Origin of the sequence: Bacillus sp. CR71, from assembly GCF_003429245.1 — a bacterium.
Classification (GTDB): Bacteria; Bacillota; Bacilli; order Bacillales; family Bacillaceae_G; genus Bacillus_A; species Bacillus_A thuringiensis_S.
Genome location: NZ_CP031748.1, coordinates 36,541 through 85,209, shown reverse-complemented (window position 1 = coordinate 85,209; position 48,669 = coordinate 36,541). Strand labels below are relative to the sequence as shown.

Sequence of the window (48,669 nt, the reverse complement as noted above, 5' to 3'; positions counted from 1 at the left end):
AGCCCCGGTTTCCCGGAGTTATCCCAGTCTTATGGGCAGGTTACCCACGTGTTACTCACCCGTCCGCCGCTAACTTCATAAGAGCAAGCTCTCAATCCATTCGCTCGACTTGCATGTATTAGGCACGCCGCCAGCGTTCATCCTGAGCCAGGATCAAACTCTCCAATAAAGTTAGTTTGTCTAGCATCTAAAAATAAAAATTGACGTTTCACGTTGTTTGTTTCGTTCAGTTTTCAAAGAACTACTTGGTCGCTCAGAAGCGACTTTATCAATATAACATTTCGTTACATTCTCGTCAACAACTTTTTTCAATAAGTTGTTTTTCGTTTGTTTTGCTTGTTACCTTTCGTGGCAACGAATATAAATATACCAGTTTGATTATTAAAATGCAATAGTTTTTCTAATAAAATTTTTAACTTAGTAAAAAAGTATAAAAACAGCACATTTCTTCTATATAAGTATAATTTCTCGCACCATCAAGATCTATTATACCCACGCAACTCATACTCAAATAAAAAAAGCTTTGGAGAAATCTCCAAAGCTTAGTCTTGTTTATGGCGCATAGCAGGGAATAATAATACATCACGAATAGATGGTGCATTTGTTAATAACATAACTAGACGATCAATACCAATTCCTAATCCACCCGTAGGAGGCATACCGTACTCAAGAGCTTCAATATAATCGTCATCCATCATATGTGCTTCGTCATTACCTTGTTCACGCTCTTTTAACTGCGCTTCAAAACGTTCTTTTTGATCGATCGGATCATTTAACTCAGTAAATGCATTTGCATGTTCACGTGCAACGATAAATAATTCGAAACGATCTGTGAATCGTGGATCTTCATCATTCTTTTTCGCAAGTGGCGAAATTTCTACCGGATGACCGTAAATAAATGTTGGTTGGATTAATTTATCTTCTACTTTTTGCTCGAAGAACTCATTAATAATATGACCAACTTCCATTGTATCCTTAATTTCTACATTATGTTCTTTCGCAAGCTCACGCGCTTCTTCTACACTCATCGGATTCCAGAAATCCGCTCCAGAGTGTTGCTTAATTGCATCTACCATATGAAGACGTGTCCATTCTGGTTCTAGATTAATTTCATAATCACCATATTGGATTGTTGTTGTACCCAATACTTTTTTCGCAATATGAGCAACCATATTTTCTGTTAGTTTCATAATATCATTATAATCAGCGTACGCTTCATATAATTCAATCATCGTAAACTCAGGGTTATGACGAGTTGATACACCCTCATTACGGAATACACGGCCAATCTCATAAACTTTTTCTAATCCGCCCACAATAAGACGTTTTAAATGAAGTTCAATTGCGATGCGCATATATAATTCCATATCTAACGCATTATGATGCGTAGTGAAAGGACGAGCAGATGCTCCACCTGCAATCGCGTGCATCATAGGCGTTTCTACTTCAAGATAACCGTTGTCATCTAAATATCTTCTCATTTCACGAATAATTTTACTGCGAGTAACAAATGTTTCACGACTTTCCATACTTGTAATTAAGTCTAAGTAACGTTGACGGTATCGTTGTTCAACATCTTTTAATCCATGATATTTATCCGGTAACGGACGGAGAGATTTCGTTAAAAGCGTAAATCCCGTTGCTTTTACTGAAAGTTCTCCAACGTTTGTTTTGAACACTTTACCTTCAATACCTACTAAGTCACCTAAATCTGCTGTCGTAAATAACTCGTACTCTTCATCTCCAACAGTATCTTTACGAACGTAAATTTGAACTTGTCCGTGTAAATCTTGAATGTGCGCGAATCCAGCTTTTCCTTTACCGCGTTTTGTCATAATACGACCAGCGATAGAAACAGTGATTTCTTTCTCTTCTAATTCTTCTTTAGAGAATTCTCCATATAAACTTACTAAGTCGGTCGTTGAATTTGTGCGTTCAAATCGTTTACCGAACGGATCGATTCCTTGCTCACGTAAATTATGTAGCTTTTCACGACGAACAAGCAATTGGTCGTTTAATTCTTCGTGGTTCATGTTATCCATGATATTGATATCACTCCAGCTCTATTAATTTTTACAATATATACAGTATAGCATTTTCTACTCAACTAGAAAAACTGCCAGCAACTAACTGGCAGTTCTTCTTTCTTTCACGTAATTATAGGAAGTGTATAGAAGAATGTCAATCTCCTATGTTCCTTATTAACCAACGTAAATTGTTTGTTGTTTCGCTTCTACTTCTTCTACAAATGCACCTAACACATTCGCAAGGTCTTCACGTGTGTTACAAGCATTAATACCATTACGTACACTCGCATTACCACGAACACCTTTTAAATACCAAGCTGCATGTTTTCTCATCTCTCTTACAGCGACACTTTCGTTCTTTAAGTCGATAAGACGATCTAGATGCAACATACATACATCAATTTTCTCGCGCACTGTTGGTTCCGGCATTAATTCACCTGTCTCTAAATACTTTACTGTACGATAAATCATCCATGGATCCCCAAGAGCCGCACGGCCAATCATAACACCATCTACACCAATCTCATCAAGCATTCGCTTCGCATCTTGCGGTGTTTCGACATCACCATTTCCGATAACCGGGATATTCACAGCTTGCTTTACTTGTTTAATGATATCCCAATCCGCTTTACCTTCATACATTTGCACTCGCGTACGTCCGTGAACCGCCACAGCTTGTCCACCAGCACGCTCAATAGCTCTAGCATTTTCTATTGCGAAAATATGTTCTTCATCCCAACCGATACGCATTTTAACTGTAACCGGCTTTTCAACAGCATCTACAACCGCTGCTACCATTTCATATATTTTATTGGGATCTAAAAGCCACCTTGCCCCCGCATCACATTTTACGATTTTCGGTACTGGGCAACCCATATTGATATCAATAATATCTGCTGTCGTATATTTATCTACGTATTTCGCAGCATCTACAAGAGTTTCTTTCTCTCCACCAAAAATTTGTAAACTTAATGGTTTTTCTCTCTCATCGATATATAACATATCTAATGTTCTTTTGTTATTCAGTAATATTGCCTTATCACTTACCATTTCAGCACAAACTAGACCTGCACCAAATTCTTTCACTGTTAAACGGAATGCAGAATTACACACTCCCGCCATCGGTGCTAATACAACCGGATTTTTCATCTCAATATTTGCAATCTTTAACAATCAACCTACTCCTTCCTGCACAGTCACTTTGGCATTAATTCATCTATCGAAACATTTAATGCCTTAGCAACTTCTACTACAAAATCTTGAGAAGGTGATCGATTCCCTCTCTCAACTTCACCTAAAACAGATACAGATACCCCTAATTCTTTAGCAAAACCTTCTTGCGTGTAGCCTTTTAGCTTTCGAAAAGCACGAATGCGTCTTCCCCATTTTTCTGCTTCCATACCGTTACTCCCTCTCGCCTTTTCATTTCTTCTACTTGTGAACGTGAAATGTTTTGTTTTATGTCTTGATTAATCTCTAACAACGGAACGATAACAAAAGCTCTTTCAAACATCCGCGGATGCGGAACAATAAGATTCTCTGCTTCAATATTCTCTTGATTATAAAGTAAAATGTCAAGGTCGATAGTCCTCGGCCCCCACCTAATTTCCCTTTTTCTTCCTAGGTCATTTTCTACTTTTTGTGTTACTTTCAATAATTCTTGTGGTGATAAATTGGTAGAAATTTTTATAACTAAATTTAAAAAGCAACTTTGGTCAGTATAGCCAACTGGCTCAGTTTCATATACAGATGAAATATCATCAACCTGAATATAAGGATTTTTATTTAAGAACTGAATCGCTTCGGTTAGATACGTATAACGCTCTCCAATATTTGACCCTAATGCAATGTATGCTATATTATTCATGGACGTTCTCTCGTAATTTCTACTGCTACAGCACGATAATGACCTGGTATCGGTGGATCCGGCTTAATTACCTTAATTGTACATCGTGAAATACTTTCATATTGTTTTAATATATCTGCAGCAATATTTTCAGCGATACTCTCCACAAGCTTATACTTTCTATCTTCAACAACTTTTCTACATAATTCGAAAAGCTCTCCATAATTGACCGAATGCTCTAATTCATCACTTTCCCCTGCACGCTTTAAATCCAACTCCACCGTTAAGTCAACTTTAAATCTCTGACCTAATTTATTTTCCTCCGGGAACACACCATGATAACCGTAAAACTCCATATCATGGATATAAATTTTATCCAATTACTTTACCCCCTTACCAATCATTGCATCCATCATTTTAGCCATACGCGCCATTTCTTGCACATCATGGACACGAACAAACTCACAACCCTTTTCAATACCAAGACAAACAGTAGCTCCCGTTCCCTCAAGGCGTTCCTCTACTGGCAAATCTAATACGTGCCCAATAAAGGACTTTCTCGATGTACCTAAGAGAACCGGATAACCTAGCACATTTAACTGTTCTAAATTACGCATCACCTCTAAGTTTTGCTTAGGTGTTTTAGCAAAACCGATACCTGGATCTAAAATAATATTCTCATCTCGCACACCAGCATTTTTAGCAATTTTGATACTATCATACAAATCAGCAATCATATCCGCCATTAAATTACGATAATTCATATTATCGCGGTTATGCATTAAAATGATAGGTACATCATAATGAGCTGCGACTTCAGCAATTATTGGCTCCGCCTTCGCTCCCCAAATATCATTAATAATATGAGCACCAGCCTCAATTGCTTGCTTTGCAACTTCAGCTTTATATGTATCGATAGATATAGGCAATTTCACTTCTTTTGAAACCGCTTGAATCATCGGGACAACTCGCTTTATTTCTTCTTCTACTGATACTTTAGCAAAACCCGGGCGAGTAGATTCGCCACCAATATCAATAATATGAGCACCTTCACCTTGCATTTCTTTTGCATGACGTACCGCAGCATCTACCTCGTTGTAACTCCCACCATCAGAAAACGAATCTGGTGTTACATTTAAAATCCCCATAATTAATGTCTTTTCATTTAAATTCAATGTATATTCGCCGCAGCGTAAATCATAATCCCACTTCAAACTACACATCTCCTCTTCGTAATTCATTTCTGCTCCATAATTTCTCTCTCTGCATTCCATAAAGGTACATTAAACTTTTTGTAACTACTCCTACTTTACCCGGGAAATCCTGCGCTTCTATACGATAAAGCGGAACAATTTCTTGAATTGAGTTTGTTACAAAGACTTCATCTGCTGAAAGTAATTCATCTTTTGTAAAGAAACCTTCCTTTACTTCTATATTCAATTCTTCAGCACTTTTTATAATAAACGCACGAGTGATACCATTTAAAATCCCTGTTTTTAACGAAGGTGTATATAAAACATCACCTTTCACAAAAAAGAGATTCGAAACAATCCCCTCTGCAACATAACCTGCTTCAGTAAGGAAAATACCTTCCTTGCTCACTACATTTCCAATTTCACGCTTCCCTAAAATATTATTTAGATAATGATGAGACTTCAGACGAAATGCTCCTTCTGGTGTATTTCGCACTTGTTTTAAAATAACCCCTTCTTTTTCTACTACATCTCCTGGAGCTGTTAAAGGTTTTATAAAAACAATAACCGAAGGGTCTTCATACATTTCCGTTTGTAATCCTATTTCATCTACACCTGCTGATACATTAAAACGTACATACGCATGTTCCAATTCATTCTTAGCGAGTAGATTTTTCAAAATAAGCATCACGTCATCTTTTGTCATTGTCCATTTAATTTGCAATGCATCTAGCGCACCTATTAAACGGTTATAATGATCATCTAACAAAAAAGGATGACCATTATAAATACGAAATGTCTCAAAAACTCCCAGCCCATATAAATAACCATGGTCATAAGGGGAGATTTTCGCTTCATTCGCTTCTACATACTCGCCATTTACGTAAATTAACATGATGTCACACTTGGACTATATTTACGAATGAAGTTCTGTAGTAACTCTTTCCCATGAGAAGTCATAATAGATTCTGGGTGGAATTGCACACCCTCTATCGGCAGTGTCTTATGACGAATCGCCATAATTTCCCCTTCCTCTGTCCAAGATGTTACCTCTAAACAATCTGGCAATGACTCTTTCTTAACAATCAGGGAATGATAACGCGTTGCAGTAAATGGATTAGGAATATCTAAGAAAATCGTTTTCCCATCATGATGCATAAGTGACGTTTTTCCATGCATTAATCGCTCTGCACGAACAACTTCTCCACCAAATACTTGTGCAATCGATTGATGCCCAAGACAAACTCCAAAAATCGGAATCTTCCCAGCAAAGTATTTAATAACTTCCATACTAATCCCCGCTTCATTAGGACTACATGGACCTGGCGAAATCATTAAGAAATCTGGTTTCATATTCTCAATATCTGCAATACTCACTTCATCATTACGCTTAACAACAAGCTCTTGTCCAAGTTCTCCAAGAAACTGTACTAAATTAAATGTAAAAGAATCATAATTATCAATCATTAATATCATTTCTCTCACCTAACCGTTTCTTCGCTACTTTCTTTTGCACGCCATAAAGCAATTGCCTTTTTTAACGACTCTTTATATTCATTTTTCGGATTTGAATCAATTACAATTCCCGCTCCAGCTTGCACATGTGCTTGCCCATCTTTCGCAAGAAGCGTTCTAATGACAATATTTAATTCCGTATCTCCAGAATAACCAATCCAACCAATTGAACCTGTATAAATCCCTCGACGAACAGGCTCTAATTCTTCTATAATCTCCATCGTACGTATTTTCGGTGCACCAGTAATTGTTCCACCAGGAAATACAGCTTTCACTAAATCGAAAGCATCCTTATCTTCTTCCACCTCACCACGCACATTGGAAACGATATGCATAACATGTGAGTACTTTTCAATTACCATAAATTCATCGACTTCTACAGTACCATATTTACAAACACGTCCTAAATCATTTCGCTCTAAATCTACAAGCATCACATGCTCTGCTCGTTCCTTTTCGTTCTCAATTAATTCCCTTGCTAAGTCTTGATCCTCTTGTTCATTTGCACCTCGGGATCTTGTACCTGCAATTGGTCGTGTACTTACTTCTTGCCCTTGTTTTTTAATCAGCAATTCAGGCGAAGCACTAACAATTTGAAAATCCCCAAGCTCTAAGTAACCCATATATGGAGATGGATTAATTTTACGAAGACTTGTATAAATTTCTAGTGGATGCGTTTGTAAAGTTCTTTCCTGTCTTGTCGACAAGTTTACTTGAAACACATCACCATTTCCAATATACTCTTGAATACATTCAACAGCCTTCATAAAGCCTGCTTCTGTAAAGGCAACCGCTTCATTTTTCTTTTTAGGACGTTCAAACGGCATAGTCACTTCAGGCACTTCTGCCGTCCAAAGATCCTTCCATTCATTTAAACGTTCTTCCGCTTCTGCATGCTTATCTACATAATGTGTAATAATCCACAATACCTTTTCTTTTTGATCATAGACAAACACATCATCAAATAATAAAAAGTATATATCGGGTATATTCAGATCATCCTCTGCAAGAGAAGGGAGTTTTTCAATATAACGGATACAATCATAACTAAAGTAGCCCATTGCACCACCTTGAAAAGGTGGGTACTCTGGATTGTAGTCTGTTTTCCATTTCTCCATATATTCTTGCATTAAATCTAATGGATTCCCTTTTTTTATTGTTTCCTTACCACTTTCACTTATATGTAACTTTACACCCTTTCCTTGGATTACCGCTACCGGGTTTAAACCCACTATGTTATAACGACCGCCACGTCCACTTTCCAGCAAAATATGTTGCGGCTTATCCTGAGAAAGAAATTTATATTGCTTAAAGAAATCTAACTGATATGGAATAGAAAGCGCTAAAGATTTTCTTCGTTGCATATCAACACCCCGTCTTCTTTTATCCCACCCTCTTAGATGAACCACCTCAAACTACATAAGTTATTTATATAGAGATTGATTATACTCGAAGGCTAGTGAAAATAATTTAATTATACTACCTCTTATTTTACATGAAGTTTTCTAGTCATTCACTCTTTTCCTATTTCCAATCCAAAAAGAAAAAGCATCCTTTTTCAAGGATGCTTTTTCAATCGCATTTAATTATGATTCAAATTGATAAAGTGGTGTACTTAAATAACGTTCACCGTTACTTGGAATAATAACGAGTACCTTTTTCCCTTTACCTAACTTTTTCGCAACTTCTGTTGCTGCATAAATAACTGCTCCTGAAGAGATACCAACTAAAATACCTTCTTCTTTAGCCACTCTTCTCGCATATTCAAATGCTTGCTCTGTTTTCACTTGAATAATTTCATCATATACTTCTACATCCAATGTCTCTGGGACAAATCCCGCCCCAATTCCTTGGATTTTATGTGGACCTGGTTTCCCACCAGATAACACTGGTGAATCCGCAGGTTCTACTGCATAAATTTTAATACCTTCATATGCTTCCTTCAGCACTTCACCAGCACCAGTAATTGTTCCACCTGTACCAATACCTGCAATAAACGCATCTAATTGATCACCCATTTGCTCAACAATTTCTGGACCTGTTGTTAAACGGTGAATTTGTGGATTCGATTGATTTTGGAACTGTTGCGGTATAAAGTAACCATGCTCTTTTGCTAATTCAGTTGCTTTACGAATTGCTCCACCCATCCCTTCAGGACCTGGAGTCAATACTAATTCAGCACCGTAAGCACGTAATAAATTACGACGCTCAATACTCATTGTTTCTGGCATTACTAAAATTGCATTATATCCTTTAGCAGCCGCTACCATCGCTAAACCAATACCTGTGTTACCACTTGTTGGTTCAATGATTGTATCGCCCTCTTTTAACAATCCCTTTTTTTCAGCATCTTCAATCATAGCTAGTGCAATACGATCTTTAACGCTACTCCCCGGATTCATAAATTCTAGTTTTAAGTATATATCTGCGCTGTCTGATTCTACGATGCGGTTCAACTTAACGATCGGCGTTTTCCCGATTAATTCTGAAACTGATTGTGCCACTCGCATTCCTGTCACTCCTAACACCGAGTATTTTTATTGGTTTTATCTATATTTAGATTTTGTCAGAAAATTCCCTGTTTGTCAATCTATTCGGAGGGTTAATCCCCTTATTACAAATTCTCAATTAAATTTGTAATATCTTCTTTAGAGAACTTGTAACGTTCATTACAGAAATGGCAATGAACTTCTGTCTCTTCTTCTTCTTCACGAATTTGCTCTAACTCTGTTTTACCTAAACTAATTAACACACTCTCAATACGCTCACGTGAACACGTACAATTAAATTGAACATCCATTGTTTCTAATACTTTTATTTTATCTTCTCCAAGGACTGCATATAGTAGCTCTTCTGGAGAAAGGCCTCGTTCAATCAATGTTGATACAGGCGGGATTTTTTGCAAACGATCTTCAATGAATGAAATTGTTTCTTCCTGTGCGCCCGGCATAATTTGAAGGATAAATCCACCCGCCGCTAATACGCTGTCATCTCCATTTACAAGGACACCGACACCAACAGAAGAAGGCGTCTGCTCAGAAACTGCGAAATAATACGTGAAATCTTCCCCTAGTTCTCCCGAAACGATTGGGGATTGACCGATAAACGGCTCACGCATACCAATATCTTTAATTACTGTTACAAAACCTTCTGTACCTACCGCTTGATATACACGTAATTTCCCTTGTTCCGTTCCTTCAAAATCAACATGTGGATTCGTTACGTAGCCACGTACATCTCCATTTGCATGAGCATCCACTAAGATAGGGCCAATCGGACCATTACCTTCTACCTTAATCGTTAACTTTTGATCACCTTTTAACATCGCACCCATCATTGTACCTGCAGTTAAAGAACGACCAAGTGCCGCCGAAGCTGTCCTCCATGTATCATGACGTCTTTGTGCCTCACTTACTGTATTTGTTGTACGTACACTATACGCACGTACTTCTCCATCAAACGCTAACGCTTTTACTAAATAATCTTTCATACTTATTTATTCACCTTTCTCCTGCTGTAAATTTGCATTACGCTCATATAACATATACAAGCCTTTTAACGTTAAAAATGGATCTACAATATCAATTACATTCGATTCCTCTGAAATTAATTTCGCCAATCCACCTGTTGCAATAACTTTCGGTTCTTGTTTAGCTTCCTCTTTCATACGCTTAACAATACCTTCCACTTGTCCTACATAACCATAAAGAATACCTGATTGCATCGCACTTACTGTATTCTTCCCAACAACACTGCTCGGTTTTGTAATTTCAATACGAGGAAGTTTTGCCGCCCTACTATATAAAGCCTCTGCTGAAATCATAATTCCTGGCGTAATAACTCCACCCATATAATGCTTTTCTTCATTAATATAACAATATGTAGTAGCCGTACCAAAATCAACAATAATAAGTGGACTTCCATACAATTGGATTCCTGCTACTGCATTTACAATTCGATCTGCGCCTACTTCACGTGGATTTTCATATTTAATATTTAGCCCCGTTTTTATTCCAGGTCCTACTACAAGCGGTTTAATTTTAAAATACTTTTCACACATACGTTCTAAAGCGAACATAATTGGTGGTACGACTGAAGACACAATAATACCTTTCACATCTTCAAACGAGAGACCCTCATGATCAAGTAACTGTTTTACAAGCATTCCATATTCATCTTCTGTCTTATGACGATCTGTTTCCATGCGCCAATGCTGACGAAGTTCCCCCTCTTCAAACACGCCTAGTACAGCATTTGTGTTCCCTACATCCAATACAAAAATCATATTCTCACCACTTATCTTATTTAATCTATATTTGTGTAGTATGTATAAAACTTATAAAAACATCATATCACACATACTTATATAATCAGCTTTCCTATCCTCATCATTTTACAAAAAGATTGCTCTCTATTTCAATTTTTAATACTAGTTTTACTTAAATTACTTTATCCACTAAGCCCTCAATAGTAATTAGCAAAAATCTTAACAAATAAAAAAGGAGTGACGATAGTCACTCCTTCATTTCTTACTTATCTTCTTTATCTTCATCGTCTTTCTTCATATTGATGTTTACTTTCACATCATCTGAAGATGTTGGACGCTCAGGTAATCTGCCATAATCATATAAATGATTAATTTGCTCTGCATCTAATGTTTCTACTTCAAGTAACGTTTTTGCGATAATATCAAGCTTATCTCGTTTTTCAGTAAGAATTTGTTTCGCACGAGCATAACAGTCTTTAATAATCGTTTGCATTTCCACATCAATTTCATGCGCAATTGCATCACTGTAGTTTTGTTCTGAATGGAAGTCTCTTCCTAAGAATACCTGACCACCTTGTGAGCTACCAAATTGCATCGGTCCAAGCTTATCACTCATACCGAATTCCGTAACCATACGTCTTGCAATACCAGTCGCACGTTGGAAGTCGTTGTGAGCACCTGTACTTGCTTCACCAAATACAATCTCCTCAGCTACTCGACCACCAAGTAAACCAGTGATTTTATCAAGTAACTCTGGCTTTGTCATGAAGTAACGATCTTCCTTCGGAAGCATTACCGCATATCCACCAGCTTGACCACGAGGGACAATTGTTACTTTATGAACGACATCAGCCTCATCAAGAACAACACCAATTACAGTGTGGCCTGCTTCATGGAAAGCAACGATATTACGTTCTTTTTCAGAGATAACACGACTTTTCTTAGCTGGACCTGCAATAACACGATCCGTTGCTTCATCGATATCACTCATATCAATTTTCTTCTTATCTCGACGTGCAGCTACTAAAGCAGCTTCGTTTAATAAGTTTTCAAGATCCGCACCAGAGAATCCTGGTGTACGAGTCGCAATTGCTCTTAAATTAATATGCTCATCAAGCGGTTTATTACGCGCATGTACTTTCAGTACAGCTTCACGGCCATTTACATCTGGACGATCTACTGTAATTTGACGGTCAAAACGACCTGGACGTAATAACGCTGGGTCAAGAATGTCTGGACGGTTTGTCGCAGCAATGATAATAATACCTTCGTTTGCACCGAATCCATCCATTTCAACAAGTAACTGATTCAATGTTTGCTCACGCTCATCATGACCACCACCAAGACCTGCGCCACGTTGACGACCTACTGCATCAATTTCATCAATGAAAATGATACAAGGAGCATTTTTCTTTGCATTTTCAAATAAATCACGTACACGTGATGCACCGACACCGACAAACATCTCTACAAAGTCAGAACCACTGATAGAGAAGAATGGAACGCCAGCCTCACCTGCAACAGCACGTGCTAATAAAGTTTTACCTGTACCTGGAGGTCCAACTAATAGGACACCCTTTGGAATACGGGCACCAACTTCAGAAAACTTACGAGGGTCTTTTAAGAATTCAACTACCTCAACAAGTTCTTGTTTCTCTTCATCCGCCCCAGCAACATCTCTGAAACGAACTTTTTTCTTTTCATCATTATATAACTTCGCCTTACTTTTCCCGAAGTTCATAACACGGCTACCGCCGCCTTGAGCTTGGTTTAATAAGAAGAAGAATAAAATGAAGATGATGACAAACGGAATGATTGAAGTAAAGAATGTTACCCAAGCACTTGTTTCTTCTGCTGGTTGATACTTAACTTCGGCACCTTTCGCTTTATCATTGATTTTCTTTTGTAATTCCTCAGTATTTGGTGCATAAGTAACAAATTGTTCTCCTTGGCTAGAGTTATTGAATTGTCCTTTTACCTCAAATACACCATTTTTCGGTTGAAGTTGCACATTACGCACTTCACCGCTTTCTAGTTTAGTAATGAATTTGTCGTAGCTAACTGATGTCGTTTTTTGTGTCGAACCATTAAAATAGCTCACGATTCCAATTACTACTAAGAATATCAGTAAATAAAAGATGGTATTACGGAAGATACGATTCATTCCTAACCTCCTCTCACGGCATAAACACTATAGTAAATCGTAACATAGAAAAACTTTCCTATACAATTGTAAAGCCTGTATTTAATTAATTTGAGTAAACGCTTGGTTTTAATACGCCTACATAAGGAAGATTACGGTACTGCTCTTTATAATCTAATCCATATCCTACTACAAATTCATGTGGAACAGTAAATCCAACATAATCCGCTTTCAGATCAACCTTACGGCCTGTTGGCTTATCTAATAATGTAACAATTTTTACAGACTTCGCTTTACGATATTTGAATAAGTCTACTAAGTAGCTTAGTGTAAGACCACTATCAATAATATCTTCGACGATTAAAATATCACGACCTTCTACAGAAGTATCAAGATCTTTTAAAATTTTCACTTCGCCTGTTGAAACTGTAGAGTGACCATAACTAGATACAGCCATAAAATCCATTTCAAGATATGTATCTGTTCTCTTTAATAAATCTGCCATAAATGGCATTGCGCCTTTTAATACACCAATTGCAAGGGGTACTGTGTTTTTATAATCCTCTGCAATAACTGCACCTAGTTCGCGCACCTTTTCTTGTATTTGTTCTTCAGAAATTAATACTTTTTCGATATCTTGATTCATCATTTCATTATCCTCCCGGAAGACTCCTTGCTTTTGTAGTGAATAATCATATATTTACCCTTCTTTGCCATCTCTTTCGAAATTGCAAATGCAGATCGCTTCAACAAGGGTACCCAAATAATGTTCCCACTTGCATCACAAACGACCGGCCATTCTTCCCTTTTTTCTTTTGGTACTTTCGCTTCGATAAAAATAGCTTTTATCTTTTTCGTGCCATCCATACCTTGTATTGACATGCGATCTCCATTTTCCCTAGAACGAATACGAAGTGGATATGATATATCATTATACTTAGCAACAAATACTGTTTCATTCATGTTACTTGGTATATCTTCGCTCACCTCTGTTACAAATTCATCCCCGTTCAATAGCGTAATGATCCCGGGTACTGATAAATCTTGCAAAAAAGGAGAGACAATTTCTTGTTTAAATCTAAAGCTACACTCCTCGTATGTACGAACAATTTTCAAATCACCTGGAAAATCAAGTGAACCTGAAGGTTGTGTCCGCTTAAAAAACTCAATCACCTTGTCAATATGTATAGAAGAAAGAGAAGATGGAATCTTATATTCATAAAGATAGTTTAATATTAGTTGAATCCCTCTTCTTTGTAAAGGCATAGACATGGATTCAAAGGCAGGAATTGATAAGCTAATTTGTTTATCACTTTTTTTTGTAATTACTTTATTCATTTTCTCAAAAGCTAATTCCTGCAAATAAGCCTCATCCTCTTGCATCTGCACGCTAAATTTTTGGAATTTCTCATGCATTTGTGGATTTTCTTCTTTTAAGTGAGGAAGGACATATTTACGTAATCGATTCCTTGTATATACTTCCTTTTTATTACTCGGATCTATACGTGGAATTAAATTTAGCTTATTACAGTAATCAACAATTTCTTCCTTCGTTACCCCAAGTAACGGCCTAATTAAATATCCATTATGAAAAGGACGCTTCACTGCAATTCCTGCATATCCTTTCGGAGTACTCCCTCTTACAAGACGCATTAAAATCGTCTCTACTTGATCATCTCCATGATGTCCAAGAGCAACATATCTTGCATCATATTTCTTCATTATTCTTTCCAAAAATGCATATCTGCATTCCCTAGCAGCAACCTGTGCATTCATCCCGTATTGCTGTTGATATTGTGATACATTAATTCTTATCGTTTCACAAATAATTCCCAGTTCTTCACAAAGGTCCTGCACAAACTGTAAATCCTCATGAGATTCATCACCTCTAAACATATGATCCACATGAGCTACTACAATTTCCAACTGTTTTTCCGCTCTTTTTTCTAATAAATAATATAAAAGGGCTAACGAGTCAGGACCACCAGAAACTCCCACAACAATTGTTGAATCATTCTTTAATACATCATGCTGCTTTACAAAGTCATCTACTTTTTCAACAAATGTATCTTTCAACTTCGCAATCACCTTTCATTAAACAAGAACAGCAACATTAGTCGCCTTGTCTATAATGGTACAACTTTTACAAACATTGTGCAAAAAAAAGATATACAAAAATTACATTTTTATCTTACATCCTCCGTCTGTATTCACAAAATCAATAGCATTACCTTTTCCCACAAAAAAACCTAGGTATTCGCCTAGGTTTTTAAAATCAAATTTTAGATAAACATTCCACTTACATTTTACTGCGCCTGCATGCCTACAATCGGAATCGTAGCCCACTTCGGCATATTTTTCTTCACTTTTGCCACTACAATAGTCATATCATCATTTATATAACCATCACAAGAGCGAATCACTTCTTCCATAATGATATCAGCAATTTCTTGCGGGTCTTCGGTTTGCAATTCTTTAATTTTTCGTTTCATCCACAATTCATGATTCTCTACATGCTGCGCTCCCTCAAAAATCCCATCGCTCATCATAATAAGGATATCGCCCGTTTTTAATTGTTCACCCACCACATCAACTTCAACATCTTCGATGATTCCCATCGGCAAATTACTTGCTTCAATTTTCAAAATATTATTCGCGCGTTTAACAAAACTCGGCGTTGATCCGATCTTTAAAAACCTTGCACTCGCATCTCGCAAATCTACCATAGCTAAGTCTAATGTCGTAAACATCTCTTCCGTCGTTCTCAAAGAAAGAATTGAATTAATAGACTTAATCGCTATTTCTTCGTCAATACCGGATTGGAGTATTTTTTGTAATAATTTCACCGTTTCCTTACTTTCCATATGAGCTCTTTGCCCATTCCCCATACCATCACTAATCGCAAGTGCATATTTGCCAACACTTAAATCCATCATCGCATAAGAGTCACCCGAAACAAATCCACCGCCCTTTGCGGCTGTGGCCAATCCCGTATCAAGAGAATACGTCTTCGCCGAACCGAATGATATTAAACTGTGGCCATTCGGATAAGAAGACTTTTCTTCATGTTTAACGACAATATTTTCTTTAAGGATATCCGAAAGCATCGGTGCAACTAACTTTTCACATTCACCATGTTCATTAGATGCAACGGGAATCAACATTTCAATATCAATACTTCCTCTATCTAAACAATAAATATCAACATGCTCTACTTCGACACCAAAATCACGGAACGCTTGCATAATCTGTTCTTCCTGCACCTGATGATTTTCACGCTCTCGTTGTATCTCCTTAGCAAAATCCTCCATAACCTTTGATACACCTAATAGTTGCTCCGCAACTATTCTACGATTTTCCTTCATTTGTTTTCGTAATTTTTGTCCCTCATAGAAATGATCTAATTCACCCGCTACTAAATCCGTCACTTTTTTCCCTCTCACACAATGCTTGTCCCACTCACGAACTAATTTACGATTATGTTGCAGGGTTCCTTCTTCCGTTTCACTCATTATTTGTTTCATATAATCGTACGTTTTATCGAAATTCACTACCCAGCATTGATCCTTTTTAAAGCATGTTTGACATGTTTTCGCAGTAATTGTACTCAAAAACAAATCTGCTTCTGTCTCTTTATCTTCTTCCTCTACATACCCATATACAGAAAAGCTATTAGATAAAGCAGCAAATACATTTGCAAATTGGTTGATTTTGTTCGCTGTAACATCGCGCATCCTTCTTAAATATTGTTGTTGATCTTGCGAATGCTCTTGTGTACCTGGCATAAATTTAGCAATACGATCTAAAACAAGCTTTGGCGTTAATAAGAAGATAGCAATCGCTACGCCTGACTCAATTAAAGTCGTTACAATATTTGTCTGTTTGTCTACATATAATGTAATTAAGCTTGTCCCAATTAATAAACCTAAACTAACACCTAAACGCTTCCCTTCTTTTAACAACCCACCAAGCAATCCAGAAAAAGCAAGAAGGCTAAGCTGGGACAAGCTAGATACATTTGCTAAACTTAATATCAAACCTGTTACGACCCCCACTGTAGATCCTGTAGCAGCACCCGCAATAAATGCAAATACTAGTACTAAATACCGTGTAAAAATATGTTGAATAGAAGCATCATATACAAACCAATCTGTTGTACCCGTTAAAACAGATGCTAGTAATATAATCAAACAAACAATTTCTTCCGTCTCTAACGCCTGTTGTTTTCCTTTCCTTTCTACTAAAAGCGGAACACTTTGTAAAAATATCATAGTTAATACAAAACTAAGCCCAGCCTCAATGGTACTAACGAGTAAATCGTACATGGTGACAGTTTGTTGTGCAAAATATACAACAACTAAGTGTGCGGTTAATGCGGAGATAAATACTTGAAATGGAACAAGTCCAACGGTTTTACGTGTGAATCTACTAAAGAAGATATTATAAATGAAGAAAGTAAAGATAGATGCAAAAGTAAAAAACAAATTATCTATCGAGACTGAAAGAGCTCCTCCCATTAGAGCTAAAAATGCTAGCGGCATCTTATCCCGCTTCATAACATAAACAGCAGCAAAAAATGGTAGTGCAAACGGTAAGATATTTGTTAATATATATGCTCTTCCCAAAAGAAAACCAATAACAACAATAATAAATCCCCATCTAAAGAAAACTTGTTCAAATTTCATTCGCAACTTACTCGTCCACTTTATTCCTCCAAGCTGACTCTCATTCATTGCCAATGCACTTGTATTCATAGTATTCCTTCCTGCTTTAGGCATACTTTTAACACCACCTGCATAGTTTAATTACTGTCATTATAAAAGATGATTGTTGGGATTTTTGTCAAAACAACAGTTTTCACTTTTATAATCGTTCGACTTTTTATTCGAAATAACTCTACAGATATACACGGTATGTAAGTTATTTCGGTTTTTTAATTAAATATTCAGAAAATATAGGGTGATTTTGTAGAAGTGTTGTATATCTTAATCCATTTAACAAAAAAAGATCATGCAAATTTGCATGATCTTTTTAGATGACCCGTACGGGATTCGAACCCGTGTTACCGCCGTGAAAGGGCGGTGTCTTAACCACTTGACCAACGGGCCGTTAAATTAAATATAGCGGCGGAGGGGATCGAACCCCCGACCTCACGGGTATGAACCGTACGCTCTAGCCAGCTGAGCTACACCGCCATGTCGTCGTATTTAACGGACAATTAGTATCTTACATCAGATATTATTTAAAGTCAACATATCTTGAAAACTTTTTTAAAATATATTTTCACATATAAAAAAGTACCCTGAGCCATCACTCTGGGTACCTCTCTATATGTTAAAAACTAAACGGTCTTATTATCCGCGACGTGCGCCACGGCCACCACGTTTAGACTCTGTGTTACGCTTTAAAGAAGTTAAACGATCTTCGCTATCCTTTAAGAAGCGTGCCATCTTTTGCTCAAATGTTTCTTTTGGAGCTCGGTCGTTACCGCCACCGCGATTATCTCTGTTGAAAGAGCGATTATTACGTTGTGGACGTCCAGAACGTTGTTGATCACCACCGCGTTGGTATTCACCGCGTGGACGATCTCCTTCTGTTTTTTCACGTTCTTTCGCTTTTTTGATAGATAAACCAATCTTTCCATCTTTTTCAACATTAATAACTTTTACTTCTACTTGGTCGCCCACTTTTAAGTGATCGTTAATATCTTTTACATAGTTATCAGCAACTTCACTAATATGAACAAGACCAGTTAAGCCTTCTGGCAGCTCCACAAAAGCCCCAAAATTTGTAATACCTGTTACTTTACCCTGTAACTTGCTGCCTACCTCGATTGACATAAAAAAAATGCTCCTCCTTAGTGGTTAAAAAGTCAAATTTTACTTTATTATATATAATCCTAAAATATAGTGTCAATAAGACATACTCTACTTCGAAACAGGAAAAATTATCTCCCCTTTACCAGAGAAGAAATAATCCCTTCTAGCAATCTTTAATACGTACTCTTCATCATTTAACTTTTGAACTTCGTCTTTTAGACTTTTTTCTTTATTCGTTAATGAATCCAGTTCTTTTTTCATGTCCTTAACTTTTGCTTCTTTTGCTTTAATGGAACTGTTTTGTTGATAAAACGTTACACTAATACTCGCAATAATTGTAAAAGTAAAGACAAGAAAAACCGCTAAACGGCGATAAAGTCGCTTCCTGTTCTCATCCGTTTGTATTATATGCTCTTTAACAGGATTTGGACTCTGTTTTTCGATTGTTCTTTGTCTCAGTTCCCTCATTTCCGAGGTCCCCCTAACTTCTTTTTTATACGCTCCCATATTTGGAAGATATGTCCCTTCAATTTTGCTATATATTGCAGGAACCCTATATGTTTCACTATAAAAAGTTTAACACGATTAGGGAGAAGTTTCCATATGAGCGAAGCAATAAATCGAACAGGCCAGAAAAAAACTTTCCATATGAAAAGTAATATCCAAATCACCATTTTCCATAACACATGTCCAATTGAAAGCAGTATACGAAATAAGAATAATATAAATGCAATAAATAGCTGCGCTATAATAATAACAGGTTTTATCATGAGTAGCTGTATAATTCGAACAAAAAAATATGTTGTTTGCATAAAAATATAGATGAGAAAATTTAACAGCTTCATGTATAGTGCTTTCAGTAAGCTTTGATATGCCGCAAAACCACATAATAATGCCAAAAACACATATATACGTAACTCAGCTTCATTTACGAGAAGCAATACATAAAAGACAAATAATGCTTGGACAATCCAAAATAGTATATCATGTATAAATACAAGCCAACGTTTACGTTCTTGACGCTTTAAAAAACGTTGATATGTATCTAAAGATGCTCCAATCCAAGCACCCATTCCAATCATTGAAAGCATTGTATACAACTGAATTGTTAAGCTCATTTAAACAACTTACTAAAGAAACCTTTAGTTTTTTCTCCTTGATTTTCATCAATATACAGCATCTCATGAACTTTCCCTTTAATCGACACAATACCTTTTTCTACATCTAAATTTTTCATTTGTAAATTTTGACCACGAATCGTTAAAAAACCCATTACGGTTTCGAGTAAAAACTCTTCGCTATCAAAACTCTCTACCTGCTTCACACCAGTAATATCAATTACACGCCTTCCACGCATAATAATATCATGCTCCACAGAAACATTTTGTTGATTAGAAGACGTAGGTGAGTAACCATTATTCACGTAAATCCCCCCATAGGTTTTTACTAGCTAATAGTAATGTATGAGGGGATAAATGATTTTAGAACAAGCCTTCTTCCGCTTTTACTTTTTCTTCGCGAACTAAGCTATACATATTTGCTGCATCTTCTTTTTTAGTTGTTTCTTTCAATTCATTTATTTTTACAGTCACTATTTTTTGACCAAAACGAATTGTTAATTCATCAGCTACTTTCACATCCGAACTTGCTTTTGCCACTTGACCATTAATAGATATTCTTCCTTGATCAGCTACTTCTTTCGCTAATGTTCTTCTTTTAATTAAACGTGACACTTTTAAAAACTTATCTAGACGCATCTCAAATCCCCCTATTAACGCTCTGTTTGTTTCGCTTCTTCCCATAAAACATCTAACTGTTCTAATGATAAATCTTCCATCTCTTTATTCATTTCAGCTACTTTTGCCTCCATGTATAAAAAACGACCAGTAAATTTCTCATTAGTTGAACGTAACGCCTCTTCTGGATCTATTTTATAATGACGAGCTATATTAACAAATGCAAATAGTAAATCACCAAACTCACCTAGCATCTTTTCCTCATCCATGTTTGTAACTTCTTGTTGGAACTCTTGCCATTCTTCCAAAGCTTTCTCTATCATAGGCTGCACATCAACCCAATCAAATCCAACCTTACCGGCTTTCTTCTGAATTTCATAGGCGCGTAGTAACTGCGGCAAACTTTTTGGAACGCCATTTAAAACAGATTCTTTCACGAATCCTTTTTCTTGTTTTTTAATTTCTTCCCAATTGGCAATCACTTCATCAGCATTGTTTACATCCGTATTTCCAAATACATGTGGATGGCGACGAACCATTTTCTCAGATAGAGTTCGAATGATTTCATCTATAGAAAACCAACCTTCATCTTCTCCAATTTGAGCATGAAGCATAACTTGTAATAATATATCACCTAATTCTTCTACTAAGTGATCATCATCCTCTTCATCAATTGCTTCCAATACTTCATAAGCTTCCTCAATTAAATATTTCTTTAATGATTGATGTGTTTGCTTTTTATCCCACGGACAACCATTTGGGCCTCGAAGTTCTGCAATAATTTCTCTAAGTACATCGAACTGTTGATACAAGGATGCACGCTCCTGAACTGGCGGCACATACACACTCGTTAAATTATTCAATTCCGTTTCATGATCTAACATATACAACGGTACCTTCTTTACTTGTTCAAATGAAGTTCCTGCAGCTGTTACGATATACACTTCATAATCATCCGGCAACATCTCCATTAATGTTAATTTCACATCAGATGCAACGAATGCATCATATACTTGGCAAAAGATTAGATGTTGACGTAATTCTAATTGTCCTCTTTTAAATGATGTAGCGTCAAGTAATTGAAATCCTTCAATTGGATCAATCTTTAGGCTTGCAAACATAGGATCAAGGAAACTTTGTCCACCCTCAATTCGCAATTCAACATTTGAATCTTCACCTTTTTCCAACAGTAGCTGAACTGTTCTTTCTGCTACAAGCGGATGCCCTGGAACAGCATAGATAATTTCTGTACCTTCAGCTTGTTCTAGCAATTTATTCGCAATTGTTTCATATACAATTTCAAACGTATCATGCGCTTCATATACATCATCAAAAGCCGTATATTGTACGCCTTCTTTCTCCAATTCTTCGATAACTGGATGTTCCTTCGTCCTAACAAACAGATGATCTGCTTCTTTTATCTTTCGATATACACCCATCGTTAGCTGATCTAATTCACCAGCACCTAAACCTAAAATAGTAATGATTCCACTCACAATCTGTCACCTCTATCCACTCTTCTTCAATGAACCTTCTTTTTTCTCTTGTTTCATAACGGTTCCTAATTCTTTTTTTGTAAATACACGTAATTTCAAAATTAAAAACATATATGTCAATCCGCCGACAACTACACCTAGCAACGCTTCAAGCGTCGCGATTCCTCTATGTTCCGTATCAATTACTAATCCAGACACCTGCAACACACGTGTGAACATCATTAATACAAATCCCATACAGATACCACTAATCACTACACCTAACATATTTCGCTTATTGATAAGCGATCCTGATACAGCTCTCATAAGCAACAAACTATTTAGCCCAGAAATTATAATTAACGCACACAAAGTCGCAAAGGCTGCCCCTTTCACACCAAAATAAGGCATAAATATATAATTTAACGCTAACTTTAAGCAACCTCCAAATACAACAAATAATGCTGGCTTAAATGTTTGTCCCAACCCTTGTAAAATAGAAGCCGTCGTAATTGACAACGAGCTAAATAAAATAGATAAAGATAAAATAGATAAAACATCTGATCCATCACTATTTTCAAACAACATAATATTCGTAGGTTGAATAATACAAGTTAGTCCAATAGCTGCTGCAAGTCCAATAACAAGTGTTATTTTCATTGCTAACTTTACCTTTTCTTGAATAAAGGAAAGATCTCCTCTTTCCTTCGCCGCTGTAATAATTGGAATAAGTGACAACGAGAAAGAAGTCGTCACAACAGTACCTAATTGCATTAGCGGAATACTTCTATCATAAACACCCTTTAATACCTTTGCACTTTCAACCTGTTCTCCCGCACCAATAAGTAAGGTGTACAAGGATATTGAATCTGCCATCTGTATAAAAATAAGCACTAAATTACTAACACAAATCGCTAACCCCTGCCAAAAAAGGATTTTAATTATCCTCCTTTTGCCCTTAATTCTCGCTACACTTTTGAAAAATATAGAACGAAAATCTCGACGCATATACAACATAAGTACAATAATCCCAATAAGTCCACCCGCAATTGAGCCTAACATAGCCCCTGCACCAACTGTATATAAATCAAATCCGTGAGCAATTAGGAATAGCGATAAAAATACAATAATAGAAACTCGAATTGTTTGTTCTATTACTTGCGAAACAGCTGTTGGCATCATATTATTGAAGCCTTGAAAATACCCTCTTGCTACAGACAAAAACGGCATCAATAAGAATGAAAATGAAATAACACGTAGTAACTTCTCTAAGTATATATCGCCCATAGCTATCGCAATTGTTTTGGCCCCAAAAAACAATGTAAAGAAGCCTATAAAACCAATTCCCAATAAAAACCAAAAAGATACACAAATAATTTCTTCTGCTTCTTTTTGTTTTCCCCGCTCTAGTCGTTCTGCAACCATTTTCGAAATGATAATAGGAAACCCATAAGTAGCTAAAATTAAACAAAATCCATAAAACGGGTAAATTTGTTGATAAATATAAAAACCAATATCACCCGCTATATTTTGATATGGAATACGGTAAAAAGCGCTTAATACTTTTGTAACAAAACTTGCAATCGTTAATATAATAGCCCCACGCCAAAAGGCTTGATACTTCTTCGCTTCCATACAAGAAAACTCCTTTTTCTATTCTCACCTCTCGTATTATATCATAAAGAAATGAACAAGCTGCCTTACCACCACGGGTAATAATAGGTTCCTGCACCGTTAAAAATACTCAACGAAAAAAGGTAGCAAAGCGCTACCTTCATTCAATATACATATATCTCCAAATAATTGATTTCTCAAAAAGAAAGATCATAATTAGGAAAAATTGCTACTTCTAAAATTATACACCCTTACTGTTCCATTTGTTTCGCTAAGAAACTGGCAGCAGTATTAACCGCTTTATGCTCGATTTCGCTTATAATAGCTTCTTTCGAAAAAATAATGACAGCTCCAATCGGGTCTCCGTTTGCAACAATCGGTCCAACTGTATAAGAATGAACCTTTTCTGTTACACCATCGATAATGGAAATATCACTTTCGTCCGTCATAATAACAGACTTTCGTTCTTCCATCGTTTTTTCGATTAAATCGCCAACACTTTTATTTAAGTATTCTTTTTTCGATACGCCTGATACTGCGATGATAGAATCTCGATCACAGACAAGCACATTATGTCCTAAGCTGTCATATAAAGCCTCAGCATATTCTTTTGCAAAATCACCTAGTTCACTAATTGGAGAATACTTCTTTAAAATTACCTCTCCATCGCGATCAACAAATATTTCTAGTGGGTCTCCTTCTCGAATACGTAAAGTTCTACGAATTTCCTTCGGGATTACTACCCTGCCTAAATCATCAATTCGACGTACGATTCCAGTTGCTTTCATTCTAATGCTGCCTCACTTTCTACTGATGATCAAAGTGGTGAATTTACCTGTTCATGTAAAAATCACCAACTGTTAGACATAGTATTTTACACATTAGTTCTTCTATGCACGTCGAATTGTATTTTTTTATCTTATTTTAGGCATTTATTACTTCTTTTTTTACATCTGGTAAGCCTTTTAATAAATTTTCAGCAATTGTTAACCACTTCGATGTCTCTAAACCATTTGTTTTCATAACAATTTTCAATTGTGATCCTTCCATTCCTAAACCGATCATACGTCCAAAACTATTTCCAAGCATGAATAATTTTCCACCATCAATATTTTGACTTGCTTGTTCAGAAAACAGGAATGTTACTTCAAATTTATTCTGTTTAATTAACTCAATTTGTTCTTTCATTGCCAACACTTTAATATTTGCAATTTGTAATAAATAACCGACTTCTTGTGGATAATCACCGAATCTATCGATCATTTCTTCCTGCAATTCTTCAATATCCTCAATTGCAGAAACACCTCTAAATTGTTTATACATCATAATTTTTTGCTTACTATCTGAAATATAAGCATCTGGTAAGTATGCATCTACCTCTAAGTCAATTTCAACATTAACTGTATTTTCAGCCCCATCTGTTCCTCTACGCTGTTCAATTGCATCTTTTAACATTTGAGAATATAGATCAAATCCGACAGAATCAATAAATCCATGCTGCTCTGCCCCTAACAAATTACCTGCTCCACGAATAGATAAATCTCTCATCGCAATTTTGAAACCAGATCCAAGTTCCGTGAACTCTTTAATTGCTTGCAGACGCTTCTCTGCAACCTCTGACAGCACTTTGTCACGTTTATAGGCAAAGTATGCATATGCAACACGATTAGAACGTCCAACACGCCCACGAAGCTGATACAACTGTGATAATCCCATACGATCTGCATCAAATACAATTAACGTATTTACATTCGGAATATCTACACCCGTCTCAATAATTGTTGTACTTACAAGAACATCATGCTGTCCTTCTAAAAATGATAGCATAACAGACTCTAATTCACTTTCGTTCATTTTCCCATGTGCGTATGTTACACGGGCATCTGGAACTAACATCGAAATTTCATCTGCTTTTCTTTCAATATCCTCTACACGGTTATATAGGAAGTAAATTTGACCGCCTCTTGCAAGCTCTCGCTCTATCGCCTCTCGCATTAATGCTGGATTATACTCTACTACATACGTTTGGACTGGGAAACGATTTTCTGGCGGTGTCTCAATAACAGATAAGTCGCGCACACCAAGCATAGACATATGAAGCGTCCGTGGAATCGGAGTTGCCGTTAATGTTAATACGTCAACATTCGCCTTCAATTGTTTAATTTTCTCTTTATGCGTCACACCAAATCTTTGTTCTTCATCAATAATAAGAAGCCCTAAATCTTTATAAGTAACATCTTTAGATAAAATACGATGTGTTCCGATTACAATATCTATTGTGCCATCCTTTAAACCCTTAATCGTTTCATTTTGTTGTTTTCTCGTACGGAATCTACTTAATAATCCTATATTGATTGGATAATCTTGAAAACGCTCTCGAATTGTTTCATAGTGTTGCTGCGCAAGAATCGTTGTCGGTACTAAAATTGCAACTTGTTTTTCATCCATAATTGCTTTAAATGCCGCACGAATAGCCACTTCAGTCTTTCCATACCCTACATCACCACAAAGGAGCCTATCCATCGGGCGTCCGCGTTCCATATCTTTTTTAATCTCGTCAATAGAACGTAACTGATCCTCTGTCTCTTGATATGGGAAAGATGATTCGAACTCTTGTTGTTCTGCTGTATCTGGCGTATATGCATAGCCTTTTGAAGCTTCGCGTTCAGCATATAGTTTAATTAGGTCATCCGCAATGTCTTGTACAGATTTTTCAACTTTCGTTTTAACCTTCTTCCAATCATTACCACCTAATTTGTAAACTTTTGGATCCTTACCTTCAGACCCTACATATTTTTGGACTTGATCAATTTGTTCAATTGGAACGTATAACTTATCATTACCTTGATATTTAATATTTAAATAATCTTTATGAACACCATTAATCTCTAATGTCTCAATACCTAAAAATTTACCTATACCATGATTTACATGAACTACATAATCTCCAACTTTTAATTCCGAATAACTTTTAATACGTTCAGCATTCGATAACTTTTGTTTACGTTGTGATTTTTTAACTTTCTTATGAAAAAGCTCCTTTTCAGTAATGACAACAAGCTTTTGCATCGGCATTTCAAATCCTGCATGTAAATCACCTACAGCAATTTGTAACCTTCCAGACAATAAGATATCTGTACCTTCCACAATATCTGCCTCAATATCATAATCACTTAAAATATGTTGTAATTTTTTCACACGTTCATCATCTGTTCCAAGTACAACAGTCGTAAAATGCCCTTCATTCCATCTATCAATTTCTGTTTTTAACAAATTCATCTGTCCATGGAAATCTTGCATTGTTTTACATGTTACATTCACAATATTTTGCGGATGTGTGTGTGCAATATGACGCAAGAATAACGTTAAATATACAAAATTTCTTTTTTTATGATGAAGAAATCCCTCGAATGCGTGAGAGAAAGATAAATCTTGAATAATTGTTCCTTCACCAAGAAGTGATATATACCATTCCGCCTCTTCTGTTTCCAGATGTGATGCTGTTTCTTGAATACGGGAAATCTCATCTAAAATTACAACACCGTCTTCTGGTAAATAATCTATCAGACTAGCAGGTTCTTTATAGAAAATAGATAAGTATTTAAACATCTGTTCTATACTTTGCCCGTTTTTCAACATCTCAATTTCATGACTTACCGTCTCAAGTACTGTAGTCTTTAGTTTATCATCAGAAAGTTTTTGCATCGTCTTAGTCAAACCTTCTTCAAGATGCTGAATTCCTGATTTTAATTCTTCCTGTGAAAATAAAAACTCTGTTGCCGGACCAAACTTAACGCTTTCTTTTTTTCCTTGAGAACGCTGTTCATCCACATCAAATAATCGAATAGAATCGACTTCTGTATCGAAGAATTCAATACGAAATGGTAGTTCTTCAGTTAAAGGATAAATATCTAATATTCCCCCGCGCAAACTGAACTCCCCTGGAGCTTCTACCATCGACTTACGTTCATAGCCAATATGATGTAAAGTATGCAAGAGCGCATCTAAATCAATCTCTTGCCCTAGATTGATTTCAACTTGCTTTTGCTTCCACAATTCTTTTATTGGTAAAAATCTACGCAATCCTGCCACTGGAGCTACAATGATTCCATTCTCTCCAGCAGCCAAGCGATTTAACACTTCTATACGTTGCGCCTTCAATTCTGGACTTGCAACCCCAATTTCCGATGCTATAAGTTCATTCACTGGATATAGCCACACATCTTTTTCACCAAGTAACGCCACTAAATCTTCATGTACTTTTTGCGCTTGGTATAAGTTATGTGTCACGATTAATTGTGATTTTTTTGTTTTTTTATATAAAGCCGCCATTAATAATGAACGAGAAGACGTTGCCATCCCTGATATAAGTTGTTCCTTTAACCCATCTTCTAATCCATTAATAACTGATTGTATCTCTTTATTTTTATAAAATTGCTCTAATAAACCTATCATTTTTAAAACTCCTCTCAACATAAAGAGCAAGCCATTCTATTTTATGCAAATATTTCGGAAAAGGAAAACAGAAAAATGCTTTGGACATGCCAAAGCGACAACATTTTATTGCAGAAATTTTTCATATTCATAATACTCAGGATAAGATGCGAGCGTTTCTTGACACGATTCACAAATCGTTTTTATATATATATTTCCATTCTCATGAAAATGAATCATCTCTACTACTTCTTGCTCTGTTAGTTGAAATAAAACGTCGCTATATACTTTTTCTGCGTTAATGGAGCCTACATTACCTCCGCAGTGTCTGCAATAATAATACCCTTCCATACTAGCCTCCTAAAAATTAAATTACTACTAGTATGGGTAAAACAAAAAAGAAATATTCCTAATCTCATTTTTAACTATTGAAAGTATTCATGATTTGGAGAAAAGGCTTATTTAGCCACTCTTCACATGCATCCGCTGCTTTTTCAATAGAATGGTTAACATCCGGAATCTCTTCAGATGTAAAGCGTCCTAATACATAATCGACTACCTTCATTCCATTTTTCGGGCGATCAATTCCCATACGGATACGTTGAAATTCTTGTGTTCCTAGGTGTGAAATCATTGACTTTACACCATTATGTCCACCAGCACTACCTTTCATGCGAAGACGCAATTTACCTACAGGAATGTCTAAATCGTCGTACATAACAACGAAGTCCTCAACATCAATTTTATAATAATCCATGAGTGGACGAATACTTTCTCCAGATAAATTCATATATGTTAGCGGCTTTAATAAGATTACCTTTTCTCCATTAACAAAACCTGCACCAAATACACCTTTAAATTTTTGTTCATTCAAAGAAATGTTCCAACGCTTCGCAAGTTCATCAATGGCCATAAATCCAATATTATGCCTTGTTAATTCATATTCTCTACCTGGGTTCCCAAGTCCTACTATCAATTTCATTCTTGTACCACTACTTTCTTTTTTCGATACGAAAAGACGTAACCAATTTTGGTTACGTCTCATTCTATCCAATTAATTGAATAATACACTCACAGATTCTTCTTCGTATACACGAATGATTGCTTCTCCGATTAATGGAGCAACTGAAAGTTCATGTACTTTGTCGATTTTCTTCTCTTCCGGTAATACGATAGAGTTCGTTACAACTAACTCTTTAATATTTGAATTTTGAATACGTTCAATTGCTGGACCAGATAATACTGGGTGTGTACAGCAAGCATATACTTCAGAAGCACCGTTCTCAACAAGAGCGTTTGCTGCTAATGTAATTGTACCAGCTGTATCAATGATGTCATCAATTAAAATCGCTGTTTTGCCTTCAATATTACCGATAATGTTCATTACCTCTGATACGTTCGGGCGAGGGCGACGCTTATCAATAATAGCGATTGGCGCTTTTAGACGATCTGCCATTTTTCTTGCACGAGTTACACCACCATGATCAGGAGACACGATTACGATATCTTTAAGACCTTTTGTTTCAAAGTAATCAGAAAGAATCGGTACACCCATTAAGTGGTCGATTGGGATATCAAAGAACCCTTGAATTTGTGGAGCATGTAAATCTAGAGTGATTACACGAGTTGCACCTGCTGTTTCAAGCAAGTTTGCTACAAGTTTCGATGTAATTGGTTCACGAGAACGCGCTTTACGGTCTTGACGCGCATAACCATAATAAGGAATAACAATATTAATTGTTTTCGCAGATGCACGTTTTAATGCATCGATCATAATAAGTAATTCCATGATATGTTCGTTTACTGGGAAGCTTGTAGATTGAATAATGAATACATCGCAACCACGGATACTTTCTTCAATGTTAATTTGAACTTCTCCATCACTAAAACGATCAACAGAACATTTTCCTAGTCCTACTCCAATATGCTTTGCAATCTGCTCAGCAAGTTCCTTATTAGAGTTTAAAGAGAATACTTTCAAATTAGAATTTAGATATTGAGTCGACATCTAGATTAACCCTCCACATTATGATTTTTTCTTATTCAGCAATTGATCAACATAGTCTTCTTTGTTAACTTGACGTGCACGTGCTACCGATAATGCTTTTGATGGAACATTCTCTGTAATTGTAGAGCCTGCTGCCACATAAGCACCATCTTCAACTGTTACTGGAGCAACAAGGTTTGAATTACATCCAATAAATACCCCATTACCAATCACAGTTTTGAATTTATTCTTACCGTCATAGTTCACCGTAATTGAACCACAACCAAGATTCACGTCTTCTCCAACTTGTGCATCCCCGATATAACTCAAGTGTGAAGCTTTACTTCTATTACCAAAGACAGTTTTTTTGATTTCCACGAAGTTTCCAACGCGTACTTCGTCTCCAATAACTGAATCTGGGCGAATATGTGCAAATGGACCAACCGATACTTCTGTACCAAGTTTACTATCATGTACAGTAGATTGACGAATTGTCGTACGATCTCCAATTTCACTATCACGAATTACTGTATGCGGTCCAATTTCACAATCAGAACCAATTACAGTGTTCCCCTCAATAATTGTTCCTGGATGAAGAACTGTATCACTACCGATAATTGCATCAGCAGAAATATAAGTGTTACTTGGATCAATAATTGTAACACCATTTACCATGTTCTTTCGGTTGATACGGTTTTTCATAATAATTTCCGCTTGCGATAGAGCGACTCTGTCGTTAACACCTAACGTTTCATCGAACTGCTCTGTTTGATAAGCTGATACGATATGACCTTCATTTTTTAAAATCTCAATAACATCTGGAAGGTAATATTCACCTTGTACGTTATCATTTGAAACTTTAGAAAGTGAAGCAAATAAAGCCTTATTATCAAAACAATACGTACCTGTATTGATTTCTTTAATAGCTAATTCTTTCTCATTTGCATCTTTATGCTCAACAATCTTTTCAACATGACCATTCTCATTACGAACAATACGGCCATATCCAGCAGGTTCTTCTATGTACGCTGTTAGCACCGTCGCCATTGCTCCTGCTTCTTTATGTTGCTGAAGTAATGCTTCCATCGTTTCAGCAGTTATTAGCGGCGTATCACCACAAATAACTAAAGTTGTTCCTTCTTCATTTGCAAGTACACTTGCAGCTTGATCTACAGCATGTGCTGTACCAAGTTGTTCTGCTTGTAATGCAAACTCACTTACGTTTCCTAGCTGTTCTTGTACCATTTCAGCACCATGTCCAACAACCGTTACAAGTTTCTGCAATCCTAATTGAGATACTTGATCGACTACGTGTTGTACCATGGGTTTTCCACATACAGGATGCAGCACTTTGTATAGCTTAGACTTCATACGTGTGCCTTTACCTGCAGCTAGAATCACTGCAAATCTGTTTGACATATAGACCCTCCATCGCAACCTATTTATCCATTAAAGATATTATCCTAAATCATCATATATTTCAAGAAACACATTTTAACTATTAAATTTTACCATAATTCTTATAAGATGTTTTACTCTTTAGTATCTTTTTTAAGAAATAAGCTATACTATTTAAAATGATTTTGAAAAAATTAGTAGTTTCTTCTTTTTATATTAATGAATTATGAAATTTACAAATATAAAGTAAAAAAAACAAACTCCTGTAAATGCTTACAGGAGTTTGCTACAAAATTATAAGGCTTTTCGTCAAAGCCCTTTTCATTCGAATTTTACGAAGCACCTGCTTCTTCAAACTCAACCTCTTCTAACTCGCCTAAACGATGATACTCTGTTAAAACCGCATCTTGAATTTTAGAGCGTGTACCAGAATTAATCGGATGTGCAATGTCACGGAACTCTCCATCTGGAGTACGTTTACTTGGCATTGCTACAAATAATCCATTATTACCATCAATTACACGAATATCATGAACAACAAATTCATGGTCCAAAGTAATAGAGGCAATTGCTCTCATGCGGCCTTCTGTGTTTACGCGGCGTAATCTTACGTCAGTCACTTCCATCTTGTGTTCACCACCCTTTTCTAAATAAGCGATATATTTGTATAAATTCCACAAATTTTCTATTTTCCCTTTAATTTTTTAAAAATTTTTAAGATAAAAATTTTTAATGTAGTTGAATATAGAGATTAGTGGAGGTTATCGCTTACAAAAGGTTACTTAACTAGGGCGATTACTTCAATTTCAACGGAAACATCTTTCGGTAATTTTGCTACTTGCACACAAGATCGAGCTGGTTTATGAGTAGAGAAATAAGAGCTATATACTTCATTCACTGCATTAAAATCATCCATGTCCTTTAAAAATACTGTTGTTTTTACGACTGTATCAAATGAAGCACCTGCTTCCTCTAATACCGCTTGTAAATTTTGAAATACTTGTTCTGTTTGTACTGTTACATCTCCTGTTACAAGCTCCCCATTTTCCGTTAATGGAATTTGTCCTGAGCTATAAAACATATTATTTACAATAATCCCTTGTGAGTAAGGTCCAATCGCTTGTGGTGCCTTGCTTGTTTGAACAACTTTCATACTTTTCACCCTTTTATTATTTATTTTACTCTTTAAAAATAGTGTACGAAAGGCAGTTTGTCCATCTATTTTATAATCTATAAATAAAATAAAAAAAGATAGAGCTATCTGCTCTACCTTTTATTCAGCCTCTACAAGCCCTTCATCAAATGGTGCAAGAGAATAATTCCCTTTTTCCACTTGAATCGTTTTTTCTTTCACATCAACTTCCGATAGACGAATTAATGATACAAAATTATTAATTAGTCGTTCTTCAATATCTGTGGATTCTACTAATACACCAATACCAACAACATTAGCCTTGAACTCTTCTAACATACTCATCATACCTTGAATCGTTCCACCAGCTTTCATGAAGTCATCAATAATTAAAACATTCGATCCTTCTGGAAGGCTGCGTTTTGCTAATGTCATTGTTTGAATTCGTTTAGAAGAACCCGACACATAGTTAATACTAACAGTCGGACCTTCTGTTACCTTATTATCTTTCCTTGCAATTACAACTGGTACATCTAAGTAATTTGCCACTGCATAAGCAAGTGGAATCCCTTTCGTTGCCACCGTCATAACCGCATCAATTGATTGCCTAGCAAAAACAGAAGCAAACAAACGACCTGCGCCATTAATATGGCGAGGATTACTCAATAAATCTGTCATGTATAAGTAACCGCCAGGCAAAATACGATCTGGATTTTCAAATAAGCCACAAAGCTCATCAATAATTAGATCTGCCTCTTCTTCACTTATATACGGTATATATTTCACTCCTCCTGCTGCTCCTGGTATCGTTTGCAATGTGCCGACCCCTTGTTGTTCAAACGTTTGCTTAATAATAACTAAATCTTCACTAATGGAAGACTTAGCCGATTGATACCTTTCAGCAAAAAAAGTGAGAGATACTAGCTGACGAGGGTTTTGTAGCAAGTAATAAGTCATATCGACTAATCTTGTACTTCTTCTAATTTTCATACTCTCACCTCAAATCACGAATATTCTAAACAAATCATAACGTATTATACGTCTTTATTCAAGCGTTTCTCGCTCTCCTAATAAACGTACCGCATAGACCTGTTCACAAAATCCTTTTAACCCGTTATAAATGCGATGCATTCGAGAATCATGGTGTACAAGTCCAAATACAGTTGGACCACTTCCACTCATCAATACAGCATCCGCTCCGAATCGCTTCATCTGTGATTTAATACGTGCAACTTCAGGATGCATTCCAAATGTTACATCTTCTAAAACGTTACCAACAGTATCACAAATCCCTTTATAATCTCCAGAATTTATGACATCAACCATTTTATCTACATTTGGATGTGTAACTCGATTTAACTTTAAATTTCCATACACATCAGCAGTAGATACACCTATATGTGGTTTCGCTAAAATAACCCAACAAGAAGGCGGAGTCTTTATATGCTCAATTTTCTCTCCTCTTCCAGTGGCAATTGCTGTGCCGCCGTATACACAGAACGATACATCTGATCCAATTTCTGCGCCAAGCTCTGCTAACTCATCAATTGTAAGCCCTAAATTCCATAATTTATTAAGACCACGTAATGTCGCTGCTGCATCACTACTTCCACCTGCTAATCCAGCTGCTACTGGAATCGTTTTTTCAATAGTAATAGATACACCTTTTTTTACATTAAACTTCTCTTTTAATAATTTCGCTGCCTGATAAGCTAAATTTCGTTGGTCGTCTGGGACATACCGATTATGGGATAAAATTTCAATACGGTCTTCTGCTAATTCCGTTAGTTCTAGACGATCTGCTAAATCAATGGTTGTCATAATCATTTTCACTTCATGATATCCGTCTTGTCTTTTTCCCAGTACATCTAACGACAGATTAATCTTTGCTGGTGCTTTCACTAGTAGCTTCAATCTATTCACCCACTCTATGTACTCAATCTTTTATCGTTTATTTTACCATAAATTTATAGTAAGACGATGACACTTCCCTAATTATAACGAAAAGCATTCAGAATGAAACTACTTATGTAAAATGATGGCACCTTTTAGAGTACAAAAAGCCGAGGAATGTCTCCTCGGCTACCGTAGCATAGAAAGTATCTTACAACTACTGGTTTCGTTTCATTAATTGCTGTTCTGCAATTTCTATAGCACGTTTCACCATGTTACCAGCATCTTTCGCACGAATTCCGCCCCATCCTTCTTTCTGAACAACATCATAAAAGCCAAGCTCTTTTGCTAGCTCTTCTTTAAATTGGTTTGACATGACACCTCTTCGTCTACTCAATGCAGAGTCCCTCCTTATTTTGCTACGGTATAGTTAGTATGCAAAATAATATAGCTTTTCATTTATGGGAATATATGTAATGATATATGGATTATAAAATGACCTCATTATGAGGGTCTCCATAAAATGTTAACTCTACTGTCTCTGTTAAAACATCTGCATAACTATAAGATACACGTTGCAACGCATCTTCTTGTTGATCCAATTGTACAACAAAAACAGAACGGTATGTTTCTGCTAGTACACCTGATTGCTCCACAGTTTTTCTTCTTCCACTATTTGCTTTTAACATAAGTCGCTGTCCAAGATGGTGATCTAATTCGCTTTTAATTTCATCTAAACGTTTTGACATATACTTCGCTACACCTCGCTGTAATTTAGATTGAACACTTAAAGCACTATATATCTATCCTAATTATTAACCGCGATTCACAGCTAATATCATCTTGCGTTTGAATAGATAGAAGAAATACTATATTGTAAAAGTATCATTACGTAGTCTGTACGTTCTTGCCTCTTTTTATCCAAATTCATTTAAATCCTTCCATACAAAAAAGCAAGATACATATGTACCCTGCTTACTCTTCGTAATGTTGAAAAGGTAATCCCGTTCGTAAAATCCCTCTCGTTTCAATTCCACCTAGTCCCTTTTCACCAGTAATTGTATTACGTACGACATCCCATACATTGACTCTCTCCATAAATGAAGTAAAACTAATTTTACCAACTACATATACGGGATCTAGTGCATGAATATTAATTCTAGATGGTGAACTAGCGAAATTGGCCCCTGCACGAATTAGTGCCTCAAAGTGCGATTGACATGCCCCAGCAAAAATAACAAGTTGATCCAATGATGGATATTTTTTTCGCACTTCTCGAACAGCCTGTACAAAATGCCTTGAATGCCTATATGCCGCTAAATCTCCCTTCACTCCTTTCGATTTTGTATATGCATCATGCCCCGTAATAACGAGAATGTCTGGGCGAAAGTGATCTATTAAGTCTACTACTTTTTCATGCATCTCCGTTTCTTTACAATGAATACCTTGTACAGGAACGCCAATTTTGTTATATAAGTCTAAGCACTTGCGCAAATATAAAGGGTCTCCATCTATATGCAATACACGTCCCGGCATTTGAAAATAATTCACCTCACTTGTGTATCCACCAGTTGAAGTATGTTCATGCCTTTGTTTCATTAACACATAATCTTGTTGAAACAAACGATACGTGCGCTCCATTGTTTCTTTCTCACGCTTCACCCTTTTTTTATGTTCTCGTTGATCTATACTAATTAAATCTTCAAGTGGCGCATCCGCCACCAGTCTAATTTCCTCTCCAAACAATATAGCTATCTCGCCTTTTATTTCTATAATACGAAAAAGAATATCCCTCTTATGAGAATATCGTTCCACTAATTCTCCAACATGTAAAGCCATTCTCCTACCTCCAAACTCATTAGGCCATCTTACCTGTTTTTAAAATATGAATTTAGAGGGAGAAAGGTGACAAAAGGGACAGTTCAAGTTGAACTGTCCCTTTCATATTCTTATGATAATTTATGAAGAACCAATGCATTACTTAATGTTGCAAACTCTTCAATAGATAGCGTTTCGCCTCTTCGCTTTGGATCAATTCCTACTTCTGTTAAAATTCGATCCAATAATTCCTTATCTTTCGGGAAACCATTTAAATTATTTGATAAATTATTCATTAAAGTTTTACGGCGCTGTGCGAAACTTGCTCGTACTACTTCAAAGAAGAATGTTTCATCTGTCACCTCTACAACCGGTTTCGGACGCTTTAGAAGGCGAATAATTGCAGAATCAACATTTGGCTGTGGTACAAACACTGTACGCGGTACAGTCATAACTGTTTCAACTTCTGTATAATACTGAATGGCAATCGATAAAGAACCATACTCTTTCGTTCCAGGTTTAGCAGCTAAACGATCTCCAACTTCTTTTTGCATCATAACAACAAATCCACGAACTGGTAACTTTTCTTCAAGCAATTTAAATAAAATTGGCGTTGTAATATAGTATGGCAAGTTAGCTACTACCATTACATCTTGCCCTTCTTCAAATTGCTCATTAAATACTTCATGTACATCCGCTTTTAGTACGTCTTTATTAATAACTGTAACGTTACCATATGGTGCTAACGTCTCATCTAAAATTGGTAATAGTCTTTGATCAATTTCAAAAGCCACTACTTTTTTAGCACGCTTCGCTAATTGCTCTGTTAATGCACCGATACCTGGTCCAATTTCAATTGCACCACTTTCTGAACCAATTTCAGCATGATCGACAATACGATTTAATACATTTGTATCAATTAAAAAGTTTTGTCCTAAACTTTTTTTGAATGAAAATCCATACTTTTCAACAATGTCTTTTGTACGATTTGGCGTTGCGATATCCTTCATTTTTTTTCCTCCTGTATTACTTGCTTATAAGCTTCTCCAAATGATTCCTTTGAAACTTGAAACATCTGTAATCGTTTATGTAACTGTTTTGCATTTGTATAACCAATCTTTAATAGCTTACCCATTCTTTCTCTGCGGCTCTTTGCCATTTCTCCGCCCACTAAGCCTGCATCGACTAAATCACTCCAACTAATTTCACTTGTATAAACTTCCATTTCTTCATGTATATTCTCTAGAGCACGGCGGATCGACTCATTAGAAGCATGTTCGATCCCAACTCCCTTTTTCCTTTTAGCAAGCGCTTCTTCCTTCGGTAAAAAGGCATGCTTACAGCCGGGAACCTTGTCAGAAATAATTTTTCGAATACGCTCTCCAGGATAATCCGGATCTGTGAAAATAATAACGCCCCTTTTTTGTTGCGCTAATTTAACTTGCTCAATAACATGATCACCGATTGCTGAACCGTTCGTTTCAATTGTATCCGCATCAACAGCACGCTTAATCGCAACTGTATCATCTTTACCTTCTACAACGATAATCTCTTTTATTTTCATGCTTGCCTCCACACTCGTTTCGTCTCTACTTAGTAAAACAAAAAAATGACGACTTTTCCATTATTATTTTCCCCATTCTTATATTTTAAAAAATAGAATAGAAAAATCTTTGTTCTCTGTCCTTATTGTAACACTTCATCATTCACATTTATTTTCTTCATCACTTCTACTAGTGTTTTTTCAAAATAAAAAAGAACAGGTTTCCCCATTCTTTTTTATTCAACACCAAATAAAAATTTTGCATTTTTGGTTGTCATTTCTGCTACTTCCTCATAAGAAATTCCTTTTAAATTCGCAATTTCTTCTGCTACGAGTTTTACATAACTCGGTTCATTTCGTTTCCCTCGAAATGGATGCGGCGTTAGATACGGACAATCCGTCTCTATTAACAATTTCTCTAATGGAATCTCCGTAGCAACCTCTTTCGGCTTCTTAGCATTTTTAAATGTAACTGGTCCGCCTAACGAAATTAAAAAGTTCATATCAACACATCGCTCTGCTACTTCTACGCTGCCGCTAAAGCAATGCATAATGCCTCCTACTTCAGCTGCATTCTCTTCTTCTAGAATATCAACAATATCTTGAGTTGCATCGCGGTTATGTATAATAATCGGCAATTTCACTTTTTTAGCTAATGTAATTTGTTTACGGAATACTTCTTTCTGTATTTCTTTTGGAGACTTATCCCAGTGATAATCTAAACCCATTTCTCCAAGTGCAACGACTTTAGGATGAGAAGCAAGTTCTTCTAACCAAGCTAAATGTTCTTCTGTCATGTCAATTGCATCAACTGGATGCCATCCAACCGCAGCGTAAATAAAATCATAGGCTTCAGCTAATTCCATCGCCTTTTTTATCGTTACTTCATCAAAACCAACAACAACTGTATAAGTAACTCCCGCTTCTTTCATTCGGGCAATAACTTCTTGCAAATCTTCTTCGAATTGCTCTGCATTCAAATGTGAATGTGTATCAAACAACATAATACATAACTCCTTTTATATTGAAATCAAGTTTATTCTACAAAAATAAGTTCTTTAATAACTTAACGATAACAATACTACAATCTTAATGCAAAAATAGAGAGTGTAAAAAGAAAAAAGACGCTTCACACATGTTACACGTGAAACATCTCTTTTCTTGTCTTAATTACTTGATTTTTGTACCATTTGGTAGATTTTGATCAATTGATGCTAATGACAATACGCCATTCTCTTCACCCGCTAAAATCATACCTTGCGATAATTCACCGCGTAATTTTACAGGTTTTAAGTTTGTTACACAAATAACCTTTTTACCTTTTAGGTCCTCTGGCGAATAGAATTTCGCAATTCCAGAAACAACTTGACGCTTTTCTGTGCCTAAGTCTAGTTGAATTTTTAACAACTTGTCTGCTTTTTTCACAGGTTCAGCAGATAGTACTTCAGCTACGCGTAATTCTACTTTCAAGAAATCATCAATTGTAATTTCTTCTGCCTTCGGTTCTTCTTCTTTTTTCTCTTCTACTTTAGGAGCAGAGCTTTTCATTTGTTCCTTAATGTACTCTACTTCCACTTCCATTTCTAAGCGAGGGAAAATTGGGTTTCCTTTTTCTACTTTTGTTCCAGCTGGAATACAGCCAATTGTAGATAGACTTTCCCAAGATTTATGAGCCTCATCAGTAAGGCCAAGCTGAGCGAACATCTTGCTTGGTGCTACTGTTAAGAATGGCATAAGCATAATACCTGTTTGACGAAGTACTTCTGCTAAATGAGCCATTACAGAAGCTAACTTTTCACGATCATTCTCATCTTTCGCTAATACCCATGGTTGTGTTTCATCAATATATTTGTTCGTACGACTAACCAATTGCCAAATAGATCCTAACGCTACAGAGAACTCCATATTCTCCATTGCCTCTTCTACTTTTTTCAATGTATCTTTTGCAAACGTTACTAACGTTTCATCAAATTCCGTTACATTCGCTTTAAATGCAGGGATTTCTCCGTTAAAGTACTTATCAATCATAGCTACTGTACGATTTAATAAGTTACCTAAGTCATTTGCTAGATCGAAATTAATACGCTCCACAAATCCTTCTGGTGTGAATACACCGTCAGATCCGAATGGAACTTCACGAAGTAAGTAATAACGTAATGCATCTAATCCGTAACGATCGATCAATGTAACTGGATCTACTACGTTTCCTTTTGACTTACTCATCTTTCCATCCTTCATTAAAATCCAGCCATGAGCAAAGACTTTTTTCGGAAGAGGTAAATCTAATGCCATTAAAATGATTGGCCAATAAATTGTATGGAAACGAACGATTTCTTTTCCAACTAAATGCACATCTGCCGGCCAGAATTTCTTATACATCTCTTCATTTTCTGTTCCATAACCTAATGCTGTAATGTAGTTAGATAATGCGTCAACCCATACGTAAATAACGTGTTTCGGATTACCTGGAACACGAACTCCCCAGTCAAATGAAGTACGAGAAACTGCTAAATCTTCTAAGCCTGGTTTAATGAAGTTATTAATCATTTCATTCTTACGAGACTCTGGCTGAATGAAATGTGGATTATCTTCATAGAATTTTAATAGTCTGTCGACATATTTACCCATTCTAAAGAAATATGATTCTTCACGAACAAGTTCTACATCATGACCACTATCTGGACTTTTTCCTCCAACTACTTTGTCACCTTCCATAATTGGATCTACTAATTGATGCTCCGTATAGAATGTCTCATCTTGTACAGAATACCAACCTTCATATTCATCAAGATAAATATCACCTTGATCTACTAGTTGCTTAAAGATTTTTTCAACAACATCTTTATGACGATCTTCAGTTGTACGAATAAAATCATCATAAGAGATATCCATCTTCTCCCAAAGTTCTTTAATTCCTGCAACAATATTATCCACATATGCTTGTGGTGTAATATTTAATTCTTCTGCTTTTTTTTGGATTTTCTGTCCATGCTCATCAGTTCCTGTTAAATAATGAACATTGTATCCTTGCATACGCTTATATCGTGCCATTGCATCTCCTGCTACTGTCGTATAAGCATGTCCAATGTGTAATTTTCCACTTGGATAATAAATTGGGGTAGTAATATAAAAGGACTTATTTTCCTCTGTCATTGTTTTGGACCTCCCGAATAACCTCATATGTATTTATAAACAGTATATCAAAAACTCATATATAAAGTGAAACTTTAATCAGCGGGGTTTTTGTTCATCCCCACTGATTATTAGCCCACATCAATCGGGCTTTTACGAGCAGCCCGAATCTCACTTATCTTCTTTACCCCAACCTAATTTTGAATTTGGGTTCTTAATGCTCGATATCTTTATCATCTATTGCTCATATTCCAAAAAAATATACAATCTCCACTTAAAATTTGTTAATTTTTCAGAAAACAATGTAAATAATTGTGGAATTTCCTCTCAATCTATTATATATAAGAAATAAGAAATCTATAAATCTTTTTAAAAAATATAGAATTTAAGAATTGACGGAAATGTAAATGATTGGTATCATATGTCCATAGGGTATTTTGTCGAAAAATGACGAATCTAAAAATAGACTCGAAACTTATAAACTATTTATTTAGGAGGAAAAAAATTATGAAATCTACTGGTATTGTTCGTAAAGTTGATGAATTAGGTCGTGTAGTAATTCCAATCGAATTACGCCGTACTTTAGGTATTGCAGAAAAGGATGCTCTTGAAATCTATGTTGATGACGAGAAAATCATCTTAAAAAAATATAAACCAAACATGACTTGCCAAGTAACTGGTGAAGTATCTGACGGTAACCTTTCTTTAGCTGAAGGTAAAATCATCTTAAGCAAAGAAGGCGCTGAGCAAATCTTAAACGAACTTCAAGATTATATCGAAACAGCAAAATAAGCTTCTCAATTATGAGAAGCTTATTTTTTATCGACATGATAGATTTGATATACATCTCTTTTCGACAAATCTCGATCTTTAGCGACTGTTTTAATCGCTTCTTTTGAATTCATACCTTTTTCATTTATATAGTGTTCAATATGATCATATACTGAAAGAGATTCCCACCATTGTTCTTCTGGAGCAGGTTCTTCTGTCGAACCAGCTACTAAAATACAAAACTCACCACGTACCTCATTTTGCTTCGTCCACTCAATTGCTTCTTCGACTGTTCCTCGAATAAATTCCTCAAATTTTTTCGTTAACTCCCGACATAATACAATCTCTCTATTTCCCAACACTTCCTGCATCGAAATTAAAGTATCATCTAAACGATGAGGCGCTTCATAAAACATCATTGTAGTTTGTACATAACGAAGCTTTTCTAACTCCATCTTTCGTTCCTTTTTATTTCTCTGCAAGAAACCATAGAAATAAAACTGCTTTGTTTCAAGACCAGATGCAATTAATGCTGTAAGGGCTGCATTTGCTCCAGGAAGCGGAATTACATGATATTGCTCAGCTAATGCCTCAACAACAATATCGTAACCTGGATCAGAAATACACGGCATACCAGCGTCACTAACAAGTGCTACATTCTTTCCATCCTCTAATTTCTCTAATATTTTCTTCCCACTTACTTCTTTATTGTGCTCATGATAACTCGTGACAGGTGTTTCAATTTCAAAATAATTACAAAGTTTTTTCGTTTGTCTCGTATCTTCAGCAGCAATTAAATCAACTTCTTTTAAAATTCGGATTGCACGAAATGTCATATCTTCTAAATTTCCAATAGGAGTTGGTACTAAATATAAAACTCCCTTTTCATTTTGTTGAAAGCTTTTTTGTTGCCACATAGCGTTCTCCTTTTTGCATATATGCCTCTTTTTGTTTTCTCGTTAATTGCTTAAAGTAATACTCCGCTTGCATAGCTGTACGTTTATCATCATGGGTCTCTACATATTTTAAAACGACAGGAAGCCTGACGCGTGTATACTTAGCTCCTTTGCCGCTATTATGAGTCTGAATTCGTTTTTCGATATGGTTTGTATATCCAGCATAATAACTTCCATCAGAGCACTCTACCACATAAAAAAAATGCTTATTCTTCTCCATATAAAATTGAACGTATCTCCTTTGTATATTCGTTATTGTTCTCATATACAACGAGAGGTGGTAAAATTTTTAAATCTGCATTTCCATCCTTAATTCCTTCAATTAACAATGTATTTGCTTCTTTTCCAACCTTAGGATAAACAAATCGCACACGCTTTGGTTCAATTCTATATTTACGCATTAATGTGACAATGTCGAGTAATCGCCCTGGACGATGTACAAACGCCACTTTCCCACCTTGTTTTACTAACTGACTACTTGCAGATACAACATCTTCTAATGTACACATAATTTCATGACGAGCTATCGCTAAATGTTCATTCATATTTTTCTCTGAAGTTTGAGGTGTTTGAAAATATGGTGGATTACATGTAACAACATCATATTGATGACGTCCGAGTTTCTCTGGCATATCTTTCAAATCTCCATGTATGAGGTGAATTCTTTCTTCCAGCCCATTATATTGAACACTTCTTACTCCCATATCATATAAGCGTTCTTGAATTTCCACACCAGTAATCTTTCCTTTTGTTCTTGTACTTAATAGAAGGGGGACAACTGCGTTACCTGTACACAAATCAAGTAAATTCCCCTTTTGAATTGGTACCCATGCAAAATCTGCCAGTAAAACAGCATCTAAAGAAAAATTAAATACTGATGGGCTTTGTATAATCTTCATGTCTTGCGCTAATAAGTAATCTAAACGTTCATCTTCATATAAATTCATATACTGCTCCTTTTCTTACCCTTAACCTACCCTATTTCATGTATAAAAAATTACCTTTCCAATTATAATTGGAAAGGTAATTTCACTTTTTATTTAAGAATGACAGACAGAACAAACAATCTCCCTCTTTACGTACACTTCCATAATGTAGATTGCAAATATGAAAACCTTCTTGATACAGTCTCGCTAAATTGTCATAGCCTTCACCAATATCTGTCTTCGGCTTCACTTCTTTACGCTTTTGAGTTTTTTGTTTTTCTTTATTCTGCACTTCTTCAAAACGGTGTCGCAAATTGTTATTTTCCATTTTTATATGCTGGTTTTCTTCCAACAACTCTGCAAGATGCTGTTTTAACTCTCCCAACTGTTTGTATAAATGTCCAATTTGCTCTTCCATACTAGAAACCGATTCAAAAATATCTTTTTTCTCCACAAGCACCCACCTCATTAATCTGTGGTTTGACTCGAAACGACCCCTTTATTCACTAACTCATCTAACGTATATTCTACTATCCGTTCCTTGTCTACTAGTTCCACTTGAATTAATCTTTCTAAAATATTTAATCCGATAACACGGCCAGTACCATGCGGGGTTTGTATACGTTGATCTAAATCAGGAAGTTGTTCCTTTGCTGCCTCATATTCATCATTCTCATATTTTAAGCAACACATTAAGCGACCACATAAACCAGAGATTTTTGCAGGATTTAATGATAAATTTTGATCCTTTGCCATTTTGATGGATACAGGTTCAAAATCTCCTAAAAAAGTAGAACAACAAAGCATACGACCACATGGACCAATACCACCTAGCATCTTCGCTTCATCACGAACACCAATTTGTCTTAGTTCAATTCTTGTTCTAAAAATTGCCGCTAAGTCCTTCACTAGTTCGCGGAAATCGATCCGACCATCCGCAGTAAAATAGAAAATAATCTTATTACGATCGAATGTATACTCTACATCTACAAGTTTCATATCAAGATTATGCTCTACTACCTTTTGTTGACAGACTTGATATGCTTCTTTTGCAGCATGTTTGTTCTCTTCAACAATGGTACGATCATTTTCATTTGCAATACGAATAACCTTTTTTAGCGGTAATACAACGTCGTTTTCATCAACTTGCTTTTTGGTAATAACTACTTTTCCGTATTCAATACCTCTTACCGTTTCTACAATGACAAACTCATTTTCAGAGATATCGAACTGATTTGGATCAAAGTAATATACCTTTCCGGCCTTCTTAAAGCGAACACCTACTACATCATACAAAACGGTCATCCCTCCTGCAACCGCAACACTAACTGTTCGAACACAAGCTGCGCATTTACATTAGCGTTGATTCTATTTTTTGCCTCTAATATATTAAAGAGAGCTGATACAATGCGCTTCTGAGCATAGGAAAACGATTCAAACATCTCTTTCTGCTCATGAAAAACAAGACGATCTTCTTCTCCAAGTTGAACATATAGTAAATCCTTATAAATAAGGAGTAACATATCTAAACCTTGTTGTAATTGTTCTTTCTCTCCAAAGTGTTTTCCCCATTTTTCTTGTACAAAAAAAATAGAGGTTTTATCTTTTTCGAGCGCTTCACATAATTTTATCACTAAAGCTCGTGCTTGTGCAAACCATTCATCACTACATAAAGCTAAAGCTTCATCAAAACTATTTGTGAGTTGAGCAGCAAGTGTCGATAAAGATGCTGTAATACCTTCTTCCTGTAATCTTCTAATTAAAGATTCCGTAGGTAACGGTCTAAACGTAACAACTTGGCAGCGAGATAAAATCGTATTTAAAATTTGATGACTTTGTTCAGTAAGTAAAATAGCGGTTGTATCACTACTTGGTTCTTCTAAAAATTTCAAAAGTGTATTTGCCGCATTTGCTGTCATACGATCTGCGTGCTCAATAATATATAATTTTTTATTTGCCTCTAATCCTGTTTTTGAAAACTCTTCTTGTAAATCATGAATTTGCTGCTTCTTAATAGATAATCCGTCTGGTTTTACAATATGTAAGTTAGGGTGGTTACCTGAATCAATTCGCTTACAATTTGTGCATACATGGCAGGGCTCTACTCCATTCCGCTGAGAACAGAGGAAACTCTTTGCCATTTGAATTGCTGTCGCAAACTTTCCCGTACCTTTCCCTCCCTCTAACAAGTAAGCGTGGGATATACGCTCTTTTGCAATGCTATTCATCAACATTTTTACACCGATGGGTTGTATAGCAGAAAGCTGCTCCCACGTCTTCATCATAATGCATACCTCACTTATTTCATTCTTTCCTTCTATTATAACAATTTATCTTCTATAATCTGAACAACTTCTTCTATAAGTTTTTCCATCGGCTGATCAGCATTTACCAATACAATACGATCCGAGAAACGTTCTACAACTTGTAAATACCCTTCGCGCACACGTTTATGGAAAGAGATATCTTCCATATCTAGTCGATTTACTTCACGTCCTGCATCTTTTTCAATTCGAGCCAAACCAACCTCAGGCTCAATGTCTAGATAAATTGTTAAACTAGGCATACAGTCCTCTGTTGCGAAACGATTTATTTCAAATACCTTATCCATACCCAACCCTCTTGCATAGCCTTGATATGCTAAAGAACTATCTATAAAACGATCACATAGCACGAGATAGTTCTCATTAAGTGCTGGCATAACTTTTTCTACTAAATGCTGTCTGCGCGCAGCAGCATAAAGAAGCGCTTCTGTACGTGCTTCCATCATCGTATATTCTTGTTTATGTAAAATCGTCCTAATGTCCTCAGAAATTGCAATACCACCTGGTTCCCTTGTCGCCATTACCTTTTGTGCTTTTTGTTCAAAATATGGTAATAAGCTTTTAATTAACGTTGTTTTACCTGAACCTTCTGGACCCTCAATTGTTACAAATAATCCCTTCATCCTAAAACCTACTTTCTATATCATACACTTTCATATATTTCGTATTACCTTGAAAACGAGCTCCTGCTCTCTCTAAATACATAATTTGCTCTTTATGCTCTGAAGTAATTCTCTCTCCATACATAACCAATGGAATTCCAGGTGGATACGGAATTACCATTTCCGCCGCTATCATTCCAACAGCCTCTTCTATAGATACTATCTTTGTTCCATATCCTTCTAGTTGTTTATACGTATACGGCAAAGGAGAGAATTCACCTTTATAAGTATAACGAATAGATTCCCTCTTGTCTTTCACGTCATAATGTTGCAATGCTACTCGGATCATCTCTATAACCTTCATATACTCCTCATTTACTTGCAGGGGTAAAATAAATAGGACATTGTACGGATCAGCCATCTCTGTATATATACCGACATTTTCAAATACGGACTGTAATTCGTACCCTGATAACTGACAACGAGTTTGTACGGTAACCTTTAGCTCGTCTTGCAACGGATATTCTAAAATGGCGATTTGTGGAATAGAACGTAACTGTTCCTTAAATCTCCGTAAAAACTCAACAATTTCACCATGTCCTTCTTCTTTTATACGCGCCATTGTAAAGCGTGCTATATCCAAGGAAGCCATAATTGGATACGATGGACTACTAGATTGTAGCATACTTAAATAAGTAGTAACCTTCTCTTCGTCTACTAAGTGACCATTTATATGTAAATAGGAACCCATTGTCATTGCGGGTAATGTTTTATGTGCAGAATGAACTACAATATCTGCACCATATGTTAACGCTGATTTTGGGAATGGTTCTCCCAAACAAAGATGTGCCCCATGTGCCTCATCTACCAAAACAGGGATTTTATGTGCATGTGCAAAAGCGATGCTTGCCTCTAAATCCATCCCCATACCATAATAATTAGGATGCGTTAAAATGAGTGCTTTCGCATTTGGATATTTTCCAATTGCTTTCTTAAGAATTTCATTACGAACCCCCACTGGTACGTTATAAGCTTCATCAATCCATGGATCTAAAAAAATGGGATTTGCTCCCGCTAGTTTTAAACCATTAATAATTGATTTATGACAATTTCTTTGTACAAGAACAATATCATGTTCCCTGCAACAAGACAAAATCATTGCTAAGTTCCCGACTGTTGAACCATTAATTAAAAAATAACTTCTCTTTGTATCATACACTTCAGTCAATAATTGTTGTGCCTCATCTATACATTCAAACGGACTATGCAAATCATCCAGTCCTGCTAACTCAGTTACATCAATAGATAGAATATCTTTAAACTCTCTTATTGCCTTCTGAGGGAAGTTTAAACCATTCTTATGACCTGGAACATGAAAAGATAACGCCCCTCTTTCTTTAAACTCTATTAACGCCTCATATAAAGGCATATGATTTTGATTCATCTACATCTCTTCCTTATAATTCATTCTCCATCTATTATACAGAACAAAAAAAATAATAGGCATATGCCTATTTAAAAATATGATACTTCTAATTTTCGAAGTTGCTTTAAATAATGTATATATTTTGGATCATCTGTCTCTGTGTTCACCATATCCTTTTCACATTCATAACATATTAAATTATTATAAACATATATACCTTCTTTTCTTTTTGTCTCACAAACAATACAAACTTCACTTTGTAATTTCATAACCTTCCCTCCCTATTTAAGTGAACCTATTTTATACTTCTAATCCTTAACAATTTCCAGAAAAATATACACCCATCTCTTATATAATATGATTAACTCTTGGGCAACGTGTTTGTATTACCATTACTTCTTTCCCATTCTTTTTAACAATACAAAAAAACACGAGTCAAATGACTCGTGTTTTAGTTGCTTGGCGACGTCCTACTCTCACAGGGACAAGGTCCCAACTACCATCGGCGCTAGAGAGCTTAACTTCCGTGTTCGGTATGGGAACGGGTGTGACCTCTCTGCCATCATCACCAAACTATTGAAGGCATATTCCTTCAAAACTAGATAACATTTGCTACATATTATATGGTTAAGTCCTCGATCTATTAGTATTCGTCAGCTCCACATGTCACCATGCTTCCACCTCGAACCTAT

Annotated in this window: 50 protein-coding genes, 2 tRNA genes, 1 rRNA gene and 1 other annotated feature (1 of these 54 only partly in view); of the genes, 1 reads left to right on the top strand and 52 read right to left on the bottom strand. The window is 36.1% G+C overall.

The genetic code is table 11. The features are described 5' to 3' along the window. Positions 1-542: 542 nt before the first annotated feature. The 42 genes from lysS to metG form a co-directional block, all read right to left on the bottom strand. On the bottom strand, positions 543-2,042 hold the full coding sequence (gene lysS / locus DOS87_RS00475; protein ID WP_000369685.1) for a lysine--tRNA ligase: 1,500 nt from the start codon (positions 2,040-2,042) through the stop codon (positions 543-545). Positions 2,043-2,201: 159 nt separating this feature from the next. Further along, positions 2,202-3,200, bottom strand: a complete 999-nt coding sequence (dusB, locus tag DOS87_RS00470; protein ID WP_000912244.1) for a tRNA dihydrouridine synthase DusB — start codon at positions 3,198-3,200, stop codon at positions 2,202-2,204. A gap of 23 nt (positions 3,201-3,223) precedes the next feature. Beyond that, entirely contained in the window at positions 3,224-3,427 is a 204-nt protein-coding gene (locus tag DOS87_RS00465) for a helix-turn-helix domain-containing protein (protein ID WP_000387030.1), read from the bottom strand. Then, entirely contained in the window at positions 3,379-3,894 is a 516-nt protein-coding gene (gene folK / locus DOS87_RS00460) for a 2-amino-4-hydroxy-6-hydroxymethyldihydropteridine diphosphokinase (RefSeq protein WP_001059450.1), read from the bottom strand. Before folK ends, DOS87_RS00465 begins: the two co-directional genes overlap by 49 nt. Next, entirely contained in the window at positions 3,891-4,253 is a 363-nt protein-coding gene (gene folB / locus DOS87_RS00455; protein ID WP_000358066.1) for a dihydroneopterin aldolase, read from the bottom strand. Before folB ends, folK begins: the two co-directional genes overlap by 4 nt. Beyond that, positions 4,254-5,114, bottom strand: a complete 861-nt coding sequence (gene folP / locus DOS87_RS00450; RefSeq protein WP_002162959.1) for a dihydropteroate synthase — start codon at positions 5,112-5,114, stop codon at positions 4,254-4,256. Next, the gene (gene pabC, locus DOS87_RS00445; RefSeq protein ID WP_000909860.1) at positions 5,089-5,961 is read right to left on the bottom strand and encodes an aminodeoxychorismate lyase; all 873 of its coding nucleotides are present in this window, start codon (positions 5,959-5,961) and stop codon (positions 5,089-5,091) included. Before pabC ends, folP begins: the two co-directional genes overlap by 26 nt. Further along, positions 5,955-6,542 carry an aminodeoxychorismate/anthranilate synthase component II gene (gene pabA / locus DOS87_RS00440; protein WP_000602284.1) on the bottom strand — a complete coding sequence of 196 codons (588 nt, stop codon included), beginning with the start codon at positions 6,540-6,542 and terminating at the stop codon, positions 5,955-5,957. Before pabA ends, pabC begins: the two co-directional genes overlap by 7 nt. A 5-nt stretch (positions 6,543-6,547) precedes the next feature. Then, a complete protein-coding gene (gene pabB, locus DOS87_RS00435) occupies positions 6,548-7,945 on the bottom strand; it encodes an aminodeoxychorismate synthase, component I (protein WP_001189711.1) in 1,398 nt (465 codons plus the stop codon). 222 nt (positions 7,946-8,167) lie between these two features. Then, complete coding sequence (cysK, locus tag DOS87_RS00430) at positions 8,168-9,091, bottom strand: cysteine synthase A (RefSeq protein ID WP_001261716.1); 924 nt, start codon at positions 9,089-9,091, stop codon at positions 8,168-8,170. Positions 9,092-9,195: 104 nt separating this feature from the next. Continuing rightward, positions 9,196-10,071, bottom strand: a complete 876-nt coding sequence (gene hslO, locus DOS87_RS00425) for an Hsp33 family molecular chaperone HslO (RefSeq protein ID WP_208730178.1) — start codon at positions 10,069-10,071, stop codon at positions 9,196-9,198. A 6-nt stretch (positions 10,072-10,077) separates the two neighbouring features. Then, on the bottom strand, positions 10,078-10,866 hold the full coding sequence (locus tag DOS87_RS00420; protein ID WP_000578366.1) for a type III pantothenate kinase: 789 nt from the start codon (positions 10,864-10,866) through the stop codon (positions 10,078-10,080). Between the two features lie 244 nt (positions 10,867-11,110). Beyond that, the gene (ftsH, locus tag DOS87_RS00415) at positions 11,111-13,012 is read right to left on the bottom strand and encodes an ATP-dependent zinc metalloprotease FtsH (protein ID WP_001079668.1); all 1,902 of its coding nucleotides are present in this window, start codon (positions 13,010-13,012) and stop codon (positions 11,111-11,113) included. Between the two features lie 85 nt (positions 13,013-13,097). Further along, the gene (gene hpt, locus DOS87_RS00410) at positions 13,098-13,640 is read right to left on the bottom strand and encodes a hypoxanthine phosphoribosyltransferase (protein ID WP_000981846.1); all 543 of its coding nucleotides are present in this window, start codon (positions 13,638-13,640) and stop codon (positions 13,098-13,100) included. Then, positions 13,637-15,067: a tRNA lysidine(34) synthetase TilS gene (tilS, locus tag DOS87_RS00405; RefSeq protein ID WP_000655456.1), complete on the bottom strand. Its 1,431-nt coding sequence runs from the start codon at positions 15,065-15,067 to the stop codon at positions 13,637-13,639. The genes hpt and tilS overlap by 4 nt, the downstream gene beginning before the upstream one ends. A gap of 230 nt (positions 15,068-15,297) precedes the next feature. Further along, the gene (gene spoIIE, locus DOS87_RS00400; protein WP_001123551.1) at positions 15,298-17,769 is read right to left on the bottom strand and encodes a stage II sporulation protein E; all 2,472 of its coding nucleotides are present in this window, start codon (positions 17,767-17,769) and stop codon (positions 15,298-15,300) included. Between the two features lie 258 nt (positions 17,770-18,027). Further along, positions 18,028-18,099, bottom strand: a tRNA-Glu gene (locus tag DOS87_RS00395). Positions 18,100-18,112: 13 nt separating this feature from the next. After that, positions 18,113-18,186, bottom strand: a tRNA-Met gene (locus tag DOS87_RS00390). Between the two features lie 159 nt (positions 18,187-18,345). Beyond that, entirely contained in the window at positions 18,346-18,831 is a 486-nt protein-coding gene (locus tag DOS87_RS00385) for a S1 domain-containing RNA-binding protein (protein ID WP_000021451.1), read from the bottom strand. A gap of 87 nt (positions 18,832-18,918) precedes the next feature. Next, positions 18,919-19,278, bottom strand: a complete 360-nt coding sequence (gene divIC / locus DOS87_RS00380) for a cell division protein DivIC (protein WP_001208739.1) — start codon at positions 19,276-19,278, stop codon at positions 18,919-18,921. Next, on the bottom strand, positions 19,275-19,928 hold the full coding sequence (gene yabQ, locus DOS87_RS00375; protein ID WP_000059770.1) for a spore cortex biosynthesis protein YabQ: 654 nt from the start codon (positions 19,926-19,928) through the stop codon (positions 19,275-19,277). Before yabQ ends, divIC begins: the two co-directional genes overlap by 4 nt. Next, positions 19,925-20,233 carry a sporulation protein YabP gene (gene yabP / locus DOS87_RS00370; RefSeq protein ID WP_001059105.1) on the bottom strand — a complete coding sequence of 103 codons (309 nt, stop codon included), beginning with the start codon at positions 20,231-20,233 and terminating at the stop codon, positions 19,925-19,927. Before yabP ends, yabQ begins: the two co-directional genes overlap by 4 nt. Before the next feature lie 58 nt (positions 20,234-20,291). Next, positions 20,292-20,567, bottom strand: coding sequence for an RNA-binding S4 domain-containing protein (locus tag DOS87_RS00365; RefSeq protein ID WP_001234876.1), 276 nt, complete (start codon positions 20,565-20,567; stop codon positions 20,292-20,294). Between the two features lie 14 nt (positions 20,568-20,581). Continuing rightward, positions 20,582-22,042 (bottom strand): bifunctional methyltransferase/pyrophosphohydrolase YabN, encoded by a 1,461-nt coding sequence (gene mazG / locus DOS87_RS00360; RefSeq protein WP_000014233.1) that lies wholly within the window; start codon positions 22,040-22,042, stop codon positions 20,582-20,584. 12 nt (positions 22,043-22,054) lie between these two features. Then, entirely contained in the window at positions 22,055-23,656 is a 1,602-nt protein-coding gene (locus DOS87_RS00355; protein ID WP_098577808.1) for a putative polysaccharide biosynthesis protein, read from the bottom strand. A gap of 230 nt (positions 23,657-23,886) precedes the next feature. After that, entirely contained in the window at positions 23,887-24,423 is a 537-nt protein-coding gene (gene spoVT / locus DOS87_RS00350) for a stage V sporulation protein T (RefSeq protein ID WP_000648306.1), read from the bottom strand. A 136-nt stretch (positions 24,424-24,559) separates the two neighbouring features. Further along, positions 24,560-28,090, bottom strand: coding sequence for a transcription-repair coupling factor (mfd, locus tag DOS87_RS00345; RefSeq protein WP_000579722.1), 3,531 nt, complete (start codon positions 28,088-28,090; stop codon positions 24,560-24,562). A 105-nt stretch (positions 28,091-28,195) separates the two neighbouring features. Further along, the gene (locus DOS87_RS00340; protein WP_000399438.1) at positions 28,196-28,420 is read right to left on the bottom strand and encodes an anti-sigma-F factor Fin family protein; all 225 of its coding nucleotides are present in this window, start codon (positions 28,418-28,420) and stop codon (positions 28,196-28,198) included. A 70-nt stretch (positions 28,421-28,490) separates the two neighbouring features. Then, on the bottom strand, positions 28,491-29,051 hold the full coding sequence (gene pth / locus DOS87_RS00335; RefSeq protein ID WP_014894852.1) for an aminoacyl-tRNA hydrolase: 561 nt from the start codon (positions 29,049-29,051) through the stop codon (positions 28,491-28,493). Positions 29,052-29,123: 72 nt separating this feature from the next. Beyond that, positions 29,124-30,077, bottom strand: a complete 954-nt coding sequence (locus DOS87_RS00330) for a ribose-phosphate diphosphokinase (protein ID WP_000107420.1) — start codon at positions 30,075-30,077, stop codon at positions 29,124-29,126. An 18-nt stretch (positions 30,078-30,095) separates the two neighbouring features. Continuing rightward, positions 30,096-31,475 carry a bifunctional UDP-N-acetylglucosamine diphosphorylase/glucosamine-1-phosphate N-acetyltransferase GlmU gene (gene glmU, locus DOS87_RS00325; protein ID WP_000071039.1) on the bottom strand — a complete coding sequence of 460 codons (1,380 nt, stop codon included), beginning with the start codon at positions 31,473-31,475 and terminating at the stop codon, positions 30,096-30,098. A gap of 311 nt (positions 31,476-31,786) precedes the next feature. Next, entirely contained in the window at positions 31,787-32,080 is a 294-nt protein-coding gene (gene spoVG, locus DOS87_RS00320) for a septation regulator SpoVG (RefSeq protein WP_000454041.1), read from the bottom strand. Between the two features lie 152 nt (positions 32,081-32,232). After that, positions 32,233-32,607 (bottom strand): RidA family protein, encoded by a 375-nt coding sequence (locus tag DOS87_RS00315; RefSeq protein ID WP_000869823.1) that lies wholly within the window; start codon positions 32,605-32,607, stop codon positions 32,233-32,235. A gap of 120 nt (positions 32,608-32,727) precedes the next feature. After that, positions 32,728-33,576: a pur operon repressor gene (purR, locus tag DOS87_RS00310; protein WP_000702467.1), complete on the bottom strand. Its 849-nt coding sequence runs from the start codon at positions 33,574-33,576 to the stop codon at positions 32,728-32,730. Between the two features lie 54 nt (positions 33,577-33,630). Continuing rightward, complete coding sequence (gene ispE, locus DOS87_RS00305; protein ID WP_000772104.1) at positions 33,631-34,500, bottom strand: 4-(cytidine 5'-diphospho)-2-C-methyl-D-erythritol kinase; 870 nt, start codon at positions 34,498-34,500, stop codon at positions 33,631-33,633. A 196-nt stretch (positions 34,501-34,696) separates the two neighbouring features. Then, complete coding sequence (gene sspF, locus DOS87_RS00300; protein ID WP_002094215.1) at positions 34,697-34,876, bottom strand: acid-soluble spore protein SspF; 180 nt, start codon at positions 34,874-34,876, stop codon at positions 34,697-34,699. 91 nt (positions 34,877-34,967) lie between these two features. Then, positions 34,968-35,228, bottom strand: a complete 261-nt coding sequence (gene veg, locus DOS87_RS00295) for a biofilm formation stimulator Veg (RefSeq protein ID WP_000044347.1) — start codon at positions 35,226-35,228, stop codon at positions 34,968-34,970. A 226-nt stretch (positions 35,229-35,454) separates the two neighbouring features. Continuing rightward, entirely contained in the window at positions 35,455-36,318 is an 864-nt protein-coding gene (yabG, locus tag DOS87_RS00290) for a sporulation peptidase YabG (RefSeq protein ID WP_001173734.1), read from the bottom strand. Between the two features lie 110 nt (positions 36,319-36,428). Beyond that, positions 36,429-37,307, bottom strand: a complete 879-nt coding sequence (rsmA, locus tag DOS87_RS00285; RefSeq protein WP_000651548.1) for a 16S rRNA (adenine(1518)-N(6)/adenine(1519)-N(6))-dimethyltransferase RsmA — start codon at positions 37,305-37,307, stop codon at positions 36,429-36,431. Further along, a complete protein-coding gene (rnmV, locus tag DOS87_RS00280; protein WP_000692842.1) occupies positions 37,304-37,861 on the bottom strand; it encodes a ribonuclease M5 in 558 nt (185 codons plus the stop codon). Before rnmV ends, rsmA begins: the two co-directional genes overlap by 4 nt. 215 nt (positions 37,862-38,076) lie before the next feature. Continuing rightward, positions 38,077-38,844 carry a TatD family hydrolase gene (locus DOS87_RS00275; protein WP_000895845.1) on the bottom strand — a complete coding sequence of 256 codons (768 nt, stop codon included), beginning with the start codon at positions 38,842-38,844 and terminating at the stop codon, positions 38,077-38,079. A gap of 166 nt (positions 38,845-39,010) precedes the next feature. Continuing rightward, positions 39,011-40,993, bottom strand: a complete 1,983-nt coding sequence (gene metG / locus DOS87_RS00270; RefSeq protein ID WP_395937973.1) for a methionine--tRNA ligase — start codon at positions 40,991-40,993, stop codon at positions 39,011-39,013. 486 nt (positions 40,994-41,479) lie between these two features. Here metG and DOS87_RS00265 point away from each other — a divergent pair, with 486 nt between their 5' ends. Further along, positions 41,480-41,764: a transition state genes transcriptional regulator AbrB gene (locus tag DOS87_RS00265; protein ID WP_000843036.1), complete on the top strand. Its 285-nt coding sequence runs from the start codon at positions 41,480-41,482 to the stop codon at positions 41,762-41,764. Positions 41,765-41,784: 20 nt separating this feature from the next. Here the strand turns inward: DOS87_RS00265 and rsmI are convergent, their stop codons facing one another. From rsmI to rrf, 10 genes are all read right to left on the bottom strand, one after another. Continuing rightward, positions 41,785-42,660 carry a 16S rRNA (cytidine(1402)-2'-O)-methyltransferase gene (gene rsmI / locus DOS87_RS00260; protein ID WP_098578559.1) on the bottom strand — a complete coding sequence of 292 codons (876 nt, stop codon included), beginning with the start codon at positions 42,658-42,660 and terminating at the stop codon, positions 41,785-41,787. Further along, positions 42,629-42,919 carry a GIY-YIG nuclease family protein gene (locus DOS87_RS00255; protein ID WP_000414350.1) on the bottom strand — a complete coding sequence of 97 codons (291 nt, stop codon included), beginning with the start codon at positions 42,917-42,919 and terminating at the stop codon, positions 42,629-42,631. Before DOS87_RS00255 ends, rsmI begins: the two co-directional genes overlap by 32 nt. Continuing rightward, a complete protein-coding gene (locus tag DOS87_RS00250) occupies positions 42,906-43,646 on the bottom strand; it encodes a tRNA1(Val) (adenine(37)-N6)-methyltransferase (protein WP_001055357.1) in 741 nt (246 codons plus the stop codon). Before DOS87_RS00250 ends, DOS87_RS00255 begins: the two co-directional genes overlap by 14 nt. Positions 43,647-43,728: 82 nt before the next feature. Beyond that, the gene (gene yabA, locus DOS87_RS00245; protein ID WP_000412063.1) at positions 43,729-44,079 is read right to left on the bottom strand and encodes a DNA replication initiation control protein YabA; all 351 of its coding nucleotides are present in this window, start codon (positions 44,077-44,079) and stop codon (positions 43,729-43,731) included. Between the two features lie 14 nt (positions 44,080-44,093). Next, a complete protein-coding gene (locus tag DOS87_RS00240; protein ID WP_000272429.1) occupies positions 44,094-44,921 on the bottom strand; it encodes a PSP1 domain-containing protein in 828 nt (275 codons plus the stop codon). Between the two features lie 5 nt (positions 44,922-44,926). Next, the gene (gene holB / locus DOS87_RS00235; protein ID WP_000978578.1) at positions 44,927-45,910 is read right to left on the bottom strand and encodes a DNA polymerase III subunit delta'; all 984 of its coding nucleotides are present in this window, start codon (positions 45,908-45,910) and stop codon (positions 44,927-44,929) included. 35 nt (positions 45,911-45,945) lie between these two features. Then, positions 45,946-46,572, bottom strand: a complete 627-nt coding sequence (tmk, locus tag DOS87_RS00230; RefSeq protein ID WP_000677218.1) for a dTMP kinase — start codon at positions 46,570-46,572, stop codon at positions 45,946-45,948. A gap of 1 nt (position 46,573) precedes the next feature. After that, a complete protein-coding gene (locus DOS87_RS00225; RefSeq protein ID WP_098578558.1) occupies positions 46,574-47,995 on the bottom strand; it encodes an aminotransferase class I/II-fold pyridoxal phosphate-dependent enzyme in 1,422 nt (473 codons plus the stop codon). A gap of 71 nt (positions 47,996-48,066) precedes the next feature. After that, a complete protein-coding gene (locus tag DOS87_RS00220; RefSeq protein ID WP_000776279.1) occupies positions 48,067-48,246 on the bottom strand; it encodes a sigma factor G inhibitor Gin in 180 nt (59 codons plus the stop codon). Between the two features lie 188 nt (positions 48,247-48,434). Then, positions 48,435-48,550: ribosomal RNA gene (gene rrf, locus DOS87_RS00215) — 5S ribosomal RNA — on the bottom strand. A 64-nt stretch (positions 48,551-48,614) separates the two neighbouring features. After that, positions 48,615-48,669: a sequence feature (23S ribosomal RNA rRNA prediction is too short), on the bottom strand (it continues 290 nt past the right edge of the window).

What these genes read in the sequence shown, in the direction of transcription:
- lysS (WP_000369685.1), bottom strand. Translation starts at nt 2,042, where the DNA reads ATGGATAACATGAACCACGAAGAATTAAACGACCAATTGCTTGTTCGT.
- DOS87_RS00465 (WP_000387030.1), bottom strand. Translation starts at nt 3,427, where the DNA reads ATGGAAGCAGAAAAATGGGGAAGACGCATTCGTGCTTTTCGAAAGCTA.
- folK (WP_001059450.1), bottom strand. Translation starts at nt 3,894, where the DNA reads ATGAATAATATAGCATACATTGCATTAGGGTCAAATATTGGAGAGCGT.
- folP (WP_002162959.1), bottom strand. Translation starts at nt 5,114, where the DNA reads ATGAATTACGAAGAGGAGATGTGTAGTTTGAAGTGGGATTATGATTTA.
- pabC (WP_000909860.1), bottom strand. Translation starts at nt 5,961, where the DNA reads ATGTTAATTTACGTAAATGGCGAGTATGTAGAAGCGAATGAAGCGAAA.
- pabA (WP_000602284.1), bottom strand. Translation starts at nt 6,542, where the DNA reads ATGATATTAATGATTGATAATTATGATTCTTTTACATTTAATTTAGTA.
- pabB (WP_001189711.1), bottom strand. Translation starts at nt 7,945, where the DNA reads ATGCAACGAAGAAAATCTTTAGCGCTTTCTATTCCATATCAGTTAGAT.
- cysK (WP_001261716.1), bottom strand. Translation starts at nt 9,091, where the DNA reads ATGCGAGTGGCACAATCAGTTTCAGAATTAATCGGGAAAACGCCGATC.
- hslO (WP_208730178.1), bottom strand. Translation starts at nt 10,071, where the DNA reads ATGAAAGATTATTTAGTAAAAGCGTTAGCGTTTGATGGAGAAGTACGT.
- DOS87_RS00420 (WP_000578366.1), bottom strand. Translation starts at nt 10,866, where the DNA reads ATGATTTTTGTATTGGATGTAGGGAACACAAATGCTGTACTAGGCGTG.
- ftsH (WP_001079668.1), bottom strand. Translation starts at nt 13,012, where the DNA reads ATGAATCGTATCTTCCGTAATACCATCTTTTATTTACTGATATTCTTA.
- hpt (WP_000981846.1), bottom strand. Translation starts at nt 13,640, where the DNA reads ATGATGAATCAAGATATCGAAAAAGTATTAATTTCTGAAGAACAAATA.
- spoIIE (WP_001123551.1), bottom strand. Translation starts at nt 17,769, where the DNA reads ATGCCTAAAGCAGGAAGGAATACTATGAATACAAGTGCATTGGCAATG.
- DOS87_RS00385 (WP_000021451.1), bottom strand. Translation starts at nt 18,831, where the DNA reads ATGTCAATCGAGGTAGGCAGCAAGTTACAGGGTAAAGTAACAGGTATT.
- divIC (WP_001208739.1), bottom strand. Translation starts at nt 19,278, where the DNA reads ATGAGGGAACTGAGACAAAGAACAATCGAAAAACAGAGTCCAAATCCT.
- yabQ (WP_000059770.1), bottom strand. Translation starts at nt 19,928, where the DNA reads ATGAGCTTAACAATTCAGTTGTATACAATGCTTTCAATGATTGGAATG.
- DOS87_RS00365 (WP_001234876.1), bottom strand. Translation starts at nt 20,567, where the DNA reads ATGCGTCTAGATAAGTTTTTAAAAGTGTCACGTTTAATTAAAAGAAGA.
- DOS87_RS00355 (WP_098577808.1), bottom strand. Translation starts at nt 23,656, where the DNA reads ATGGAAGCGAAGAAGTATCAAGCCTTTTGGCGTGGGGCTATTATATTA.
- spoVT (WP_000648306.1), bottom strand. Translation starts at nt 24,423, where the DNA reads ATGAAAGCAACTGGAATCGTACGTCGAATTGATGATTTAGGCAGGGTA.
- mfd (WP_000579722.1), bottom strand. Translation starts at nt 28,090, where the DNA reads ATGATAGGTTTATTAGAGCAATTTTATAAAAATAAAGAGATACAATCA.
- DOS87_RS00340 (WP_000399438.1), bottom strand. Translation starts at nt 28,420, where the DNA reads ATGGAAGGGTATTATTATTGCAGACACTGCGGAGGTAATGTAGGCTCC.
- pth (WP_014894852.1), bottom strand. Translation starts at nt 29,051, where the DNA reads ATGAAATTGATAGTAGGACTTGGGAACCCAGGTAGAGAATATGAATTA.
- DOS87_RS00330 (WP_000107420.1), bottom strand. Translation starts at nt 30,077, where the DNA reads ATGTCGACTCAATATCTAAATTCTAATTTGAAAGTATTCTCTTTAAAC.
- glmU (WP_000071039.1), bottom strand. Translation starts at nt 31,475, where the DNA reads ATGTCAAACAGATTTGCAGTGATTCTAGCTGCAGGTAAAGGCACACGT.
- spoVG (WP_000454041.1), bottom strand. Translation starts at nt 32,080, where the DNA reads ATGGAAGTGACTGACGTAAGATTACGCCGCGTAAACACAGAAGGCCGC.
- DOS87_RS00315 (WP_000869823.1), bottom strand. Translation starts at nt 32,607, where the DNA reads ATGAAAGTTGTTCAAACAAGCAAGGCACCACAAGCGATTGGACCTTAC.
- purR (WP_000702467.1), bottom strand. Translation starts at nt 33,576, where the DNA reads ATGAAAATTAGAAGAAGTACAAGATTAGTCGATATGACTTATTACTTG.
- veg (WP_000044347.1), bottom strand. Translation starts at nt 35,228, where the DNA reads ATGTCAAAACGTTTAGATGAAATTAAAAGCGAATTAGATCACCATCTT.
- yabG (WP_001173734.1), bottom strand. Translation starts at nt 36,318, where the DNA reads ATGGCTTTACATGTTGGAGAATTAGTGGAACGATATTCTCATAAGAGG.
- rsmA (WP_000651548.1), bottom strand. Translation starts at nt 37,307, where the DNA reads ATGAAGGATATCGCAACGCCAAATCGTACAAAAGACATTGTTGAAAAG.
- rnmV (WP_000692842.1), bottom strand. Translation starts at nt 37,861, where the DNA reads ATGAAAATAAAAGAGATTATCGTTGTAGAAGGTAAAGATGATACAGTT.
- DOS87_RS00275 (WP_000895845.1), bottom strand. Translation starts at nt 38,844, where the DNA reads ATGTTGTTTGATACACATTCACATTTGAATGCAGAGCAATTCGAAGAA.
- metG (WP_395937973.1), bottom strand. Translation starts at nt 40,993, where the DNA reads ATGACAGAGGAAAATAAGTCCTTTTATATTACTACCCCAATTTATTAT.
- DOS87_RS00265 (WP_000843036.1), top strand. Translation starts at nt 41,480, where the DNA reads ATGAAATCTACTGGTATTGTTCGTAAAGTTGATGAATTAGGTCGTGTA.
- rsmI (WP_098578559.1), bottom strand. Translation starts at nt 42,660, where the DNA reads ATGTGGCAACAAAAAAGCTTTCAACAAAATGAAAAGGGAGTTTTATAT.
- DOS87_RS00255 (WP_000414350.1), bottom strand. Translation starts at nt 42,919, where the DNA reads ATGGAGAAGAATAAGCATTTTTTTTATGTGGTAGAGTGCTCTGATGGA.
- DOS87_RS00250 (WP_001055357.1), bottom strand. Translation starts at nt 43,646, where the DNA reads ATGAATTTATATGAAGATGAACGTTTAGATTACTTATTAGCGCAAGAC.
- holB (WP_000978578.1), bottom strand. Translation starts at nt 45,910, where the DNA reads ATGATGAAGACGTGGGAGCAGCTTTCTGCTATACAACCCATCGGTGTA.
- tmk (WP_000677218.1), bottom strand. Translation starts at nt 46,572, where the DNA reads ATGAAGGGATTATTTGTAACAATTGAGGGTCCAGAAGGTTCAGGTAAA.
- DOS87_RS00225 (WP_098578558.1), bottom strand. Translation starts at nt 47,995, where the DNA reads ATGAATCAAAATCATATGCCTTTATATGAGGCGTTAATAGAGTTTAAA.
- DOS87_RS00220 (WP_000776279.1), bottom strand. Translation starts at nt 48,246, where the DNA reads ATGAAATTACAAAGTGAAGTTTGTATTGTTTGTGAGACAAAAAGAAAA.